This is a genomic window from Clostridium sp. CTA-6, from assembly GCF_054768115.1.
In genome coordinates, this window is record NZ_BAAAAU010000013.1 from 57672 (window position 1) to 112819 (window position 55148).

The window sequence follows — 55148 nt, forward strand, 5'->3', positions numbered from 1 at the left end:
CAATTTTTATTTTGGAATTTAAAGATTCATCTGGTAATTTATTTAGTACTAAAATAAATATTATTAATATAGTTAAAGTTATAATAATTTTTTTTAAATATTTCATATACATCCCTATTTTAAATCAGTAACACTAAATAACATTTTCGCTACACATACAGCTTCTTTGATATCTAAACAAAATATATTGTCTTCATCAATATTTGATTCTTTAACCCAGTTTCTATAATGTTCTTCACTACAGAAGAAGTACATTATATTTCAACAACTAGAGGCCCAACTATTATTTTTATTTAAATCTACATGTAGTACTCTTAAATTTTCAGGTATACATTTTTTAATTTCACCATTTTCAATAATAACTTCTATAGAATCATTACACATAATGCAACTAGATTCTATCTTTATATTCTGTTTAAATGTAAAAGCTGTTCCTATAGAATCAACTGCACACATAGCATTTATTTCTCTACCATCTTCTAATTTAACTTTATAATTAGTATCAAAGGCACTAACTGGATAAATAAAATTTATATTTTCTTTTTCATCCATAACTAACACTTTTTTATTTTTTAACGATAATACTATATTTATAAATTCATCCTTTGTTACTCCAATATTACGAATAAAGTTATAGTCTAGATTTTTTAAATTATAAGGTCTTTTTTCTTCTATAATATAGTCCATTATATATATTCTTACTTTTTTTTCTAAATAAGATAATTTTGAATCTATACTGTTTATAATCAATCTTTCCTTTTCATAATGCTTAATAACATTTAAATCTATTTCTTTATCTAATAAGTTATTTTTCTCTAAGGTTAACATATATTACTCCCTTTTCTACCTGAACTCCTATTTATCTATTTCCATAGCTTTAACTTTCCACTCTTCATATTTCATTCCTACTGGGAAAACTGAATCTACATTTTCTTTTATAAATTTATCAAAATCATCTACTTTAGCTTCTTCATATATTTTTTTAGATATTAATTTATCATAATCAGGTTCTTCTTCTATTAATTTATATTTCATTAAAGTATCTATTTCTGTTTTAAAATAATCATCATTCATTTTCCAAGTTATAGTTCTTCCCTCACCTACAGTTTTTTTGTAAATTGTCATAATAGCTACTTCTTCTGGGACTTGATAATTTTTAGCAAATATTTTTGCTGCTTTTATTGGATGTTCATAACAATATTTCATAGCTTCTACATGAGCTTGTATCATTTTTTTAGCTAGCTCTGGATGTTCTTTTTCAAATTTTGTATTCATAGAGTAAACACAACATTCACCCCATTTATCTTCTCCAACAATTTTATCTGCTGTTGCAATAATATGACCTGTCTTTTCATATTCCGCCATTGATCCCCATGGATCGCAACAAGTAAATCCATCTATTTTACCTGCTTTTAATGCTAAATATGCATCTTTGTCTGATCCAAATTCAACACAATCATAATTTTTGCCTTCCGTAGGAATTCCTAACTTCTTAGCGCACATTAACCAGGTTTCACTTTCTTCAGGCTTTGTTCCTATTCCTAATTTTTTACCTTTTAAATCTTTAGGATCCTTTATTTTATTAGAAACAACTAAATACATTGATCCACCCAAATGATTATTAGCTGCAACAGTTATAGGTGATCCCTTTGCTAATCCTCTTATTAATCCTGCATATCCTATATATCCTACATCCATTTTTCCTGCTGCCATGGCCTGAGGAACTTTTCCATTTCCTGATACATTAACTTTTAGTCCCATTTTATCAAATATACCCGCATCTTTAGCAACACAAGCAGAGGTCATATGATCACAATTATAATAGCCTAGGTTTACTGCATAATCCTTATCCTTTTCAGCTGAAGTTTCTTTACTTTCTTTAGAACAACCTGTAGCAATTAATGTTGTTCCTAAAACTAATGTACATAATAAACTTATTATTTTTCTTTTTTTCATTTTTAGTCCTCCTTAAATTAGCAACAATCTTTCATGTCTTCTCCAAATAGATTTATTATTTTACCTTTTTCTATTCTATAAATTGCATATCCAAAACTTCCATTTTTAGATCCTGATACTACAAACTCTATTGGTGGTTTTTTATCTATATCCTTAAATTCTATTTTTTGATTTTCTATGGGTGCTGAAACTTCATTTGTAATCTTATATTTTTCTTTATCACTTAATACAACTACCATAGAATTTTTATCATTATCTTCTTTATAAATAACAATTAAATCTAATTTATTATCATTATTTAAATCTTTCTCTGCACATTTTAAAACTTCTTTATCTTTGTATTTGTGTTGAAAATAAAGTAATCTTTCATTATCACTTTTCACTCCTATATTTTTGCTTTGTTTAAGTTCATTAACATTTCTAGAACAACCAAATAACAAAAATACTATTGCAAACACAAAAAATATTTTAATATTTCTCATTTATCTTCACCTTTATTAAGCTGATATTGCTTTACTTATCTTTTTTACTTTAGGAAGCATAGCTTTTAAAAATAATACAAACATAATTAATGAACAAACATACTTCATAGGTTCTGGTGCTGCAAAAATAAATTTATTAGCAGCCTTTATAGTATTTTGAGTTCTATCAAAACTAATAACAGGTTCAAAGTTAGGTAATATAATATTTGTAAAATACCCTACAATAAAAGATAAAGCTATTAATGTAGTAGTATATATAACTACTGTCCTCTTACCTATTAACTTTCCAATACTTATAAGTTCCGGTAAATTTGATGCAGTTCCTGCCATCAAAAAAGTTATGGCTACACCAGGGGCTGCTCCACTAGCTACTAATGCAGCAATAAAAGGTATATGTCCTACCGCACACACATACATAATGCAACCGATTACTGCTATTCCTAAAATAGATACTGCGTTTGGTGATCCTAAGTATTGTTGTATAAATTCTTGTGGTACGAGAACTAAAAGTATTCCAGCCAATACCATACCTGGAATTACATATTTTGATACAGCTACAGCCACATCACTAAAAGACCACAGAATCCCCATTTTTATTTTTTCAAATATTGATGTTTGGTCTTCTTCTAATTCTATTTCTTCCATTCTTTTTTGAATTTGTTCTTCTACTCCAGGGGCTTTAAGTTCAGGTCCCCCCAATTTATTCCCTATTACTCCAATTATTAATGGTACTGTAAAACCTACTACTAAGTATATAGTAGCTATTTTAGGTCCTAAAAGACCATAGGATAAAAAAACAGCAATAGGATTTATTATAGGTGTAGATGCTATAAATGCTAATGTAGGTCCTAAATAGGCACCAGAATAATAAAGGCTTAATCCTAAAGGTATAACACCACAACTACATATAGGAAGCAACATTCCGGATAAAGTTGCTTTAATCAGAGATGAAATTTTTTTATTACCTAACATTTTTTGAAACTTATCTGGTGCTAAAATATTATGTAATAATCCAGCTAATATAAAACTAAATATAAGCCACGTAGATGCACCATTTAATAAATTTATTGAGGTTAACAATATTTTTTTTATGTAATAGATAATCATTACTTATTATCACCAATAGCCTTTTCTATTTCACTTTCTATTATTTCTTTAGATAGCTTGTCTATTTTTTTCTTTTCATTAACTATTAAGGTTCCTTTTAATATCATCCCATACTTTTTAATATAATCTATATCCTTTCCTGCATAATAAATTTTACACTCTACTTCATCAGAGTATTTTGAGCACACTTCCTTTACAAATTCTGAATACTCATCACAACATGGACAAGTGTTTACGAATTCTACTAAAATTTTTTTCATAAAAATTCCTCCTAAAATTTAATTCATTTTTATGATAACATATTTCCACTTATGTAGTTATTTGTAATAAAGATACGAATCATGTAATCTATAAATAAAACTTATAGATTACTTTTTTATTTATAAATAAGAAAAAAGAGATGATTTAACATCACCTCTTTAAGCTGCAATACCTTCATATACTACCAAATATTATGAATATTTTAATAATAAAAATTAATTCTTATTATTAATTTTGTTTACTTTACAAACTAATTGTACTGTTTATTTAGTTTATATTACTCTCACAATATTTAGCATTGGATTTTGAATAAAAATAAAAAAACCAAGAACTTAATATTTTAAGTCTTGATTTTAAATATTTATATTATCTATTTAGTTATCCTATGGTGCGCCCAGCAGGAGTCGAACCTGCGACCTCCGGATTCGGATTGAAGCATACTGAATAAACCTATATATTACTGTAACTATTGGCTTTGCTTTATTTAAACATTATATAAAACTTTATTATACTGTATCATTCTAAAACTAATGTGGGAAAGATGTGGGAAAGAGTGCTAAAAAAAATCGGCACTCTTTTTTTCTTCGATTTCCTCTAAAATATCATTAAGAACTTTCTTTGCTTCTTTATACTCTAGCCCTGCAATTATCTTATTTATTTCTTCGTTTAATTCCATATTACAACTCCCCTATCTGTAAACTTCTTATTATAATGTTAGCATTTTTAACCATTAATGTAAAGAACATTTGTTCTATTAGTATAAGTTAACTTTTATAATTCATTATATAATGTGGTTTCATTTACCATTTTTATTATATCACCTAAAAATATTCCTGACAGGAATATTTCGACATGTTTTTACCATTGGTAAAATTTGATTGTTTTATTTCTTAATAAATTATGTAAAAATAAAATCAATTGAAAAACTTTAAAAATCAAGGGATATAATTAATATAATGTTGAAAAAAGCACGAAAAACAAAAGGTTTGTCGCAAAAAACTTTAGCTAAAAAGCTAGATATAACACAATCTTATCTTAGTAGGTTAGAAAGTAATGCAAAATACAATAAAAATATAACTATAGGCTTAATAAAAAAAATATCTATAGAGCTAGAATTAGACCCTGTGGATATTTTCTTATATTTTTACCATTAAAGTAAATTACAACTTTACTTTACATTATAAAAAATAAATAATAATTTTATTTTGCCCTTCTGGTGTAAATGGATAATCTACACTTAGTTTATAAGTTTAGATTAGCACTTGGAGGGATTATTTTGTTCGGAGATAGGTTAAAAGAATTAAGAGAAGAAAAGGGAATGACACAAGAGCAACTTGGCAAGTTACTTAATATAACTAAACAAGCTGTATATAGTTATGAAAAGGGAGATAACGAACCTACTATAGATGCCTTAGTAAAAATTGCGGATATATTTAATGTAAGTTTAGATTATTTATTGGGTAGAACAAAAGAAAGATATAATTTAAATCTAAAAGATAAAAAGAATAAGGAATTATTATTAGATCTAATAAAAGTAATAGATAAGCATAAATAAAAAAACTCTAGAGGTTAACCCTTTAGAGTTTTTTAGTTCTTTATTATGTTTAAGACTGCTTTTCTTCTTCATCTAGCTTTAACACTTTTGCTGCATTGCTATCATATAACTTTAAAAGTGCCTCTGTTATTATATTGGGAGTATTTTCTCCCATTATTACCTCTACTTCTATATCCTCTGCCTTCATATATACCTCCTATAAATAAATTTAAAGTTAGCCTATTATAGCATTGGTGGTGGTAATTTTGTAATACCTGCCCAATACCCATTTTCATATTTAATTAAATTTAAAGAGTAATGCCTTTTTAAATTAAATAAATCCTCAAGTGTAAAACCTTGTTGTTGGAACTCTTCTTTTAATTCATTGTAATTTGTTTTATCTGATCCACTTATTAAAATATAACTTGTATTAGCAGTTCTTAACTTTTCTCTTATTTTTAGTTCATTAATGTACATTGTTGATATTATGAACTTACCACCAAATTTAGCACATTGACTAAGCTTTTCACCTACAAATACTTGAGAGCTATTTAATTGGTTTAATTCATCTGTAATGATATTTACTGTTGTTCTATTATATCTATTAGGTATCTTAGCAGCTCTCATTTGTAATGCTAGCCATATTTTTGTAAGCCAATAAGTAGTTATAATATCACGTTCTTCAGGTGTCCCAAATCTATTCTCAGGCATTCTTATAAATATAGCTTTATTCTTTTGTATTTCATCAGCTAAATTAATATTATCTTTAGTATCCTTTTTAAGCATAAGTTCTAGTACTGTATTTTTCTTTAACTTATTAACTCTATTAAGTATTCCTTGGACATAACTTATTCTAGTTCCTATTACTTCAGGTGTGTTATCTTTATTTCCCTTGCTCCATTCATCCAATTCTTGTAATGCTAAAACATATTCTTCTACATTTTCTTTTTGCTCTTCTGGGATTTTATGAATATACTCATACCTTAATATATGATCTTGTAATATTTGAAAAACATCTTTTATAGGACCATTATTAATAAAAACAACTATAGCCGCTGCATCTAAATATCTTTCCATTCTTGCCTTTAAATCACTATCATCATTAATAGAATTAATTAGATACTCCAATTGATTAGTTTTAAGCTTAGCATTATTGTATTGTTCTAAAGGCTCTTCTGTTTCAATATCCAATTCATTATATCCTAACCCTTCTAAGTCTTTGAAATTACTTAAATCTATTTCAAGTATTTTTTCACCTGGAACATACTTCTTTATATCTTCACTTAATCCACAGTTTTCTATAAAATCTAATACCACTACACACTCTCCAACTTTTAAACTATCATGAGATAAATTACATAAAGCTGTTGTTTTACCACTTCTAGTAGGCCCAACATAAACAAATGCTAAATTTTTATAATCTCTATCTGTAGTAAAATAAGCTATTTGATTCTTACCTTTGAAAGTATGATTGCCTAATCTCTTTGTACCATTTTGCAGTTGTGAAGGTATTTCAGTTTCTAAAACATCTATTTTTTTAACACTGCTATACTTTTGTAATAAATCCTTTCCTGGTAGCTCTAAAAAATTTTGACATTCATCTGTACTCATCTTATTAACTTCAATATTTTTTAATGTAAAATCTGTTGGGTTAAAATCTGTTTTAGATTTCTTATATATAAGTTCATTATCATTGCTTATGGTATTAAAGCTATTCATAACAGCTATAGCATTATTTCGTTTATTAGACGAATCATTTGCTTCACTCATAACAAGTATTTGTGTATTTAATATAGTTGCTTCTTTTTTATTAACTGTAGATGTTGTTAATTTTTTCTTATCGTCTAGCATAAGTGAAGTTACAGCAACTTCTGTCAAAGTAGTTTTTTGTTTTGTCTTTCCTCCTAGAAATTCTGTTATAGCATCTGCAAGTTCATTTATCATATCTAAAATAAAATTAGTTGTTACTTTTAATATATAACTAAAATTAAACTTTTCCTTATCAACTGGATAGTTTTCTCTTATCCTTTGTATAGTTCTATCGTGTTCTTTTCTCCAGGATCTTTGTCCTGTTGGAATAAAATTATAAAAAATGCCTACTTTATCACCTTCATGCATTATATCAAGGACATTAAATATACTGTTTAAAGGTTCATTACATTTTTTATCTAAATTTAGACTTAAAGCATCTTCTTTGGCATAAACAAGTTGATGTTTGAAGCAGTCTTTATCAAATTGAGGAATATCTTCTACAGTTTCTATTGTAGCTCTTCCCCATACAGCACTTATCTTTTCTTTCATTAGTTGTTCATATCTAGTTGGGACTATAAAATAAAATTCAACATTATTCTTCTCAATGTAAATATAAAAAGATACCTTGGCTGGACACTCATAAGTCCACATTTTTGCTTCTTTGTGTATTCTATTTGTAATAGTTCTGTGTAAAGTTTGAATTGTTTTAGCAATAGTCGCTGAGTTATAGTTACGAATTGATGTATCCGGTGTAATTTTAAGATAAGTATAAGTTGGCTTTATTATTTTAAAATAGTCGTTTATTTTTATACTTCTAACTTTCCTAAAATCGTCTAAAGTTAATTTAAACACTCTATTTCCTCCTTAAATTACTTTAGATAAACATTTAATCATGAAATATCCAGCCATGCTGCCTATAGTTATTTTACTGCCTTTTTTATATCCCATAGAATAAGATAAAAAGCCAACTAATGCTATAAATAAAAATATATTCATAGAATTTTGATCTAATTTTTGCCACATAGGTTTTAATAAATGGCTTGGGTGCCAAAAATAATCATTAAAAGTACTTATATTATCAACTAATATTTTTAAATTTTCTCCAATAGAATCTGTTTTATTAAAAAATTGTTGTGCTGATTTCATTCCTGGTAGATTATTACCATCTATTAATGGAGTTGTTGGTGTATTTTCCAACTCACCATATAGAGCTATTGATGTTAATAAGTTTAATATGTTCATAAATATCCTCCTATCTTTTTGAAATAGCATCTATCCATAAGAAATATTTAATTAAAAATGTTATAGCCCCAAAAGCTAAACCATATTTAAATAATATTTTACCTATAGCCTTATGATCTCCATCATTTAGAGATTCCAGAATATCTTTGACTGCAAATCCGGCCATAATCCACATAGCACCTGTTTTTATAACTTTCCATACTTCAAATCCTATGTTATTGGCAGAATTTATTGCATCATCTGCACTAGCTAAAACTATATTAGGCAAAATACATTGAGTTACAATAATTGAATTTATAATTAAAGCTATTTTCCCCATTGTTTTTAATAATTTTTTTCTTTTACTATTGTTTTTACGTTTGCAATACATAAAAGCAATTTTCATTCTAATCCTCCTGAATAAATTGATTTATAATTGGAAATATTATATATAAGTGAAGGGAAGTGTTTTTAATGTTCACAGGTTTTTTAGTTGCTGCTGGTGCATATGTTATAGCAAATGGTGTGCTTATACTCTTATATTAGTTATTAATTATTTGTAAACATTAATTGATTTTATATAAAATAGTAACATTTTAAAAATTGATAGCATAAGCTAGAAGTGTAACGCAGTGTAGCGAGAGCAAATGAAGTTCACTTTTAGCAACATGGGATAAGTCTAACCTTTTGGTTGGGCTTTATTTTTTCCCTATATATCAATTTCATCTTCATAATTATGTCTAAATTCACTTCCCAAACTTTTGCATTTTAGAAAGCATTCTATAGCCTTTTTTACAAAGCAACTCTTATCACTTTCAGCCATTACATAATCATATAATTTAAGATCTCTTTCATCTTCCTTAAAACTTACTTGCACTCTTTTAGCCAAAATATACATCTCCTTTTTAATTACTTTTACACACATTTAATTAATATTCATTACTTATAGTTAAAGTTCTGTATACATATTTGTGTGTATTTTTCATTCTTTTAATATATTTATATGTACATATACACAAAAAGTTGACTACTTAATCTATAATTTATACTAAAAAGTTTTTTATTTGATTAATTAATCTTTTTAAAAATAAAAAAAGAACAGTTCTTACTGTTCTTCCTCATAAACTATATCCTCTATATACATATTTAATTTTTTAGCTGCCTTATATATTACTTCTAAACTAGGCTGGCTTTTATTAGACTCATATCTGCTATACTGTTGACTATTAATTTCTAAAAAGTCTGCAAAATCTTTAGCAAATCTATATCCTCTTTTTAATCGTATTTCCAAAAATCTATTCTTAAGATTCACATGCACCACCCCATTCCAGTATATGTAATTATTCTAGGAATGGGGTGGAAATCCTTTATTTGCTATTATAGAAAATACATAATTTTGATTAGTCTCTCCAATAATATTATTACATGCAACACAAATATTAAGGAGGGATTAATAATGAACATAAAAATAATTATAAAAATCATCATAACTATTTTATAGCTCTAATGTGCGGTATAATCACATTTATGCCGTACATTATTAAATTATTCCTTGTCAAATTGTTTTACATTGCATTTATATTTTAGCCTTATTAAATTATTTTATTCAAACTTTTTAACAAATTATTTTATATTAGTATTTAAAAGATTTTTATTTATACTAATTTTCCTAATGTTTTAAACGTTTCTTATATGATTAAAATATCCATACCTTGGATATAATAGAAATAAGCCAATACTTAGCACCAATATAAAAATACAAAAGAACCCTGTTTATTAGGGTTCTTTTGTATTTTTATTTTAATTTTGCTAATTTAATAATTTTATTGATGTTTGGTATTCGTAAATAAATAAATTTTTATTCTATGATTTCAATATACTTGACTTTAATTATTTCTGAAGTATTCTTTACACCTTTTACAATCACTCTAGAATCTAAATATTCCTTCATGTCCGTAACTATTTCATCAGTTAGCTTACACTTAATATCATTAGTATTTATATCTGAATCCCTTAAAATAAATGTAAGTTTATCTAAATCCAGCCCTCGTATACAACCCTTAATGGAGATTATTTCTTCTTTATCATTATCCTCTTCTATTTTTGTTTTAATTTTTTTCTTAGTATTATGATTTACAACTATTTTTTCATTCGATTGAACCATTTTACCTGAAAAAGTTATTCTATCAATCTTCTTATCATCAGGAAGAGTTCTTAATGCATTAATTAATAATCTTTCTTTTATATCTTTATCTATATTCTCAATATAACTCTCATCATTGTAATATGTCCATTTCAGAACATTAAAATATATTTCCAACGCCTTTTGTATATTTGTTTCTTCAAACAAAGATATTTGATGACTAGGTAAAGGTAAAGATATAGATAGATTTATACTCCCTGGTTGAAAAGCATTTAAATTAAAATCTGTTAATTCTGAAATAGTTTTAGGAACACGCCTACATTCCATTTCATTTATAACCATGTAATAGTTTTGTATTGTTGTTTTTAATTTTTCTAAATAACTAGATATTATACTTATTGGTGCTGATCCATAGCCTATAACTGGTCCTTCTATATGGATGTTTATATCATCTCTTTTTATATTAAAAATCTCCATACCAGTATATTCTTCTATTTCTTCTCTTATTTCTCTAATCATCCTAACATAGACAGCAGCCATGGCTTTAAATTGCTTTTCTCTTTCGGGCATTAATTGTGTCTTTAATGATACTATTATCTTTTCTAATTTGTGTATTTTTTCTTCAGCAAACCTCTTTTCTTCATCATTTCTTATCATAATATCACCCTTATTAATCCCTTTCTGAGCCCTGGTTTATCACTAACATCATGCGCAAAGTCTAAAGTAAAATCTTTACCATCTGATTCTAAAAATGCTGATAACACATGAATGCCTGGAAATTTTATTCTTACTAAATCATCGAATATTAATTCTTCCCACCTATCATTATAATATTCATTATCATAAAAAAGTAATACATCTATATCTCCTGGTTCTACCTTATTAGTTACAAAACTGCCATCTAAATAAACTTCAAACTCAACTTTATGTTTTTTCAAACATTCTAAATACCTTATAAAGATATTATATAATTTATTTCTCTTACTTACATCACCAATTGAGCAAAATTTTTCTTTAATATTATTTAAAGATGCATCATATATACCCATTGGCAAAATTCCTTCAATCGTAAAATCAGGTATTGCCATATTAATCCTCCATCTTATAAGTATTGTATTCATAAGAATTTTACATTATAATAGAGGTAGTAAAACTTATAAATACGGTCGATTTTTATAAACCACTTTGACGGCAATCAGCAGTGGTTTCTTTTTATATATTAAATGTTAATATTTTCATCCTTTGTATGTTATTCTACAAATTTTTTAAAATTCCTCCAAAAAATAAAAAAGAAGGTACTTCCATTAATGAATAGCACCCTGTCAAGTAGACACATTAAAAAATAAAAAGATGTTATCTCCAATCATCAAAAGTGATTGGGGATATTTTTATACTACCTTTTTCTGTAAGTAATTTCTATATTCTAAAGGGGTCATACAATTTAAACGTTTTTGATAACGACTAGAATTATAATAATCTATATATTCTTCAACTGCCTCTCTTAATTCCTCATAAGTGTTAAAAGTATTTAAATAATACATTTCTGACTTTAGCATACCCCAAAAAGCTTCCATTGGTCCATTATCAATACATCTTGAAACTCTAGACATACTTTGTGTCATTCCTGCATCGTCCAATTTCTTTTTAAACATCCTGGATGTATACTGGAATCCCCTATCACTATGAAATATGGGTTTGGATTCAGGATATTGAGCATGAGCTATATCAAATGTTTCAAATACAAGTGCATTATTATTTGAATGTCCGAGCACAAAAGCTACAATACTTTTATCGCTAAGATCTAAGATTGCACTAAGATAAGCTTTATTGCTTGCACCATATTTAAATTCAGTTACATCAGTTAACCATTTTTTCCCGAATTTATCTGTTGTGAATTCTCTACCTAAAACATTTTCGGCAGTTATTTCTGGTATTGATTTTATATAAGTTCGCCTTTTTTTCCTACATACAGATTTCAAACCAAATATTTGCATTAATCTATAAATACGTTTTTGATTAACATGAAAATTATTTTCTCTATTAAGCTTTATTGTCATCTGACGGTAACCTAAAATACCATTCCTTTCTTCATATGCATCTTTGATTAATGGTATTAAAGACTTATTAAATTGCTCATTTGCACCTTCTTTTCTATTAAGCCATTTATAATAAGCAGAACGTGATATTCCAGCAATTCTGCATAATTCTGAAATAGTACAAATTTTAGTGTTATGTATTTCTTGAATTGCCAAATAGATTGTTTCATTTTGAACTTGGCTTAATATCGCCCCCTTTCTATCTCTTCGAGCTTTTTTAAGAAAGTATTCTCCAATTCAACTCTTCGTTTTTCTGCCTTTAAAAGTTTGTTTTCCATACGAAGTTTTTCAATTTCAGACATTTCATTTTCTGCCTTTTTACAACCTCTTTTATCAATAAGACCTTTAATTCCTTTTGATTCATATTTCTTAAGCCATGTATAAACCTGTTGATAAGATACTTTATACTTAATTGCAGTTTCGGTATAATTATTTTCATGTTCTATGCAATATTTAACAATTTCTACTCGCTCTATACATGTAGTTTTACGCCCGTTAGTCATGATACTATTTCCTCCTGTTGTAGAAGATTTTAATTTATCATGACTATTATACTTCATAATCCAGCTTTGGAGTTGAGTACAACTTCTTATTTTATATTTTTTACATATATCTAGCTGAGAACCGTTGCCATTTAAATAATCCAAAACTGCTACTTGTTTCAACTCAGAAGAATAAGTGTAATTTTGGGTGATTGTTTTTAATCCATCAACTCCTAATGAATCATATCTGGCGATCCAATTTAAAACAGACCGAGGAGTTACTTCTATTTCTCTTGCAACTTGATAAGCAGGTTTTCCATTTTCTTTTACATCAAGAACACATTGATACATAATTTCAAAAGGTGTTTTAGCTTTTCTTCCCATAAAAAATATGCCCTCCTTATATCAAACAAGTTTTTATTATTTTACTTGTCTACCTATAAGGGAGCATATCATAAAAGAGAGTACCTTCTTTTTTATTTATAAAAGTTTAGCAGCATCTTTAAAAGAATCATATCTATCTGTTCCAGGTTTACCACCTATAATTATTATTTCTTTTGCCTTTAATTTTTTATCTTCAAAATCCTTTTTTAGCATCATAGGACACTGATACTTTTGAGATACTAATACCGCACTTAAAGCGTCTAAAGGGCCAAAATATAATACAACTTTATCCATATCAAATTCCTCCTTTTTAATTTCTTGTTTTGGTTTTATACCCATTTTTTTATTATATTCAGCTTCAATTTTATGGTAGGTATCATTACCTACCCATCCATCACATTTTAAATTACAGTCTTTCTGAAAGGATTTAACAGCTATATAAGTATCATTACCCCATATCCCATCAGCACCAGCATTTCCACATGGATAACCGATTTTAATTAACATATTTTGTACTTCTTTTACATTATAATAACTTCCACCGATACTAGAACTGAAAGATGAATAACCACTTGAAGCATTACCACTACCAAAGAACATTGCAGCTTCTTCTCTACGTCTTCTTAATAATCCATAGACCTGTTCACCGCCTGCCATACTCCACATTTCAAAATTAGCTGTAATAGTTGCTTTATCCCTTATACCGTTACATATATTTTTGTATAATGTAGAACCTAATACGCCAGCATAACCTACGTTATAAGCCATACTAACCAAAGCATCAAATTGATTTTGATTAAGTTTAACACCTCTTCTATCTAAATCCTGTTTAATAGGAGTGGCATATTTGTTATTTAATAAATCCTCTAACATTATACTTGCTTGAGGTTCTGTTACACTTAATAGTCCTTCTATTTCTTTTCCTGTCATGCCATAGCCTAGAGTTTTTACCCCTACTATGTCATAATAAGGCTTTGGATAAAATCCCTCGAATCTTTTTACAAATTCAACACATTGCTTACTTACTAACCCCATAATCTTACCTCCTTAAAATAAAAAAAACAGAACTATTTGCTCTGCTCTTTAATTTCTTTTTTATTCCCTTCCCTAAGTTGCACTAACATTTCTTTTAATTTTTCTGGTACTGGCACACCTGCTTTAGTAGCATTTTCTAATATACTTATCCCTTCCATGCTTGCATAGAAAAATATAACCATACTTCTAATCATGCCTTGTGCTCCAGTAGCATTATCTACAGACACCCCAACTCCAACAATTATAAGTATTATTATTTTTTTAGCCAAGCCTTTAAATCCTGCACTAGAACTTAAACTCTTGTCTTTGACTGCGCAAATTAATCCACTTATATAATCTAGAACCATAAGTAGTAATAATGTCTTTAATGCCATATCTAATCCTCCGAAGAAATAGTTTGCACAAGCTCCTACGCTTGCTATTATTGTGCTTAATATTTTATCCCATTTCATTTTTTAACCTTCCTTCTATAAAAATAGCGTACAATAATAATTGCACGCTTTAAAACTACTCCTCTATAATAAATTTAATATAGTAAATTTCTTCTTTTTCTAGTAATTTATTTTTATTGCCTATTTGTAATTTTTCAGTAATTAAAGGTATTTCTACAGGAAATTTTATTATTTTTATTATTTTTATATTCTTATTCCTTTCTAATCTCTTAATTATTTTACAGTGGGTAATGCATGTCAATACCTGATTTTTAGGCAAAGCCTCTGTTAAATTGTTTAAAGCCTTTACAAACATTTTTACATTACGTGTATTTGTAGATTTTTTTATTATATTCTTCTGTTCCTTACAAATGTTTAAAGAAATATGTGTGTGCAAAGTTAAAGTGAAATAATTATTAAGTCTATTCATCAGAATAACCTCCCATTTTACTGTTATATATAGTTGTTATTCCGTTTTAAAAAAAATTGGGAGGTTTCTAATAATTTTATTAAAAATAAAAAAGACTACAATATTTATAGTCCTTACTTTGCCTTTATATATTAAGTTAAATTATGTCGCATTAATTATCTATTGTGTCTTAATTATATTTTCTTTATCTTCTATAGTTATCCATTTTGCTTGTATAAAAATATCTAAATCTTCTTCCACATATAATCCCATTAAAAAATACTCTTTAATATAACTAAGCATTTGCATTACCTCCTAATTGTGCTATTTTTAATAATAAATCTGCATTTAATTCTTTTTGTTTATTTAGTTCTATTTGCATCTTTGCATTATCTTTCAGTAATTTTGCATTTAATTCTACTTGTAATTCTTGTGAAATTTCTTCATTAGTTTTTTCCCTTGTGTATATTTCATAAGTCTGTTCTTTGGTTTTTGGATTTATATAATGTATTGCATGCTCGTTGTCTTTTAATTCAGGTTTTGGTAAAATATCATCTACTACTACATAATTGCCATCACTAAGCATATAGTCTGGTGGTTCTACTTTATAAGTTAATCTAACTTCTGCTTTTATATCTGTTTCTTTTTTATAAAATAAATATTTCATATCTTTTACCTCCCTATTTTTTTATATATAATTCTTTTGTGATTTTACTTATTGTATTGCTTCCCCCGGTTAAATAGACATAATTTTTATCTACTACTATTGCACCTGGATTATATCCCTCGTATGTCCAAATTTCTTTACCATTTGAATCTAATTTTACTACACCTTTACTAGAACATGTAAAATAAATGCATCCTTTGTTATCAACTGCTATACTATTAATTTTATCACTTTGCTTATAATTCCAAATTTCTTTACCGCTTGGATCTAATTTTATTACATCTCCATTAGAACTTCCTAAATAAACATAACTCTTATCATCCACATCTACTACATTTGAATAATGTTCATTGTTATTCCAAATTTCTTTACCATTTGAATCTAATTTTGCTACACCTTTACTAGAGTATACAAAATAAACGTACCCGTTATTATCTATTGTTATCCTACTTTTAATGCTAATACTTTGCTTATAACTCCAAATTTCTTTACCATTTGGATCTAATTTTACTAAATCTCCAGTAGCTATTGAACAATAAACATAATAATTATTATCTACTGCTACATCTTCTATATATGGGTTTTTACCTTTACTTGTAAAACTAAATTCCCAAATTTGATTACCATTTGAATCCAATTTTCCTATTGAATAAGTACCAACATTACAATAAATATAGCCATTATTATCGACAGCTAAATTACCAACTGACGTAAGATAATTTAATTTTTTGCTCCAAATTTCTTTACCACTTGGATCTATCTTTCTTATAGTATCAAAATAATGAGAACTATAAACATACCCTTTATCATCTATATCTATATCAATAGAATTAGAATGGCTAGGATCTCCTCCGTCAAATCTCCATATTTCTGCAGATTTATTAAACAATTTAACATTTAAACCTGCTACATTAACTCTCCCTATGGCCATTTATAACACCTGCCTTACTAATTTCAAATCGCAAATTATAGATTCCTTTGGTGCTTCATCTGAATAAATCTCAACATATCCATTAAAACTTTGATTTGAACTTTTAAAATTACTAGCTTTTTCTAAATCTGAAATTTTTATATTTACATCTACTATTGTATTTTCTGTAATATCTGCATCTTGAATTTTATATTTGTATAGTTCAAGAGTGGAATCTTTAACCCATCCTATAGTTTTTATAGATATATTTCTTTTTATTATATTTAAAAATTTAATATCTTTATCATTATTTTCAACTTCTGTCGCAATTTCAGCCAATTGTTTAGTAACAGATTCAAAATTATCATCTATGCTTTTGTTAATTTCCTTTTGATTTCCACCTTTTAGATATAAAAAAGTTTTATTTGAATTAATTACTGAATGATCCCAATTTAACCTACTAACTTCAGCTGTAACATTTGCGGCATTACCTATTGCAGCATTAATTTCGTATTGCCATGAATATGGTCCTTGTGCCTCTGGTGCATAGTAATCTCCGTATTGTCCTGCCGAAACATATCCATATAGTATTTCGCCTTCATCGGGATCCTTTGCGAATAGCCCCAATTCACAAATATAAGTAGCTTCTGTAACATCTTTATTAGTTATATTACCTATTATTGTTGCACTTTTCATCTCTGGATTAGCTGTTATAGATGTTATTGGAACATCTAGTTTAGGGTCTAATAATGCTAGTAAAGTAACAGGATTTTGTGTTTCAATTAATCCTGAGCCAACTTGCATTTTAGTGAAATGTATTTCTTGGCCAGCTTGTGCTTTAGCATATAATGCCATTCCTTGATTAGTTATGGCCATATTTTTAAACAGAGCCAATTTCTTCAACTCCTTTCATTTCTATTGTACTTTTAGTTATTCCTTGTACGATAAAGTATGGATTTTGTTTAAAACTTATAAGTTCTTTAGGGTTATAACTCATGTTAATTGTTTCAGATTTAGCCATAGACACAATCATGCCTGAGTATGGCTTAAAATTTACTAAAGATTTACCTATATAATTTACTCTAACCCCTTCTGGTTTAGGTACTATGTACCCATGTTGTATTAGGTCTTGCCTAATTTGATTTACATAGCCAGTTATATAAGCATTAAAACTCATATCTTGATTGTCTTGCAACTGTAGCCCTATATCTTTAAAAATATTATCCCAAATTTCATACATCTGTGGAATTGTTCCATCCCACATATTCATAGCTACTTTTGCTTTTAATACAAGTCTATATGTTTCATCATCTAGTACTGGATCATGCCCATTTAAGGGCTGAAAAGTTAATATTCGTTGTCTCCCTATTATAGTTCCTAATATGTCCAATTGTTTCCCTATCGCATAATCCAAATCAAAATTTATATCTATACTTTTAGCAGCTAAATAAGCATGGTCTAAGATAGTTAAACTACTACTTAGCCATGCTATAAATTTGGGTTTATCTCTATGTTGAGATGTTATATTATCTATATATTTTTCGATAGCCATAACATCACCTTCTTAAATTAAATTTGCAGTTATATAGTTAATGTTTCCTCTGCAAACCTCATTAAATTTCAATTCTATATCCTCTGCTTTCTGTTCTTCTCCTACTCTTGCAGCAGTTATACCAGTTATAGAAAACATAGGGTCCATTAAGTTTGGCATAGCTTGTAATGCTGCTCCCCATAAGCTTGAAAGAGACAGGTTTGAACCTATCTCCATTGAATTTAAGTATGTTTGTAAATTTTTTTTAATAGATTCTGTTGTTTCTGTAGTATATCCGCTCAATGGTTTTATGTTTATTGTTACTTCTATGTCTATATATGTTGGCCTAAAAAATCTAATTGGTGGCCCCTCAATACCTTTTATTTTTATAGATACATCTCCATTTGTATAACATCCAATTCCTTTATGAATTCTAATAGCCTCAGCTATTTCTTCATCTTTTCCACCTTCAACTACTGCAGTAATAGAATGCGCTGGTAATCCTAATTCATCTATTTGATTAGTATCATTTTCGTATACTCTGGACCTTTTTACCTTATTAACTTGAGCTACTGCACCTCTAGTTCCTTCTAATATACTCGAACTTGCTTGTGCAGTACTCTGACCTTGTCTTTTCCTTAGTTTAGGGTCCTCTTCTACATAGACACCAAGTTCAGCATTTACTTCATTATAAACACCATTCCACCCGAATGTTGGATTATATATCTCTGTTATATCTCCTGGATTTGCCACTATTGGACCAGGTATTTGACATACTGCCATAACTTCTATTTGTCCACTTTCAGGAATGGTTATACTAGGCGGTAAATTCCATTTTATATTACCTTTGTCTGTAACTATTCCATTCTTAATAGTAGTATTTTTTACTCCACTAATAATTACCGGACATTTACTATAATCTTTTGCTTTTCTTTTTATCCCATTTATTTTTACTATGCTATCTAGTCCTACACCTATTGCGGTATTAGGTGCTCTATTATTGTAAACAGCTTGATTTATTTGAAAGGCATCATATATTTTTTCTGCTACTGTACTAATCCATTGATAATCTTGGCTATCTTCTCCAAGGTATATGTCTTGTCCATAGATTAATCTATTCTCTTCTATAAGTCTATCCCTTATATCAATGTAAGTAGGCATATGAAAACCTGTTTTATCTATAAAAGGAGCAAAATAAGCCATATAAATTCCTCCTTCTTTAATAATTCATTCCAATAAGGACATCTCCATATTGGGATATTATTACACAACTAAATGAATAGTTTCTATTTTCAATTTTACTTTCAAACTTTTTTATACTAACAACTCCTTGAGTTTTTGATATTCGTTCTTTAATTATGTTATCAACAATAATCTTATTATCCATACTTGCTGAATTACCCAATATATCCTGAAAAAGTGGTAAACCTTCTTCTTTATTTTCCCACCACTCTTCTTTAAACAGTAAAAGACGTGTCTTTACTGCTTGAGATACTGCATAAGTACCATAGGTTATATTTTGCTGTCCTTTTCCAAAAGAATAATCACCGTTTTCATCCAACATTCTATATCTCACAAGTTAACACATCCTTTCCATTAGCCTTAACCTTTGATGCATTCATATTAATTTCCCCTGGTTTAATGTCTATAGATGTAGTTCCATCTATAGTTCTTAATTGACATGTATCTGTTGAATAATTTTCTATTTTATTTGGTTGGCTCCATGTCCCTAGTATTGCAAAACCATCACTTAAATCATGGCGTCTTTTTTCTATTTGATTTTGAACATTTCCATAAGTAAACCATGCATCTATACACATGTCTGCAAATATTATTAAACATTCATCTCCTTGTTTTACTGGCATTGTAAGGCAATAATCTCCGGCTCTAGGGATAACTATAGGTACATCTAATAATAGTGGTAAGTTAATCCACTCTTTTGTAAAATCAGGTTTAGTTATATTCTCTCTCAAGGCCAATTGTACGGTTACTGTTTGCTCTTCTTTATTAAAATTTTGTATTATACCGGGGCATGCAACCCTTAATACATTTTTCCATGAATCCCCCATACTTCTGAACATTTCAGTATCAGAACCAATAATTTCATTTAAATTTCTATTTCTCATTAAATTACCCCCTAGTTTGAAACAATAGGTATTGCTCCGCCTAATTGGTCTATAGTCTCAAATTTTACATACCAATCGTTTCCTCTTGTATCTCCTATATACTCTAGTTTTATAACTCTATATATACCATCTTTATCTAAGGATCTAAACAAAGGTGGTAAAGAATCACTTGAACTACTTTCATTACCTGTACTATTTGCGCTTGGCATTGTACCATTATCGGTATCTATTAAGCATTTAGGTCTCCCAAATTCCGGGCTTCCATATAAAGCATGGTAAGCAACTTGATCTTGTGGAGCTTTTCCTTCTCTACCTCTTGCAGCATAACAATGTCCATCACCCGCATATAGAGCAATATGATGGCAAGCACTATCTTTGCCCCAGAAAACCATATCTCCTGGTTTTGCTTCTGATTGTGAAATAAATTTACCGCCTTCATTTTTTACCTCAGCATATTGATTCCAGGTTATATCTTTAACTTCTAACCCTGCTACTTTATAACAATGCTTAACAAAACTAGAACAATCCCAATATTTAATACCACCGACTGTTTGCCCCCTGTAATCTTGGCTATATTGTACGTTAGGATCATCACAAATTTGTTTTGCCTCAGCAATTATTTTGTTTCTAGTATCAGTTGAGGCACCGCCACCTTCGCCGCCTATTGCTGGCACTGAATTAGAACTACTTAAATCTATTCTTTTAGCTCTTACTAAACTGTTATCGACATGAATTAAACTATTTAATTTTATTTGTGGATTTAATAAACATTGTCCTGATATTCCAAAATCAGTTTGTTCCGGAGTGCTTATTAATCCTGACTTTGGATTTAATTCAAATATTTCATTTTTAGGTAAATCCTTTAGATTTATTAAATTCAATTGTCCATTATCCATGTAATATTGTAGATTATTACTTTTAGCAATTTGTCTTAAATAATCAGAAGACTTACCAAAGAAAACTTTCCCTCTTGTTAATTTCTGGCCTTTTAAATTATCTGATATACTTCCTAAGCTGACAGGGCTTTGGGCTTTACTTACTATATGATCTACCATACTTCTTGCAGTTTGCCCTCTCATTATAGAAAAATTAGCTACATCAAAATTAATCGCTCGATCTGAATCAAGAGCGATTATTGTTAGCTTATAGGTTGTTGCATCTTCTTTTTCCCTTATAGTCTGTAATATATCTCCATCAAAAATAAGACCGAATTGAGTCCCCTCATATCCCGCCTCTATTGTTACCCTAACCCCATTTATCATGATTGCATTCTCTGTTTGGGCATTAAGGTTATATATTACTATTTCTGATGTATTAGGTTCCATCATTATAGTTTTGCTTATATTAAAAGTACAATGTAACTTTGAAACATCTAAGGCATTACCTTTGGAATCCGAAACTGTTATTCTATACCTTCTTCCAAATAATATGTCTCCCTCTTTTTGTGAGCCTTTGACAACCTGATAATTTGTTGATTCAATATTTATTGACTGTCCAGAATTATTATCAATATTAGCACTGTTGGCACCAGAACTTCCTTTGAATTGATTGAAATATTCTTGTGCTTTATTTTGTCTTCTTTGTAAATGGGCTAAGGCTGCATTAGGCCTTTCCCAACAGAAACACATGGCTGCTGTCAGATCAGCTATACTCCCTTGACCTTTCATGAATTTATCATGTGATAAATAACCACTTTTATTAATCCACTCTAGTGAAGCACCAGTATTTCCAACATTTCCAGATAATTCAGCCCACATAAAATTCAATTGATGATTTAAGCCGGTACCATATGCTTTAAGTTTAGTTTTACGTCCAAAACTCCACTGGCATAAACCAAAACCTTCTCCACTACCTTCTTCAATTAGTTTAATATTAAATTCCGATTCAGCTTCAATATTACCCATTACTGCAGCAACACTTTGCTCTGGAAGTCCTTTTGCTCTTAAAAAAGACCATACAGTTTTTTCTACACTTATTTTGTATCACCCCAAACCAATATAAAATCTTTTCCTAAATTAAATTCATTTGGATTATCTTCCATTAAATTAGGATTTAACTTAACTATATATGCAGAACCAATATTTAAATAACTGTATTGCTCTAAGAGGTTTAAACCACATACCAAAGGAAGAGAATGAATTAAATCATGGTTATCTGAATCTTTTAAATCCATTTCCCAGCACTTTTGTTCTGTGTTATATCTTAAGAAGAAAAAAAGTTTAAGTTTTTCTCCATCTACAGGAATAGTGCTTGTAAATGTTTGATTCGGACTTGGTGTTAATGGTATTTGTACTGTCACTCTTTATCACCTTATTTCTTGTAATAAAAAAGAGCCTAGAAAATTTCTAAACTCTTTTTAGTATATTAAATTCCTATACTTGTAATATCTAATAGACTTATTTTATTTGTAGCATTATCTATTTTATAAGCATCTCCTGTTTGCATATCTACTAAGAAATCATATTGATAAGAATCTACAACTGTATCTTTTAAATTTTCATCATAGCGATATAATCTTATTCTATGATAATTACTTCCATCATAGCTATAAGTTCCTATAACTATAAATCTTAAATTAGAATTAAGTTTAACCTTAGATTTTACTGTATTTAAAGCATTTGTTTTATTTACTATACTGTTCAAGGTATCATAACTTATAGAGCCATGTAGTCCTAAAGCAAATATATTTTTTGCATTATTATTAGCCAATAAATCTGTTATATAATAACTATTTGAGCCATTTCCCACTAAAATTATAGGATTCCCATTCAACGCTGCTAAAGCTGATCCACTAAGAGCATCTGCAAAACCTTCTCCAGAAGCTAAGATTGTATTACTAAAATCCATATCATTTTTAAATGTATCTACTATATCTAAATTTCTACTATATTTATCATGTTCTCTTGCTATTCTTTTTACATTTAAAAATTTAGATGCTACATTATCACTAATTATATCTGTCCCACCTAAAATATAAGTCTTAGGTATAGTATTATTAGACACAAATTTTTTCTGTATAGAATCTAAAGTATCTTTTTGTGATAGCATTATAGGCATCTGTAATTTTCCAGCTATAGGTGCTATAGACAAAGCATCTGTATAATTATCACCTGTAGTAAGTATAATTCCATTTGATGTACCTATTTTATTTGCTACTGCTATAGAAGTTGAATATCTATTTGCTCCACATAATCTTTCTGTGTCTATTCCCATATCTTTTATTTTGCTTTCTACTGCATTACTTAGTACTCCTGTACCACCTATTATAAATGCTTTTTTTACTTCCAATCTTTTTAATTCATTTATTGTACCAGGATATAAATTACTATATCTTGGGTCTATAGCTATATTACATGATAAAATAATAGGTGCATTGTATTTTTTTGCTAATGGTGATGCTGATAAGGCATCTGCAAAGCCTTGTCCACTAACTATAATGGCATAATCTGATTTTTGCCATCCTTGTTGTACTATTTTTTCATTTGTTTCATATCTATCTTGTCCACCTAGTCTTGTAACTTGTAATCCCTCTGCTTTCGCATTAAATCCACATAATATTATAAATGTAAAAGCAAAAATAAATTCTAAAATTTTTTTCTTCATATCACATTCCCCCTATAATATCATAATACCTTAATATTACAGGAAGATAAAGTATTAATTACCTAAAAGTGACGATAATAAACTTTTATCAGCTTTAATTACCTTCTGGTCGCCTTCGTTTGTTTGCTCTGATTTATGCGGCCGTTCTGATATTTTAACAGTAGTAACACTTACAACAAATATTTGTTTTAATGTAACTGTAGCCCTTAATCCATAAGTAGTTTTACTATCATCAGTAGTTGAAATTGTCTCAACCATCATATTGTTATAAGTGCCTAACCTCGTAACTACTGTAATAGGTAGTCTTTTATGTTGTAAATCTCTAAGCTTTTTATATGCACTTACAGATCTAGAACTACCCGAGAATTGACCAGGAACAATACTAGTCATAACATCACTCATGCCTATATCAAAGGTTAGCCTTGCAGCTTCCTCATAGGCATGATCTGCTATGTCCGCCCCTGTTTGAACTGGATGCTCTGTGATGTTTAAACTAGTATCATGTTGGGTGCTAAATATAGCATCAAATATAAGACTTTCTGCGCCTGTATTAAAATAAGTCTTTAATACCTGTTCAGCCATCTAAAACACCCCCTGCAGATTCCTTGTATTTATACCCGTTAATTTTTTACCTATTGCATTAGCATTGGCATTAGGGTTGTTTCCGTAAACATTTATAGTATTGGTGTTACTTACTTTATTGTTGCTGTTAGCTGTTGTTGTATTATTAGCTACACTACTGCTATTTGTATAATTTGGAGCAACAGCTTTACTGCCTTTTATATCTTTGTTATAAACTTCTACTTTTTCTCTTACATCTGATCCTGTAAAGAATTCTTTAGTTTTATCCCAAACTCCTTTAGACCATTCCTTGATGTCCCCCCATACTTCTTTTGCTTTTTCTCTTATACCTTCAAAAACTTTTATAGCGTTATCATAATACTCGTCCCAACCATTTTCTTTTATTTTTTCTTTAAGTGATTCTTTTAAATCTCCAAATTTACTTTTGATGCTTTTCATAGCATCAAGGCCCTTTTCTTTAAAGAATCCAAACACACTTCCTATAACTGATTTTCCACCTCTTAAAAATGTAAATAAATCGTCTAGAAGTGCAATAATTAGCAATATCACTCCAACTGGTCCTGCCATTAATAAAGCAACTATCACTCCTATTAGTTTTAAAATTTTCTTTATTGGTCCTGGTATTTTTTCTATTAAGCCTATTACAAAGCCAACTATTTTAGATATTATTGAAAATATGGGCTCTAGTACTCTAAATATTAATAATAAAATTCTTAATATTATACCTATAGCAGAACCTATTACCTTAGCTATACTAGGAATTATTTTTATAAACTTATCATTGAACCTAGTTAGTTTTTGCTTAAACTCTGCCAATGGTCCAGCAACATATTTTAAAATATAATGTCCTATCCATTGGAACGCTAGTTGTCCGAATTGTTTTAACCTCTTAAATTCTAGCCCTAAGCCTTGAATAACTTTTATATTGTCCTTGAATTCTGGTGGTAGTCTTAATTGCTGAGAATCTTTTCTTAATTGATTAAATTGTTTTAAAAGAGTTGGACTTAACCACAAATCTTGCATAGTTACTCCTAATGTTTTAAGAGCACTATCTATATCTCTAGCATTTTCTTTTGTAGTCCATAACTGCCTTGATAATTTTTCATATTGTACATCTTGCTTTCCCAGTTCATTTAAAAAATTACTTATTTTTTTTATTGCTGCTACTGCTGCAACAACTGCAGCAACAACAACAGCTATACACGTTGCCCCTTTTAAAGAAAATTTTAATAGTGATTTACCTCCATTTGCAGCTAATGATTCAGCTGATGTCTCTACATTTTTTAACCCACCTATTGAGCTTTTCTTAAAATCTAATACACTTTTCTTTGATTTTGATATACTTTTTATTAAGTTCTTAAATCCACTATCTATACCACCATCATCTTTTACATTATCTTCAGGTTTTTTTATGTGATGTCCTTTAAAAGCTTGTATATTCTTTTCTTTACCTGTATATTTTTTTATATTTTTAGGTGTAGGCTTACCTTCTTTTTTACTAATGTCCATTTTGGATAAATCACTATATAGTTTCTTTACAGCTTTTATATCTTTAAGTAATCCATTAAGAGGTTTTTGTAACTCTGGAAATAGTCTTCCTATAGAACTAGATTGTCCAAATAAATTAAAAAGGCTTTTCATAGCGTCACCACTTTCTGAAAAACCTTTCTTACTATTATCATTAAACTTTTTAATTTTTTCTTCTGTTATCTGTATAGATGTTTCTGCATTTTTAGCAGAATTAGAATCTACATCAAATCCTATCCCTATAAGATAACTCTTTATAAGATCTATCGCCAATTACATCACCTCTCTTTCTACTGCTTCATTTGCTCTACGTTCATTTTCATTTTTTACTGCCATTATTTCATGTGCATCTAGTAAATCATCTAATGTATAAGTCCCATCCCAGACCTCGTGCTGTTTCCACATACCAGCTACAACGGGGCTGTATAAATAAGCATCTACATTTTTAAATTCTGCAGGGATGTAGTTAATTTCTCCGTTATTGAAGTCAAGGGGCTTCCGTCGAAAAAACCTTTCACGTTGAAAACTAGAGATTGAATAGTCAAGTTCGTTAATAATGATGTATCTAATTCAATATTCATAATTCCAAAGTTTCCATACTTATCAAGAACTTTTGCTGGTCCTGCAGGTAATATTTCTTCTACAACCCTGAGACAATTATCTTGTATATATCTAAATTCATCTTCTTGTAAATCAAAAATAGATGACATTAAATCTGTAAGATTAATATCATCTAAGCTAATATCTTCAGCATTATCTACTTTTATATTTTTAAAAATTGGAGTTAATATTTTCATTAGTTTAAATAACATAAATGAGCCTGTTCTTGCATCCATCTTATTCAATCTAAATTTACGTTCATTTATTTCAATATCTTTACATGTTTCTACCATTTATGTTCCTCCTAACTTTGTGTTATTTCAGCAGCCATTAGATTCCATGTAACCTGTTGACCCTGTGCTTGATATGACCTATCTGCTAATTTTTGTGGTGATACACCTGTGCAAGTGGCTACATCTCCTAAATTAGCAGATTTTATTGTTATAACCATCTTAGCGAATTCAGATGAGTTCGCTACATCTACGTAATTGTACCAACGTAACAAATATTTATTAAGTTCTGACGTTTGTTGCATTGTTACTGCTAATGTACCATTCTTTCCAGGTACTTTTGATATCATTACATAACCATCTGAAGCCTTATTATGTTCAGTTTTATTATCTGCCATAGCAATGGATATGCTCCCCATTCCAGCACCACTTGATGATGCAGTTCCTACACCAGGATGTATAAATGAGCAAGTAACATCCTCAAAACTATAAGTACTATACATAAAAACTCTCCTTTCTATCTATTTACAAATATTCTAATAGCTACACATTCTATTGAACCCGCTAGCTTGACTAAAATATAAATAGGTGGTGATTTTCTTGCTTCTCTATCAGTTTGTGATTGTTCATCTACGCTATCTGCTAGAATCATATATCCTCTAGGTAGTGTGTCGCCAGTTTCTATAGATAATATTGGTGCTGCTTTCCAAACACCTGGAGCAACAAAACCTATTTTTCTAGATTGTTCTAAAGGTTCAGTAATATGGTTTAAAAGATTATCCATTCCAGGATCAGTTTGTGGGATTTTTGATGAGGTTTGCAGTCCATTTAAAACTGCAGCTTGTATATTATTTGTTAAAATATCTAAATTCAAAACTTCATCAAATGGTGTACCATCTGCCATTACGCCATTCTCAAACATATGATAAACAGCACCTCTAGTAAGGTACACGTTGCAGTTATTATTTTTTAAAATTGTTATTTGTGTGCTTGTTAAATTTTCAGGTTCTACACCAACAACTGGTTTATTTCTTAATGTAGATGCAGAATTTGCAGTTTGGGTATTGGATGCCATAGCATATCCTCCAATTCCTACTGCAGCATTTTCGGTATTTGAAAATTGTCCTAATGTTCTATGAATCCCTGATTTTTTTAATGTTTCTATAACATTACCAGGCTTGTTTTCTAATACTTCACTATCATTTGTTGTGTAGAAAAAGGTACTTTCTGGACTAGCAGATTCAATATATTTAGCTATTTCTATTATTTCTTTTTTACCAATCCCGCAGACATAACCTATATACCATTCACTGTTAGCCTCTCTGCAGGCTGTCATTGCTTGTACTGCACTTTCATTCTCTTTATCCCAAACACCAATTGCTACTTTTGTTGGTTTAGGTATTTGAGAAAAATATAATTGTGCTGCAAGGTATTCAGGTTCCGTCCCTTTCCAACCATCTGCTGTCATATCACCCATTTTATTATATGTCTTAACCCTCTCCTTAGGATTTATTACAGTAGATTCTCCAACTATAAGTGCTAAATTAAAATTAGTTCTTACAGCACTAACAGGACCTAAACTTACAGCTACATCCACTATATCGCTTAAGGGTAAACTCATTTGTTATCTCCTCCTTTATCTATTAGGAATAATCCTTATATCTGCACCAGTAATACAAGGTACTTTATTTTCTCTAATAACAGCTTCATTGAAAGTGGCGGAAAAATCTGTCCTTTCCCACCATTGGCCATTATAATATTCTGGCAAACGTGTTGGCATTGGTACATCTGTTATTAAAAAAAGATTTTTTTCTTTAAATTTCTTCATATAATCATAATCAAATATTAAATGTCTAATTACATCTGCATTATCGTAGCTATTTGGACCATACAATGTCCAATTAACCTTATGAACCCTCGTATATCCTGTTCGCTTTTTAGCATATGCTTTGTTTTCTTCATCTGGATTAAATTTAATGTTCTGCTGCCTTGCCATTTTATCATCTACTGGTGTTATTCTTAAATAAATTACATCTTCATCTATAGCCCAGGATGGTGCACCTTCTGTTTGCCATGCAATCCTTACTTTACTTTGATTTTCTTCTTTTTCTAAATCAATTTCTAACATCTGACATGTTATATCATAAAAGAAGTCCTCTATCTCTTTAAGTTTTAACACTTGATCTGCCATATTAACAACTAGCCTTTCTCATAGCTATAGCTTTGTAATATCCATAATCACTGTAAAGACTTACAGAATATATTTTATATCTTTCTCCATTCCATAATAGCTCGTCCGAAGTTCCTGCATCCTTTTGTTTTGATGTATCACCTTTACGTGTAGTAAATATTTTTTGTGTGCTATAAATTGCTAATTCTCCACCGACCCTATCACCTTCAGGAATCATTCCTATATCCTTAGGCTTTGCTACGCTTATAACTCCTTGCATATTAATCTCATCTTCACTTTGAACAAATCTTCCTTTTTCCCATTTCCCTGATTTTCTAAAAATAATAAAGCTTTGAGATACTCTAGGGTCATTTATTACTCTAGATACATTAATCATTAACTATCACCTTCCTTAATTATATAAGTGATACTTTTTCTAAGCTCTCCAGAATCAATTAATGGCTTATCACTCTTTTTTCTTTTTATAGTGTCATCTGAATTCTTATGCCACTTATTTTCTGGGTTAGTAAACCAATCTCTAGCTATGTTTTGGCCTAATGTACCCACTTTTTCTAATTCAGGAGTTGAATTACTTCCATCTAAAATAGTTTCAACTGCTTTCTTCATTTGTTCTGCTATTACTTCTTTAGAGTTATCCATTGCAGGCTCAAGAACTGGCCTAGGAGGTACATTCCATAAAGGTGAACCATTTTCATGAACATATAATTCATGTGCCTTACTATAAGGCACACCTGAATCTAAATCATGTTGCATTTTCCTTCGCATTGTGGTATCTCTTACGCCATGTGTATGGATGTATAGCAGCTCTGCATTAGTAATTTTCCCATCTGGATGCTCTGTACTATCTGGAACACCCACACAAACAGTCTTTTTAGCTAAATCTTCTAAAGATTTCTTTATATCTTTTGTTAAATCATTAGTTATACTAACATTAGTAAATCCATTTAACATATAATCACGCCTTTAATGAACATACATACCGCCCTTTCCAAGCAATGTACCTATAGATATTAGTTGCTGACCATATGCACTCAAACTCCAACCATTCCACCCTTCTATGTTGGTTGTGGTAATACTATAATCTGTACTTATAGATACATCCCCAACACTTATAGAAGTGTCTAGACCTTGAGCTTTCCCAGCTTCTAGTATTCCTTTAACTCCACCATTAGCATCTGCAACTCCTTGTAAATACAAGGTGCAAAAATGTGCAATAAACAAGCACATTCCATATTTCCACTGTTTATGCCATCTACTTTCCTTAATGCAGTTATTTGCCATATCTAAGTACATTTCTAATACTATTAGTGGAACTGTATCTTTAAATTGTGGATATACCTGGTTAAAATCTTCTAAAGTAAAAGGTGGATTAGTTCCTGGTTTCATATTACCTGCACTGCCTATTAATCCATTTAATTTACTCATAATTACCTATTTGCTCTTTTCATCTTTTTTAACTTCTTCTGGCTTAACTTCTTCTGATTCATCATTACCACCTTTTCCTTTGTTTCCATTTTTACCTGTCTTCTTTAAATCCCCATTTTCAGCTGCTACCTGCTGTTCTTTACTTTCTATAACTGTTAATGTTCCATCTGATTTAGCTAATTCAAATAAAGGTGTATCTTTTACCCAACCTGGTACATCTGTCATTTCAAAATTTTTAACTTTTTTTCTCTCATCTCCATTTATAAAAAGTAATGATTTATTTGTATATATTCTCATGTTTTCCTCCTCAACAAAAAGCTTTAGCAATACACTAAAGCTTTTAATTTATTAATTTAAATTATTTTTATATACCATCTGCATATATAACACATTGATTATATAAGAACTTAACTTGTCCTATATTAGCCATATATGCAGTTAAATAAGCAACATCTGCAACACTAGGTTGTGTCATTCCTCTCATAAGTGGTACTGGTATATCAATCAATACTTTACTTTCATCATTTACATAGGCTACCATACGGTTAGTATGGTTAAGTCCAGCACCTACGCACCATCTACTAGGAACAATTACAAGTTCAACCCCTTGATTTTTAGCTATATTATTTTCTAATAAGTAAGTTAGTATAGATACATTACCAGCTTCACTAACTTTTCTAGTGGTAATGTAGGTATATTGTTGCGGACTAACTAAAATGTGATTTGGCATACCTCCCAAGTCATATTCTGAATTAGTCCATGCCTCAGTTAAGACAGTATTAATATCATCTAATATTTCATCTGGTGTTTTAGAAGACCAATCTGTTTTACCAGATTTCCCCTTAGCTACAGTAGTAATCGCAACTGATGAATTATTTACTAATCCATAAACATCCTCTTCCTCTACACCTTTATAAGTCATATAATCTATGGTTTTATTGTAGTTTAATCTAATACCATCATCTAGAATACTATCTAAACTTCTTCCTATAGATTGCATTTTCTGTTGATCTATAAAAGGTATCTTTAGTATATTAGACCAAACAAATGTCTTAAAAACATCTTTGCTTGTATTAGCTTGCATTACTGGTATATTGTTTGTTTGTCCTCTGATTAAGCCGAGGTTATTACCACCTGTGGTTGCATAATCTACAAATAGATTAGATGTATTTTCTATCCATCCACCACCGGTTTTAGCTACTATATCTCTCATCCAGGTTACGCTAGTTAATGGCTCATTTAACTTTGGATCTCTTTTTTCTAATTCTCCTGTTAGGAAAGCCATACCTGTTCCATTACTTGCTGCATCCATAGCTGATCTTGTAGTAGTTACACTTCCAAATGCATTATGCACTTGACCATTATAAGCATTTATATTTGTTGTTAATCCATTCATGTGTTGCACCTCCTATATTGTCCTAGTAAGAATTGTAACTTCTGCTACTCTATTCTTATCTAGCTTATTTGTAGCCCATTTTAAATCTGGGATTTCTATAGTATTATCTGCGTCTGCTATTGCTTCAAATTGTCCAACTTTTCCATCAGGAATTGCTGGGTTTTCTTTTATTCTTATATAGACTTTTCCGCCTGCAGTTGGAGTACCATTATTACAATTAACTGTTATACTTCCTCTGTTGAGTACATCCATAATTCCATTTGGAAGGTATGCACCCGCGGAAGAATAATAATCTATAGTTTGTTTAACTTCTCTTACTGCAATACCCACGAAATCTTTTGCTGTATTACCTTCACCAAACTTACTATAAGTATTGTCTGAATTTAAAATAACAGCTTCCCCAAACGCTACTGGAAAAGCTGTCTCTTTATCGCCTTCTATTTTACTTTGCAATTTTCTTGCTGTTATAATAGTATCTACACTTCTGGATACTGTACCTGGATAACCTAAATTTAATTCAATTCCTATTGCTGCACCTGGCATATTATTTTACCTCCTTATAATGTGGATTAAATTGTTTTTTATAATTTTCTCCTATAGCTTCTGTTTCTTTAGCCTTTTCATCTTCAACTCTTTTTCTATCCATTGCATTTTTTCTTTGAGCCTTTAATATATCAGCATAGCCATTACTACCCTTAGATGTTTTCTTTGCACTTTTGAATGCACTTAAAAGAGAATCACAAGCTTTTTTCTTTTCTGCTGGATTGCTCATGTTTGCTATTATAGGCTTCATTGCTTTAAGTGCCATAGCCATAGCTTTATTACTATCTGCATTAGGTATTGGATTCTTAGGTCTATCCTCAGGGTCAATTACTACACCATCTGGAATATCTTCATCATTAATTTCTTCTACTGGAACTGTAACAGATTCTTCTTCATCACCTACAGTATTTTCTTCACCAGCTTCTAATTTATTAATTACCTCATCTATAGCTTCTTCTGGTGCTTTTTCTTTATTTTGATTAGCTATTAATTGTCCAACTAAATTACTTAATTCTGATACTTGCTGTGTAAGTTTAGCTACCTCTGGATTATCATCTTTAGATTCTGTTTTCTCTTCCTTATTTTCTTTAATTTCTTCTATTTCCTCATCTTCTCCTGTTCCTCTTTCTTCAACTAGTTGATCTAGAGTATTGGATATTTCATCAGGCTCCGCATCTGCGGCATAATGCTTGAATCCTAATGCTGTTAGGATATTAGTTACTGGTCCCTTTTTTTGTGGTATTTTTACTTTTTTACTCACTTTCTTCTCTCCTTCCAATTTGTTGTTTTTAGAATCCTTTATAGATACACGATTACCTGCTCTTCCAGCTTCTACAACTGCTACATGATTGCCTCGTATATCTATTTGGCTATATGTTCCATCTTCATTCTCTTTGTAATCACATTCATATCCACAACTCACCTCACGTTTACCTTGGTCTACTTCATCAATTAAAACTGAATCATAAATAATAAGGTCTGCAATTAATAAGTCAGATTCTTTTTTATCTTGTCTTACATTTTGTGTAGTACCTTTTATAAATATTTTAGAATTATCAGCTGTTAGTAAGTCTGGGGGATGCTCATCTGTTACTGGCTTACCCTCAAAGCTTGCTATAGCTGTTTTACTAAATACTTCATCTGGATCTCTATACACTTTTATCAGTTCATTTTGGCTACCTTCAATTCCTAATTCCTCAGGTAAATACTCATACCATCCAGTACGAGCAATAGGCACATTATGACATATTAAAAAACCTTCTGGTGTTCTAGTCATATTAGGACTAAAACGTGATCCATAAAACGCTCTCAATCAAATCACCCCCTTTCAAAATAATCATTATATTTAATTAAAAAATCCTCCCCAAATTAATAATCCAATCACTATTCCCGTAGAGATTAAGTTTGTAAAAAAATTATATTTATCTTCCCTTGGCTGTCCATGCCTTGACATCACTATTCCTAAACTTAAAGTGGATAATATTATAAGAATTATTTGTGGCATTCCCATTGTTACTCCTCCTTTATACTTATATCAAATTAATTTAGACAAAATAAAAAAGCCTTATTGCTAAGACTTATCTTTATTGAATATCTCTAAAATTATAATCATATACTTTCAATATTTGGTCTATATAGCATTTAACTTTTCTCTTAGATACATAGTTCGTAGGCGCGGGCCTTCTTATTATTTCTTCTAATAATTTTTCTGTTTCTACAGAATTTATATATTCATTATTTTCTTTCTCTATACTTACTATAGATTTGCGTTTCAAAACTAAATCGCCAATAGTTATAAATTCGGCATCAGAATTTAATTTATTATTTATTTCTTCAACTGTGTCATATGAATAAGTTTCAAAGTCTTCTCTATTTTCTAGCTCAATATATATTTTTGTTATTATTCTTTGTATATTTTCTGAAGATGCTAAAACATTCTTACTTAAACCTAACTTTGAAATTTCCTTTCTAACGTCATCAACTCCCATATCATTTGGTGCATTTATTGTTATATTATTTACCTCATTTGGCTTGTCGTTGTTTCTTTTCTTATTAAATATTTTAAGCATATAAATCCTCCTACATTATTTCTTCAAACTGCTTTCTAGTCATTCTTACAATGGACCCATTATGATATACTTTGCATGGCCATTTAATAAAATCAAGACTTACTACCGGCTCTGGATAACATCTGCAATTATAAATGTTACCTGCGTGATAGTATCCTACAAACCTTTCATTTATAAGCTTTTCTGGACTAGGTGGATTATTCCAATTAATTAAAACACCTTCCATATGTGAATGAGAGTTTCTTACCCTTTGGTCTTCTGAGGTCCTCCATATGTACCAATTTAGTCCTATGTTTTCACATCTAGCTTCAGTTAATGCTGTTGAGGTTTTACTTACTTCTGTTCTAGCTATTAACTTGGCTTTAGATTCTAACATATATGGTACTTTCTTTTGCAAATCCTCTGCTATACTCTCTGCTCTTCTACCTTTAAAAACTTCCTTAGCCACATGCTCTGTAATATCTTTAGAAACATTTAAAGGCATACTCTTAATTAAGTATGCATTCCTTTGTATCTGTTCTTTTACAGATACACCTATAGGTCCTTTAAGTTCTTTCTTTAATGCTTCATATATTTCTTTACCTTTACTATTTTTCTTTGCTGCTTCCCTCCACGTATGCCCTGCATCTGTAAATAATTGAGTTACCATTTTCATAGCTTCTCTGTCTGCATACCGTTTGAACTCTGGACTATTTGCCACTTTTCTTAATTCTTTTATAAATTCCTCTGTTGTCTTTAATTCTTTTAATCTTCTTTGCAGTTTTTTTACTAATTGTTTAAGCCTTCTTTTATACATTACCTCTATGCGTCTTTTTGGTTTCCACAAGTCTTTAGCTGTATTCTTTTTAATCATCTTAACACCGCCCTAAATGCAGGCATAATAAAAGCACCTACTAATCTCTACTTAGTAAGTGCTTATTAATTATATTGTGCAATTATAGAATTTGCTTCTTCTTCTGAAATATGCTTAAAATCATCTTCAAAACCTATAAATGCTCCAACAGCATCATTGTTTTGCTCCCATGTTTTCCTTTGAGATGTCCAATCTTCTACTACTCCTGATTTACGTCTGACTAAATAGTTTCTATTACCAGGCAAAGTAGGTAAAACTGTCTCCATCATATATTCCCATTTCTCCATATCAATCACCCTTTCTTATAGTTTTTGATATTGTCAATATCTTTGGGTTTAGGTAATTTTGAGGATATATTTTTCATAATTTGGCTTAATTCTTTTGAACGTTCTTTACTAGTATTAACATTTCTCGCTTCTTCATATAGTGGATGTATCTTATTTTTTACATCCATACTCTCCTCTGAATGAATCTGTAGTTCAAATTTTTGACCTTCTGGAGATATAGCATTAATATGCACTCCTTTATAGTCACTAATAGTATCAAGATATTTATTATCTATTTCTATTACATCATACCCTTTTTCTGTCAGTATTTCAATAGTTTTTAAAGTATTGTTAGCTATTTTATCATGTTCACATAATTGTGTATATCTAACAATGTCGCCCATAGACTCAATTGCCTCTTTTTCTGTAAATCCTACTTTCTTTTTCCTTGCAATTTTATCCTCAACTGATGAAGCAGTTTTAACGCTAAACTCTAGTCCATACATCTTAGAGTTTAGTTCTTTAGCAATATCATTCATTACTGGTGTTATTACTTTCTCATTTTTCCTATTATTATCATATATTTTTTGTATTTCTTTACTACAATTCTTTAATATACAATCTTTTTCGGCTTCACTTCCAGAACCTCCACCTTCACCACTTCCTCCTATTTCTCCTGGCCTACCTTGGTGTCCAAAGTTGCCACTTCCTTTTCCGCCATCAGTTGCCGGCAACGTATCACCTAATGGCAAATTAAAATTTATATCATTATCATCCTCAGGCATATCTCCAGTTGAATCTGTATCATCGTCAGCATTTTCTATATCTTCATCAGTTATATTAGTAAACATTCCTGTTACTTCTCCCATTTGCCTTAATTCTTTTAAAGAAGTCTTTTGACTTATTAACCCTGAATTAAAAACATTAATTATGGAATTAGATTTTTTGTCTACTATATCAGCTAATTCTGTTTCATTTGAAGAACCTACTGGATTGCATTCATAGTCTAAGTCATCTGGGATTGCACCAAATTCACTCATAAACATTATAGGAAGCAATTTATCTAGTGCCGGATATAACTGTGATGCTTGCTTCTGTTCAATAATGTCATAGTAATTTTGCAAATCGGATTCCCCAGTAGCATTAAATCCTGCTGGACTTCTACCAAATAGTTTCGTAACTGGTATTTCAGCAGCACCAGCTACATCTAACATAAAAGATTCGTATATATCATTTAGGCCACTAAATGAATATTGATGTGTTTGAAAATCGTCATCTTTATTTAATATGTACATACCCATATTAGACATTAACCAATTTTGGGCCTGTACCGTATTATATAAATCCTTTTGTGCCTGTTCATCCCCTATAGCGAGTAATTCACCCAAATCTGTCATTTTCAGTACTCTTAGGTTAGCTAAGAACACAAGTTGCGCTATATTCCAACTTGTATTATCTCTCTTTTTTAATTCATCAAAGATTATTTCTATCTCACTTGCTCCCCATTGCTGTTCCGAATATCTTTCCCAATTCGGTAGATCTCTTCCTATAAATCTTAAGACTCTGCTATGATGAACTTTTACGGTTCCTCCTGTTTCAGTGCTCCAATCATAATATGCAGGTAATCCAAAGTCAGGGCTTCCAATATCCTCTATAATTTCTTCTGATGGAGTTAAGCCACACCACCTATCTGTAACTATCATTCCTTTAAAACTTCCAGGCATTATCATGTCATAGTCTAATGGTGTGCCTAGTATATCTTCATGTCCATCTATGATAATTACTGCACCAGCACCACCGTAAAGCCTTGCCCATTTCAAAGCTTGCAATATATCTCTTTGTACTCTCGTAGTACGCTGTAGCTTTGTGAATCTATCTAAGGCATCTGGAGTCATTTGAGAATTTATTTTTATCCAATTCTTACACATATCTTCCGGTATACAATCTATTACTTTTCTTACTATCCAATGTGACCTATAAAGACTATTCATTAATTGAAAATTCTGTGTAAGTCTAGTCATTGGATAGTCTGTACCTTCTAATAAATTTGGTGTTCCTGCACCTAATCTAGCTAATACATTGGCAAAAGCATCTGTGGTAATTCCTCTTGAAGGTTGTTTGTTTTTCTTGGATGAAGGTTTAGACTTTATCTTTGAATCCTTATTATATTTTTTCTTTTTACTCACTTTACTAAACCTCCTTTCTTGTTAAATATTTAATACCATAAAAGGCTATATACAAAAGCGAATAAAATTCCAAATGCAAATAAATGTATTATTAACTCACCTATTATCAAACTTACTTTTACGAAATAATAGTTTTTATCTTTTTCAATTGGTTTCCATTCTAATCGTTGACTGCTTATTCCAATTTTAAGAAATAAGCACCAACTAAAAAATAACCCTAGTATTAAAACACCTAGAGTAACTAAAATTTTAATTCTATATCACCTTCTTTAATTTTGTGACTAAATGCACATTTAGCGAAGTTATAAAATATAATACTCCACAAACATTGATATTAAGCTATTCTTCAATTTCGCATTTTTATTTTTCTGCAAATATATTCTCATTTACAATTTATACACGAATATTTATGCAGAAAACAACGTATGTTAATGTATATATGCACTATTTACTTTGCTAATCTTCTAGATTTAATTATAGTCTTTACAAAATATCTCAAAGCATCTGCTCCATGGTCATTTTCTTTAACTGGTACTTCTTCACCATGCCTTGAAGCTTTTTCATTCCAAACATAGCTAGTTATATCTTTTATAGTTCTTAGACAATTAGCTTTAACAACTTTTATTTTTCTTTTTGATATCATTGTTGATGTCATCCTTATACCATCACTAACATCATTGTCAGCTTCTTTTACTCTATATCCTTTATTTCTTAATGCGGTCTTAAAACTTGCAGCCGAAGGGTCAATAATAACATAAGTAGGATAGTCATCACCAACAAATTTTTGAAAATCCTCTGCATATTCAAAATCTTCTTTTTGTCTTCCTGTTTCTTTACTATCATAATAATATTCATCTATAATCCATACTGTATCTCCATCATCCCAAATATCTAAGAAAACCATAGGATTACTGGTACCATAATCTATAGCAATATATCTTCTTGCTTTATGTTTTAATCCTAAAGGAAGTTGTTCTTCTGTGATCTCATTTTCTTTTGACCACATATCAAATATAGCTCCTTCAGCCATTACCCATAAGCCTTGAATATATCTTTTAAAGAATACACCTACATACATATTGCGATAACGTTGCTTAATTTTCTCTGATAAAGATAAATTATCATCCATAGTAAAATGTAGATATAATATGTTTTTTAAATTTACCCCTTTTGAGGTAAGATCGTTTTGCTGTTCTTTACTCAGATATCCAACTGATTTATCTATCCAATTTACTTTAAACCAATGCATTGGACCGTCTGGGTTACAATTAAACCAATACTTAGAATCATCTACAGAACAACGACCCGTTCCTTGATTTACAAAACTTTCAGGCATTAATGCAACTTCATCAAAAAAAATCCCAGCCAAAGTTATTCCTTGGATGAGATCTTGTGAAGCTTCATCTTTACCACCAAAAATATAGAAAAAATTTGTTTTCTCATTTTTAGATATTTCTATATAATTTTCTGTTTTATGATCTTTATATCTATATCCTCTACTTAAAAGCATTATTTTAAGCCAAAACCATACATTACGTCTAAAACTTCCAACTGTCTTACCACACATAGCAAAATTCTGGTTATCAAAACTTTCCATAGCCCACATAACAAATGATAAAGACATAGATACAGTTTTACCACTTCTTATTGCTCCATCTGCTATAATTCCATCTGCATCTTTTACTGGACTGGATTTTGTCCACCAATTCAATACTTTCCTTTGCTTTTTAGAGAATGGTTTGAATTTAAATACTGCTTTAGTTTTCTTCTTCATCTAACCAATCCTCCTGGGCTGTACCTTCTAATGCTTGTATAAAACCATCATCTTCGGTCTCTTCTTCTGGATCTTCCTTGAATTTTAATGCAGCAATTCCATTCCTTTGTTCTTCTAATTTTAATTTGGCATTATCAAAATCTATCTTGTGTTTGTCCATAGGATTCAATGCAAAATAATTTGTTAACCAATCTAAGGATTTTTGCTTATCATATAGTTTTATTTTAACTCCATTTTTCCCTGTAGATACTTCATTTATTAAAGAGCCATCCACCTCAAAATCTTCTTTTAGACGTACTGAATTTACTAATTTTGTAACAGGTTCATCCTCTCCTGTTAATGGATTCTTTTTTATTAGGGGCATACCTTTAACTAATACTGGTACTCTTTCTCTTCCAAATTCAACAAAATCAGTAATATCCGAAAAAGCTATTCTCATATGTACGTCAATCAAGTCCTCTTTATCTATTAAAAGCGATTCACGCTTAAGCTCTTTTAGATATTTTATATAGGTCTTAACCTTACGATTTCTTACTAACTCACTTCCAGTTATAAACGCTCTATCTGGTGAATATCCTGCTTTTACTGCTGCTTTATATGCTATAGGTACTTTTACAAATTCTTCAGCAAATAACCGTTGTCTTTCAGTAAGTTCAGTCAGTTCTAGTGACATATTATTTTTATCTTTAGGCTTTTCCTTTTTAATATCTTTATTTGCTTTTTTATGTTTGGAACGTTCCGTATTTTTCTTACTATTTTTTTGGAACGTTCCATTCAATTTATCATCCCATTTATCTTTATTCTTCCATCCTCTAACTGTCCCAGGTGAAATATTTAAAATCTCTGCTATTTTTACTAAATCTATATTTCCATCATGTTCTTTATATATTTCAAATGATTTATCTCTATTCGGACTTCTAGCTCTTGCCATACCACCACCTCGCTGCTATATGTTTATTCGTTTGTTTTGTAAATCTATCTTTGTCTTAAAGCTCCTTTGTGCCTTTTATAGCTATCATGTTTCATCATTTCAACATAATCAGAAAAGGAGAGGTCTTCTTTCTTACCTCTCCTGGACTTTTTCTTATTCTGTTTTCTATTTTTATTTAATTGCTTATGTATTCCTGGCTGCTGTGTTTCTATTATTCTCCCTACCTTCAAGCCTCCCACCTCCCATATTTTATTTAATATGAATATGGTCTCCTAATCAATTTTAGGTATGTAAAAAGCACCTGGATTACAGATTAAAAGTCTGTTCCAAGTGCTTTAATTAGTTCCACTCTTATATTAACTTAAAAAACCGTTAGTATTCTATATACTATTACCTTATACTATAAAAATAATACTATATTTACAATACTACTATAACATAACTCAATTGAAGTATATTTGAAGTATATTTATTTTTTAATTAAATATACTTTATATTATTTTCTACTGAATTACTAAAAGCACCTAGAAATTAATCTAAGTGCCCTTTAGTACATACACAATACATTATATATTTTTTATTTTTGCAGTTGCCTTACTTTGTACGATAAGTCCCTGCTTTACATATTTTTTCTTAATATCATATTATCATATCTAAATCGAACATGGCGAACATATTTAAAGTCTATCTAAAAACCTATTACATAACATCCTTACACTATCCGATGTATTATTCCCTCCTATACTATTTGCTACATCTTCCCATGTTAATCCGTTTATATACCTTAAACTTATTACTTGCTTTATTAAACTGTCATCTATATCTTCTATAAATTCATTTGTTTTTTCAACTAAATTTATAAGCTCTTTTATTCTTTTATTTAATTTTCTTCGTAGTCTTTCTACCTTCTTATTATATTCTTCGTAGTCTACACCAGTAATAGTGAAACTCCTTTGCACGTAAGGAAAATGAGAACTAGATCCTCTTACTTTGTCAGTTGCAACTGTATAATCTAAATCCGAAAGTTGCTTTTTTATTGATTCTATTTCACTTTTTATATATCTTAATTGTTTTAGTTCCTCCTTATTCATGCTTGTCCTCCTATTTATTCTTAGTATTTTCTTTATATAACACCATTGTGGTTATTAAACTTACTATTGCAGTTATAAACAATATTATCTCTAGTTTAGTCATACTGCTTTTACCCTCCCTATTTCTTGTCCTTTTAGGTTATATATAACACCATGTTCCATATCAATCTTTGCCTTTATCCTCTTTTTATTTCTTTTCAATATGCATGGATAAGTAATTTTATAGTCTTCCTCAAATAGCTTATACTCACCATTTAGAAACTTGTCCAACTTCTTTCTCCATGCTTCCATGATTAACCCTCCTTTGTATTATCGTTTTAATACTCTAGTACAGTTAAGGTGCAGAAATACTTAGTTTGATCCCTACACCTATTTAATTTAAACTCTTTATAAGTCATATCTAATTTTAAGCAACTTCAATGCTTTTGTTATTGTCCTAAAATTATCCTGCTGCCACGTATCTTGATTTATAAATTCTTCTAAAATCTTTGTAATTTCTTCTTCTTTTCTTTTATAATTTTCCCTATGTTTTTTAATATCTTCATCAAATTTTTGAGGTTCAAACTCGTATTTGCTTGATCCCATCATTGAAAGTTTACGCATCTGTTTTACCTGCCTTTTACGATATTTTTTTGTATTCATATTTTACGGTTTCTTCTGATAGTTGCGCATATATTTGAGTAGTTGCTGGGCTCTCGTGTCCCATTAAGTGTTGTATAATTGGCATTGGCATACCACTATTAATTTTGTAGGTTGCAAAAGAGTGCCTAAACAAATGAGGATGTATTGACTTTTCCATTCCTGCTATATTCGCTATCTTTTTAAATTCCCTTTGAATACTCCTTTTCCCTAATCGATTATAAGGTCTTTTAGATGTAACAAACAACGCTTCGTTATTATCTTCTCTAGTTAACAGATATTTTTTCAATAAAATTTTAGCTTTTGTACTAAAATATACCTTGCGCTCTTTGTTCCCCTTACCTATTACAAATAAGCTCATCTCATGCCAGTTTATATCATCTTTATTTACTTTAAAAATTTCATCCAATCTGCATCCCGTAGATATTGTGAACTCTACTAATGCTTTTTGTCTATCTGTTTCGCAGGCTTCTCTCAGCAGTTCAATTTCTTCCTTTGTTAATGGCTTTCTTACTCTTTTAGGCTGTTTAGTTTGCTTTAGTTTAGCAGCAGGATTTTTAGGTATATACTCTTCAGTTGCAAGCCAACCAAAGAAACTTTTTAGAATTGATATTTGACCATTTAAACTGCTTGGCTTCATATTTTTACATCTAGCCCCTAAGAACATTCTTAGATCCATTGTATTTATAGTTGCTAGTGGTTTTCTTAAATAATCTGCAAATATAGCTAAATTATATTGATAGTTTTTTAATGTTTCTAAACTCAATCCATCCAATTTCTTAGATGCTAAATATATTTGTAATTTTTCTTCTATGTCACTGCTTACAAGAGCTGTCTCAGTTGGCTTTATATCGTATCTGTATAATACTTCTTCAACTAACCCTCTAACCTTAATCTGATCTATCTCTGGAAATTCTAGCGACAATTTACCAACAAGCTTTATTACAACTTCATCTTTACTATTTGTAATATACATATACTTCCTCCTTATATTGCCACCGAGACACTCTTAGCATATAATATCTCTAGTAGTTTTTATTATTTCTCCTTACTTTATTTGCATTACATAACTATTGTAATTTTAAAAAATCTTGATATTTTTTTTCTAATTCATCATGCAACTCAAAATTATCACATTTATTATATTCCTCATAAGTTGGTTCTCTATGAGAAATCAAACATTCAACATTATCGCCACATACTGAAGCATGTTTACAATATTCACACATGATTGTTCTCCTTTATATTTAAGTCCCCTTATCTTTGTATTGTGTACTAAATTATTTTAAAACTTTTTCTTTTCCTTTTAGCTTCAAGTTCCTTATAGTAATTTGACATTTCAAATTTATCACATTGGAATTTAACTTTATTCCTGCTTAAATTTTCATTATCCATTCCATAGAAATAACATTCATCACAATTAAAACAACTATATTTAAGTGTTTTACACTCTTTATCACTTAAATTAGGATAAATCTCAACACTATACTTACATTTATTACAGCAACATCTATCACATATAGTTGCATCATATATTTTCTGTTTTCCCACATTCTTTTCAATAGGTTTTAAAAATGAAAGTTGTTCATTCTTCAATTTATCACCCTCAAAGATTAGCATTTCTATTATTCTTCTCTATCACTTAGACACTCTTCGCAAAATCCAATATGCTCAAGATAACAATCTTTACAAAGCGTTACCTCGCATATATCACAACTAAATTGATCGTATACTGATGTTGTATCATTAATTTCTTTCCCACAATCCCAACAAATCATCTTTATACCTCCAATTTTAGAGTTCTTCACCACAGTTAGGACAATATTGTCCTGTTTGATGTAATGGTCTTAAATCTAAATCTAATAAATTATTTAAAGTTCCTTTTTCAATCATAACTTTAATGTTTTCATTTATAGTCTTTTCATCTTCATATTCCTCTGGTATACCTAAAACATCTATAGGTATTGGTATATCCCTATCATCTTTAAATCTATCTATTTCACTTTCTTCAAATCTATGTGCGGTTCTCAAATCAGAATTATATCCACCTTCGCTTTCTCTATATCCCCAAAATAAGCCCCATTCTCCGCCGAATATACTATTGTGCCTATTACATAAAACTAAATATTTTTTACCCATATTATTTCTCCTCACTTTATGACGTAATAAGTTCAAATTGTGAAATTATATGTTTTCCCAATCTGTTTTTTCAAGTATTTCATAAAGCCTACTGACTTGAGGACTTCTCCATGCTGTCATTGCATATGGATGAGGGTTTTTATAATGATAATTATTTGATTTAATATGTTCTTTGCATTCTCTTAAAGTTAGAAACATTGTATCCGGTGCAATTTGTTTCTCAATTCTATAATTAACTAAGCCTATATTTTCTAAATGTAATTCAGATTCCATAAAATCAAAAGCATCTCCCATTGTGTTAAAAGGTTCAAATCCATCAATTAATATAGAATCGTTTAAAAATTTAACTGTATATTCTAAATATCCATCATTAATATATTCTATTAAAAAATCACAAACTGCTTCTAAAGTATCTCCAATTTCTTCACCTTCATAAATAATTGTTTGCCCTGTAATATCGAAATTATCTTCAATTCCATATATTTTTACATCTTGCATAACAACCCAAAACCTTGGGTTTGCTTGACCTACATTATCTTGAGTTAGCATTTCATGTTGTAATTCTTTTAAAAACTCTTTATCTTCTTTTTTCATATTAATACCTCCAAATTTCAAATTACGTATTTTTAAGTTCTACACGCTCCCATGTAAGAAAGCTCCTATATGCTTCAAGTTCTAATCTCAAATTTCTCATAGCTTCTATACATACACTATAGTTAGTTTCTGCTATATCTCTATTTAATCTTAATTTTGCGATTTCTTCTTTACCTTTAGCTAAATCATTTATTAGTGTTGCTGGTTGTTTTTCAAGTTGCCTTAATCTTAAAATTTCTTTTCTTAATGCTATTTTATAGTCATGCTCTGCTGCAGCTTTCTTTACTCCTAGAGTTTTTAATTCTGTATTACCTCTAGTTAATGCTTGCTGACATACTCCTATCTTTTGCATTATTTCTATTGGTGTCATATCTACACTTCCTTTAGTATCTTTAAATCTATTCCAGGATATCTAAGTTTAAACTGCTTATAGGTTCTTTTCCATTGTTCCGATTCATAGCCTTTTGTATCTTCTACTGTATAGGTCCCATCTTTATTTAATATTAAAAAGTCTGCACTGTAGGTTATTGCTCTATTTTCTTCATTGCCTTCTTGTAAAATAAATTCTGGTTGTAATACAAATCCTACTATTTCCTTAGCGTAAAATAACAACTTTAATTGGCAGTACCTTTTAGCTTCTAATTGACTTCTAAAAAATACACCATCTATCCACGTACCTTTATTTTTATATTTCTGTTTTTTCTTCCCCTTAGGTTTTTCTACTTTCTGACCCCTATTTTTGAGGTAATCCTGATACTGTTCCTCTGTCCACCTCAAATTTGTCCTCTCCTTTTTAAACCTTTATAATTTTTCTTATAGGTTCTATCCAGGTTCTCCATTGCGTGTAACATATAATCCTGTTCTTTTCTTCTTTCCTTATTTCTCTTTCTCTGCTGAAGTAATATATAAGTTTTATTAGCTCTCTCCCTATTAGACATTTCAGCACCGCCCTTTTAATACAATTTACCGCCCATTAGCCTTCTTATAATATCTTCTGTTTTATATCCTTCCTTATATAATAAAAATTTTCTACACATCTTTTTAACTTGTCTTCTATTAAGTTCTAGTATCTTAATTAGTTCATTTTCTGTATAATAATCTTGGATTAATTTATTTTTTAATTTGGCTTGGAGTTCTTTCTTATACCTCAGGTCTATTTTTTTACACATATGTGGGGAGTTTTTCCCCTTATGATGTTCCACACATAAATATTTAAAGTTTAAAAAGAAATCTAGTCCTCCTTGGCTTTTAAAAACGATATGGTGTTTCTCTGGATATAACCTACCGCACACCTCACAATGTTTATATTCTTCCAAATTTTCATCCCCTTTGTTTATAGGACAAGCAGTAAGTTTATTTATTACTGCCTGTCCATGTTTGCTAAGATATTATGTTAATGTTTTGCATTCCTTTTAATTCTTCTTGTAGGTATGCTTTTATACTTTGCATTGCTTGATTTCTCCAAGCTCCACCATCAGCTTGAAAAATAGCTGCTTTAGGTCCTTGTTGCATTCTAAATATAAATTTACTTAAAGGTTGTTCAATTTCTGGAAATGTTCTATATGGTGCTAATGTTACTGGATTAGGTACTACTGCTTGTCCTACACTTGCTACACCAGTTTTAATTGTGACCGCTTGAGATACTCCATCATCACCTGTACTTTTTACTGCTTCATCTTTTATTAAGCCTGTATATTTTAATAAAACCTCTTTATCTCCTACATCTACAAAACTAGATTGAAGCATAATGTTAAATTCTTCTGTGCCTATGAATCTGTCATAATAAATATTATTTGGCAAAATAGCTACTGCTTTTATATACATTTCTCTTTCTCTATCCTCATTTAAGGGACTATATAGTCTTACATCATCATGTGATTTTACTTGTATTAATAATTCACTTTGTAATTTATCTGTATTTGTCTTTATATAATCTACTAATCCTGTAAGTGTTGATACTGTTAATGTGTCTGCTAATGGTCCTGTAACCCTATCTAATCCTTTTGTTGAAAAAGTTCCTTGATCTAGTTGAATAATTGGGTCCCTTTTCTCTCCTAAATTTACTAAGTATTCTAAAGCTTCTTTATTTATCATTTTTCATTCCTCCAATTTTATTTTTATTATTTTACTAATTTGATACCTTTGAGATCTACTTCTTTTTCCTCTGCGGTAGTTAATACTTCGCCAGTTTCTTCATCAACTCTCATAGTGCTTTGTCCTGGAATTTGCTTCTTATATTCACTAGCAAGTATTCCACCTTTGCCATCTGTGCCAATTACAATCTTAGCTGCTAGTGGTTTGGTTGGAGCTAATTTAGGCTTAGCCACTATAGATACTTCTGTTAATTCTCTATCTTCACCACTTATAAATGTCATATCTACAGTTAACTTTCTTTTTGTTTTATAATCTGTATTTGGATCTGCAATATTTTCTAACACCTCCTTTAAAGCCATATTGATTTTTTCTGCCAATGCTCCATCAGCAAAGGTTTCTAGATTAATCATCTTTTCCATAATATTGTTCTCCTTTCAGTATTAGTGTTTTATTATACTCATACACTATAGATATAAATATGTCCATAGTTAGCCTATACCTATAGTATTAGTTAGCTACTAACTTTCATTATGTTTGTATTACACTTTGTTTATTGTTTTTCTATTTCATTTAATTCATATTTAACTCTTACTATTTTGAAATCCCTTTCACTATTAAGATTTTTGTGAAAATCTTTTACATCATCTAAATAATCAAATCTAACTGCTTCAGTAATACGACTTGTCATATCACAACAAATATTTGAAGGTACAAATTTATCACCTTCCATAACTGTGAAAAACACTTGATAGTCTTTTATATTTACCATACATTTTCACTCCTTGGATTATTTAATTTATTTCCTCTGTATCTTCTTTCCCATCTTCATTTATTGTTATTTTGAATCCACATTTACAAGTTCTTGTATAAGTATCATCTTCGATTATTATTCCGCCCTCACCATTACCAATTCTATTACTTCCACATTTAGGACACTTCTCATATTTTCTCATTATGGGCAATAACGTTTTTACATCCATAATTAATAACCTTCTTGCTGCCTTTTAATGTTTGTATCATACTTTTTCAAATAGGACTGTTGCATTTCTTCTAGTGTTATTCCTAAGCGTAGTCCTAATCCTATTACTGATAATAATATTGAGTATCCTTGTAGCACAAATTTATACACTTGTAAAAATCCTTGGTTAATTTCTTTATTACTTCTTTTATATATTAATATAGATATTGAAAAGTTATCTAAAAATTCATCTGGAAATTGATTTAATTGATTTTCTAAGCTAAGAGCAAAGTGTAAACAATCTGAAAATTCCTCTAGTACCTTTTCTCTATTTATTTCTTTATGTTGTTTCCAATGCTTAAAACTCTGTACTTCATTTGCTAACTCTCCAAGTTCAACTAATAAAGCTAATTTCATGCTTTCATATGGATACTTTTTTATTCCTGCTCTTTCTAAAATTATTCCATCAAGTTCTTTCTGTTTCTTTAAAAGTTCTCTTAAATTCACTGTTTATTCAACTCCTTTAAGCAAATTTTCTCATTCTATAATTGTATTTTGGCCCCTTAAATGTCACCATGTTTTCTCCACATCTTTCCAATATTCTGCCTGCTAATGCTTCATCTAATTGTATTAACATTTCTTGTGTACACTCTGTGCTTATTAAAGTAGGTAAATCATTTAGATACCTATAATTTAATATTGGATATATATGTTTTACATCTGATTCACTTAAACCCACGATATTTCCATATCTGTCTTTTATTAACTGATCATTCTTAATTTTATCTTTAAATAAATCATCTATTATAAGAACCGTAGGACACTGATACTTGCTTATTAACTTAATATAATATTCTTGGTCTAGTGTGCTTGCTTTTAGTTCTCTTATAACTTCTAAATAAGGCATATATACCACCTGTATATTCTCTTTTAATAAAGCAACTCCTATTGCTATAATAATGTGGCTCTTACCTGCACCTGGTTGTCCAAATAATCCAAAACTATTCTCCTTAGTCTTTTTTATTTTATTAAACTCCTTTATATAATTTATTGCTTTTTCTTTAGCTATTTTTGTTACTTCATCATAAGGTTTATAGTCATTTAGTTTTAAAGTGTTCTGCGGATCTAATCCAAACTTACTCCACATTCTTTTTATTCTTTCTTTTTCATAGCACTCGCACCTTTTAAAGCCTTCGTCTGTTTCTATCCATGTCGTGTCTCTACATTTTTTACATTTATAATTAACCTCCGAATCTTGAGAAGTCGTATTTAACTTCATCTTTTGTATTATCCGTTCTATCTCTGTCATTTTCCTTTTGTCCTCCTTTCCTTCTATTTTGTGAATATGTTTTTGCTTGATCTAAAGTCTTTATTCCGTTTTTGTCCCAATCTATAAGAATCTTTTCTATAAAGTTCCATTTCCTAACATTTGATTTAGCTGCTATATTTATTGCATATACAATAAGTTCATTTCCTAAATCATTACTCCAACTATTGATACCTTCTATTTCTATTACTCCTGGCATAGGGTATATATTATTTTGATATACTTCTATTGGACTAACTTCTTCTTTATTATTTATATACTTATTATCATTATTATCATTATTAACATTATTATCATTATTGTTAGTGTTCTTCTGTTGTTCCTCTGTTGTACCCTCCGTTGTTCTTCTGTTGTCCCTCTGTTGTATCTTCTGTTGTTCTTCTGTTGTCCCCAATCCTTGATATAAGTCCCAATTTACAAGGGTTAAGCTTGTACCTTTTGGCGACCTTTTTAGTTCTATCATTTGTTCCTTAACTAGCACCTCTAAAAATGTTCTTACTTTCTTTCTACTCCATCCCCATCTATCTGCTAATAACTGATCTGATGTTAAAAAACTGCCTCTCTTAACGACAACTAATTCACCTTTAGAAAATGCTTTTTTATCTTTGTGGTTGGCTTGAAGAAGAAGGTCAATCCATGCTTGTCCTCTAGCAAAAGGTTTATCTTCCCACAACCAACCATCTTCCATTGCTCTATATAAACTAATCCACCCTTTTTCCTTACCTTCTGCCATAGTATCTCTCCTATAGTTTCTTATTTAACTCTTCCTTGAATTTCTTAGCTATATGCTCTGGAATAACTATTTTTACTTTGCTATGTGTATTTGAATCATAAAAAGTTAAATGCACATCATCATATATTAAAATCTCATAATCTTTACTATTAATATCTATATCTGCTCTCATGCTATCCCTCCAAATTCAACTCTAGTCCTTTATCTGCAATGTAAGTTGGTTTACCTGTTAGTTTTTCTATTTCTTCTTGGAATTGCGTTGTATTACTGTTTCCATCTGATAAATGTATAAGCACTATTTCTTTAGTTTCTTTTAAATCTGTAGCCTTTAAAAACTCTTTAACATTCTCTAATTCAAAGTGGGATTTAATTATTCTATTTTTTAATGTTTTAGATAACTCTTTTTCTTGTAATATTTCATTACTATAGTTACATTCAATTAAAACATGGTCTACATCTTGAAATTTATATTCACAATAATAACTATCTGTTATAAAAAGCAAATTACCTATTTCTTTTTGATAGATTAAAAATCCTAGTGGCTCTGCTGCATCATGTTGAGTTTTAAATGGTAGTATTGTAAATTCACCAGCTTTAAACACTTTTTCTGATTTTATAAAATTAAGCCTATGATAAGTTTCTATATAACATTCATCTGCAAGTGCTCTTGCAGTTCCTACGCTTGTGTATACATCTATTCCAGCTTTTAATATATCTCTCATAGCTTTACAATGGTCTTTATGTTCATGAGAGATAATGCAACCCACTACATTGCTAATATTAAAATTTAAACCTTTTAATATATCTTTATACTTTATTCCGCACTCTATTATTAAGGTTTCATTTTCTCCTTGGAGTAGATAGCAGTTTCCTGCTGATCCACTCCCTAATACCTTAAGTTTCATTTAAAATCCTGGTCCTTCTAAAGTCATTTGGTTTGATTCTTCTTCTACTTGTTTAACTTCAACCTTTTCTGCTTCAACTACTTCTATTTCTTTCATAGGTTCCTCTGTTTGTGGATTCAAACTCAAAGGTTTAGAATTTGCTTTTTCTTTTATCTCTTCTTTAACTTCATATTCGACATTACTAACCATGTCTTTTTCATCATAAGTCTTATCAGTATTATTAAAGGCTTCGATTAATAAATCACTATCATCTGATGTATTAGCAAACATTTTGCAAGCTCTATTTATCACAGTTTTTTTTGCCATTTCCTCTGCGAAATTTATATGTGTATCACTTTTAGCCTTTCCATACCTTTGTGCCCATGCTTTTTCTATTTGATTTATATTCATAACTTCTGTATGAAGGGGTCCGCTTTCTCCTAATACTACAGCAAATGCTCCTTTAATTTTATTTATATTAATATTTTCAAATTTAGGATTAAACTTAGTTATTTCAAGAGTTGCAGTATCAACATTATACTTCTGTTCAAAATCATCACCTTCATAAATGCAATAAGCTTTTACATCTTTAACCTCTTTAAGCCTTTTAGTTACTGCTACAGTACCCATATAACTTCTCATTAGCTGTAACTGGTTTCCATAAACTACAAAGTAACATTGCTTTTTAGCTGGTGTTAATCCTTGTAGGCACATATCATACAAAGAACCAATTATTGAATTTTTAGTACACACTTCTAAAGCTGGTTTTTTGTTTTTATCCTGAACCTCCTGAAGTATTAACCAAGCACTATTAACTGCGTTAGCTACTGAATAGTTTTTTGGAAAAACTATTTCATTATTCTTTTTTAATTCTGATATTTTAGCTGCTACTTGATTTAAAGCTTCTTCCTTTGCTAATGTTATAGCTGTTGTATTTTTATCTGCCATTTTACATTACCTCCACTCTTAAATTTTTATATAAATTCAACTACTTCTTTTTTAGTTGGTTTAACTTCAATTATTTCACAGTTTGTATCTTGTCCCTCTTGCATTTCTGTTGCTGGATCATCCCAATATACTGCTAAATACATTCCTTTATATTGGTAATATACTGTCTTTTGAATACTCCACCTTGATTGCTCCCCTAGCTCTTCTTTTATAAAATCAGCTTCTGGGAATATATCTTCTATAATGTAGCCATTAGAATAATCATTTATATTGTCTTTAATTTCTTCTAATTTTTTATTAAAATATTCTCTATCTTCTTCTGATATTTCTAAGCTGTTTTCTATTCTTAAAGCTTTATCTTTGGATACTAATAAATTAATTACCTGGCTATCAGTTTCTATTAAATTATTTATACTTTCTCTGTTATCTATAAATATTGGTGCTGCTACATTGTAATGCTCTGAAAGTGCATTTATAATATCTAGCCCTGCATTAATCTGTGAAGCTGTATTTGCATTACTAAAAGGTACTCCATCTATTAGCGCTTCGCATGTTTCTACTAGCCCGCCATTTACTTGAGTGTCAAATAGCTTAAAGCTTACATATTTAAACTTAGAATTAATTGAAGATTCCAATAATTCAACCTTTGTTTTTATAAACTCTTCACAAAGATACTCGTGACCTTCTAGCTCTGCTATTTGTTGTGCTAGTTTCTTTTCTTTTTCCTGGAGTTCTTGTATTCTATTTTTAAGCTTTTCATTTTGTTCTTTATATGCTAGTTGTCCATTTACTTCTTCAAGTTCAATTTCTAATTTAAACTTTCTTTCCTTAAGTTCTTGTCTTTGATTATTAACTGTAGTTGGTTGTTGTAACTTATTTTCTAACTCACTTATAACTATGTTTAATTCCTGGTATTCTCCATCATCTATTAAAGTATCTTTTGCAATAAAATTATCAATCTCTTCTTTTAGGTCCTGTTCTGCAGCTTTAAGTTTTCCCAACTCTTTATTTTTAGAATCTATATCAGATTTAATCATGTTTAACTTCTCTTCATGTTTCTCCAATAATTCTTTATAGCTCTTGCCTTTATTTTGTATATCTTTTAGTATTTTAGCTTTATTAGAATTAAAATTTTCTTCTAACTCCTGCCTTTTTCTTTCTATATCCTCTGTATCAAAAGCTCTTTTACAAGTTGGGCATATGCAGTTGCTTTCATCAAATTCAAATATTTTTTTGTTTTGGGTAAACCAATTGTTTCTTTCTTCGTCACATAATTTTTTATAATGCTCAATGTCATTTTCACTATACTGCTTATTTATTTTTAAGTTGTTAATTGTACTTTGTAGCCTATCTATATCTAATTTCAATGAATTAAGCTTACTTTGAAGTTCTTTTTTAGGTTTATTCTTCTCATTCTCTGCCTTATATTCCATATCTCTTAATTTAGATTTTAAAGAGTATAACTTATCCTTTTCTTTTAAAACCTCTTCATTTACCTTGCTGCTATCTAATAGCTGTTCTTCTAAACTTTTTATTCCAGAAACTATTCCTCTTTTTCTAAACTCTAAAGCTTCAAAATCAACTTCTTTTATAGAGTTATTACATTCATCTACTCTATAAGGAATGGACTTAATTTCTTCATTCAGCTTTCTTTTTTTAGCTTGTACACTTTTCTTTAGAGTATCTATATCCTTGTCATTTAAAAGCTCTGTTAGTGACTTCAAATTCTCTCTTGAATTAATAACACTTTCATCTGTAATATTTCCTATAATGTCTAAGAGAGTCTTTCTTCTATCCTGCCATTTTATGCTTGTACTAAAGTAAAGAGGGTTAGTTATAAGCTTAAATAGGTTTTCATCTATAATATTGTTTATTGTCTTCTGGTATTCTTTCTTTTTTACTGGCACTTCATCTATTGAATAAATAGTTTCATGTCCAGTAAGCTGCTTTTCTGCTTCCCCTCTCCTTTTAGTCCATTTTTCTTTATATATTTTTGAAAGTGTTATATTCTTACCATCTATGCTTAAAACTCCTGTTACCTGATGTTCTAAGCCATGTATTGGAACATTGTTATTGTCTAGTGTTTTAATTTCAAACGTCGCTCTATCATGATTGTCCTTATCAAAAAGTAACCACATAAAAGCATCTGCTATAGTAGTCTTTCCTGTTCCGTTCTCTCCAAATATATTAGTTATATTTGAAAAATCTATACTTAAGTCTTTTATTCCTTTAAAGTTTCTAAGTTTTAAGGAATTTAAAATTATTTGTTTGGCCATTTATATTTCCTCCTTTTTTAATAATTTAGCTTTTAAGTCTTCATTCTCTGCTTTAAGTAATTCCATCTTTTTAATTTGATTTTTCTCAACATCACACATATATTGGCAACCTTCCTCAAGATCTTTAACTGTTTTGCTTAGAGCTTTATTTTCCATTACTATCTCATTAAATATGTTCAAACCCTCATTGGGTTTATTTTCTTCCGGAATATCTTGTATATAATCTAAAATATTAGTTAAATCATTAATAACGCATTTCTGGGATACTATGCTTCCCCCAACCTCAGAATATCTATTTATAGTTGTTGTTAATAATGCTATTACAACCTGTTTCATCTTTACAAATCCTCCAATCTCATTTAAAATTTAAGTAACGTATCTTAACTTAATTATTTGGCTCCTGGCAGGGAGCCATTTTTTTCTTCTTGAAAGTGTTTACCAAATTGCATACTGTGCTTTGATTTAAACAAAATATTTCTGCTATTTCTTTAAATTTTAATCCCTGTTTTCTAAGTTTAATCATGTCCTCGATATCTTCCTTAGGCCTTTTATTTCTAAAAAACTTACCATTGGTATATAATTCGCCCGCCTGTTCTATTGTACAAGGACTTCTATAAAAGACCGCTATTGCTAATGTGCACCAATTTTCATTCATCTTTTACACCTTCTTTCTATGCACATCTTTTAAAAATACTTGCACTTCTTATTGCAATGTCTAAAACATAATCTAAGCTTGTACACTTTCTATAGCTAATTCTATTA

Annotated in this window: 81 protein-coding genes and 1 pseudogene (2 of these 82 cut by a window edge); 2 read left to right on the top strand and 80 right to left on the bottom strand. The window is 29.8% G+C overall.

Features of this window, described 5'->3' with window-relative positions; translation table 11 throughout:
• The 6 genes in view from saoB to saoT are tightly spaced (at most 27 nt apart) and all read right to left on the bottom strand, a layout consistent with a single transcriptional unit that may run on beyond the window.
• A protein-coding gene (saoB, locus tag ACYUDJ_RS18635; RefSeq protein WP_242651460.1) for an ABC transporter substrate-binding (seleno)protein SaoB crosses the window boundary here: on the bottom strand, positions 1 to 106 show its start. The gene continues 701 nt to the left of window position 1, outside the view; the window shows 106 of its 807 coding nt (coding positions 1-106); the start codon lies at positions 104 to 106; the stop codon falls past the left edge of the window.
• Between the two features lie 8 nt (positions 107 to 114).
• The gene (saoL, locus tag ACYUDJ_RS18640; protein WP_242651459.1) at positions 115 to 828 is read right to left on the bottom strand and encodes a MerB-like organometallic lyase SaoL; all 714 of its coding nucleotides are present in this window, start codon (positions 826 to 828) and stop codon (positions 115 to 117) included.
• Between the two features lie 27 nt (positions 829 to 855).
• Positions 856 to 1956: an ABC transporter substrate-binding subunit SaoX gene (gene saoX / locus ACYUDJ_RS18645; RefSeq protein ID WP_003483334.1), complete on the bottom strand. Its 1101-nt coding sequence runs from the start codon at positions 1954 to 1956 to the stop codon at positions 856 to 858.
• A gap of 17 nt (positions 1957 to 1973) precedes the next feature.
• Positions 1974 to 2438: a Cys-Cys-COOH (seleno)protein SaoC gene (saoC, locus tag ACYUDJ_RS18650; protein ID WP_003483333.1), complete on the bottom strand. Its 465-nt coding sequence runs from the start codon at positions 2436 to 2438 to the stop codon at positions 1974 to 1976.
• A gap of 15 nt (positions 2439 to 2453) precedes the next feature.
• Positions 2454 to 3545, bottom strand: coding sequence for an efflux transporter SaoE (gene saoE, locus ACYUDJ_RS18655; RefSeq protein WP_003483331.1), 1092 nt, complete (start codon positions 3543 to 3545; stop codon positions 2454 to 2456).
• On the bottom strand, positions 3545 to 3805 hold the full coding sequence (saoT, locus tag ACYUDJ_RS18660) for a thioredoxin-like (seleno)protein SaoT (protein WP_003483328.1): 261 nt from the start codon (positions 3803 to 3805) through the stop codon (positions 3545 to 3547). The genes saoE and saoT overlap by 1 nt, the downstream gene beginning before the upstream one ends.
• A 957-nt stretch (positions 3806 to 4762) precedes the next feature.
• Between saoT and ACYUDJ_RS18665 the strand changes: the two genes are divergently transcribed.
• Together ACYUDJ_RS18665 and ACYUDJ_RS18670 are read left to right on the top strand one after the other, a co-directional pair.
• Positions 4763 to 4960, top strand: a complete 198-nt coding sequence (locus ACYUDJ_RS18665; RefSeq protein WP_003483768.1) for a helix-turn-helix domain-containing protein — start codon at positions 4763 to 4765, stop codon at positions 4958 to 4960.
• A gap of 122 nt (positions 4961 to 5082) precedes the next feature.
• Complete coding sequence (locus ACYUDJ_RS18670) at positions 5083 to 5361, top strand: helix-turn-helix domain-containing protein (protein WP_460289875.1); 279 nt, start codon at positions 5083 to 5085, stop codon at positions 5359 to 5361.
• Positions 5362 to 5410: 49 nt separating this feature from the next.
• Here ACYUDJ_RS18670 and ACYUDJ_RS18675 read toward each other — a convergent pair whose 3' ends face one another.
• The 74 genes and pseudogenes from ACYUDJ_RS18675 to ACYUDJ_RS19040 all read right to left on the bottom strand — a co-directional run.
• Positions 5411 to 5548: a hypothetical protein gene (locus ACYUDJ_RS18675; RefSeq protein WP_460289876.1), complete on the bottom strand. Its 138-nt coding sequence runs from the start codon at positions 5546 to 5548 to the stop codon at positions 5411 to 5413.
• A gap of 35 nt (positions 5549 to 5583) precedes the next feature.
• Positions 5584 to 7944 carry a hypothetical protein gene (locus ACYUDJ_RS18680; RefSeq protein WP_460289877.1) on the bottom strand — a complete coding sequence of 787 codons (2361 nt, stop codon included), beginning with the start codon at positions 7942 to 7944 and terminating at the stop codon, positions 5584 to 5586.
• A 12-nt stretch (positions 7945 to 7956) separates the two neighbouring features.
• Positions 7957 to 8334, bottom strand: coding sequence for a hypothetical protein (locus ACYUDJ_RS18685; RefSeq protein ID WP_460289878.1), 378 nt, complete (start codon positions 8332 to 8334; stop codon positions 7957 to 7959).
• Positions 8335 to 8344: 10 nt separating this feature from the next.
• Entirely contained in the window at positions 8345 to 8719 is a 375-nt protein-coding gene (locus ACYUDJ_RS18690) for a hypothetical protein (protein WP_460289879.1), read from the bottom strand.
• Between the two features lie 303 nt (positions 8720 to 9022).
• A complete protein-coding gene (locus ACYUDJ_RS18695; RefSeq protein WP_076231630.1) occupies positions 9023 to 9202 on the bottom strand; it encodes a hypothetical protein in 180 nt (59 codons plus the stop codon).
• 216 nt (positions 9203 to 9418) lie between these two features.
• A complete protein-coding gene (locus ACYUDJ_RS18700; RefSeq protein WP_460289880.1) occupies positions 9419 to 9625 on the bottom strand; it encodes a helix-turn-helix transcriptional regulator in 207 nt (68 codons plus the stop codon).
• Between the two features lie 546 nt (positions 9626 to 10171).
• Positions 10172 to 11113, bottom strand: coding sequence for a hypothetical protein (locus ACYUDJ_RS18705; protein WP_047403965.1), 942 nt, complete (start codon positions 11111 to 11113; stop codon positions 10172 to 10174).
• The gene (locus tag ACYUDJ_RS18710) at positions 11110 to 11544 is read right to left on the bottom strand and encodes a DUF6932 family protein (RefSeq protein ID WP_460289881.1); all 435 of its coding nucleotides are present in this window, start codon (positions 11542 to 11544) and stop codon (positions 11110 to 11112) included. The genes ACYUDJ_RS18705 and ACYUDJ_RS18710 overlap by 4 nt, the downstream gene beginning before the upstream one ends.
• A 300-nt stretch (positions 11545 to 11844) precedes the next feature.
• Positions 11845 to 12789: an IS3 family transposase gene (locus tag ACYUDJ_RS18715; RefSeq protein WP_143927007.1), complete on the bottom strand. Its 945-nt coding sequence runs from the start codon at positions 12787 to 12789 to the stop codon at positions 11845 to 11847.
• Positions 12735 to 13418 (bottom strand): helix-turn-helix domain-containing protein, encoded by a 684-nt coding sequence (locus tag ACYUDJ_RS18720; protein ID WP_003491814.1) that lies wholly within the window; start codon positions 13416 to 13418, stop codon positions 12735 to 12737. Before ACYUDJ_RS18720 ends, ACYUDJ_RS18715 begins: the two co-directional genes overlap by 55 nt.
• 96 nt (positions 13419 to 13514) lie before the next feature.
• Positions 13515 to 14018: a peptidoglycan-binding domain-containing protein gene (locus tag ACYUDJ_RS18725; protein WP_460289929.1), complete on the bottom strand. Its 504-nt coding sequence runs from the start codon at positions 14016 to 14018 to the stop codon at positions 13515 to 13517.
• Positions 14004 to 14447 (bottom strand): annotated as a pseudogene (locus ACYUDJ_RS18730) (lysozyme); the annotation flags it as partial. The gene ACYUDJ_RS18725 and the pseudogene ACYUDJ_RS18730, both read right to left, overlap by 15 nt.
• A gap of 38 nt (positions 14448 to 14485) precedes the next feature.
• A complete protein-coding gene (locus tag ACYUDJ_RS18735) occupies positions 14486 to 14905 on the bottom strand; it encodes a phage holin family protein (RefSeq protein ID WP_460289882.1) in 420 nt (139 codons plus the stop codon).
• A 55-nt stretch (positions 14906 to 14960) separates the two neighbouring features.
• On the bottom strand, positions 14961 to 15314 hold the full coding sequence (locus ACYUDJ_RS18740; RefSeq protein ID WP_460289883.1) for a hypothetical protein: 354 nt from the start codon (positions 15312 to 15314) through the stop codon (positions 14961 to 14963).
• A gap of 159 nt (positions 15315 to 15473) precedes the next feature.
• On the bottom strand, positions 15474 to 15596 hold the full coding sequence (locus ACYUDJ_RS18745; protein ID WP_460289884.1) for an XkdX family protein: 123 nt from the start codon (positions 15594 to 15596) through the stop codon (positions 15474 to 15476).
• Positions 15589 to 15960 carry a hypothetical protein gene (locus ACYUDJ_RS18750; RefSeq protein WP_460289885.1) on the bottom strand — a complete coding sequence of 124 codons (372 nt, stop codon included), beginning with the start codon at positions 15958 to 15960 and terminating at the stop codon, positions 15589 to 15591. Before ACYUDJ_RS18750 ends, ACYUDJ_RS18745 begins: the two co-directional genes overlap by 8 nt.
• A gap of 13 nt (positions 15961 to 15973) precedes the next feature.
• Positions 15974 to 16891, bottom strand: a complete 918-nt coding sequence (locus tag ACYUDJ_RS18755; protein WP_460289886.1) for an outer membrane protein assembly factor BamB family protein — start codon at positions 16889 to 16891, stop codon at positions 15974 to 15976.
• Positions 16892 to 17764: a hypothetical protein gene (locus tag ACYUDJ_RS18760; protein WP_460289887.1), complete on the bottom strand. Its 873-nt coding sequence runs from the start codon at positions 17762 to 17764 to the stop codon at positions 16892 to 16894. It lies immediately after the preceding gene.
• On the bottom strand, positions 17751 to 18422 hold the full coding sequence (locus tag ACYUDJ_RS18765) for a DUF2612 domain-containing protein (RefSeq protein WP_460289888.1): 672 nt from the start codon (positions 18420 to 18422) through the stop codon (positions 17751 to 17753). Before ACYUDJ_RS18765 ends, ACYUDJ_RS18760 begins: the two co-directional genes overlap by 14 nt.
• A 12-nt stretch (positions 18423 to 18434) precedes the next feature.
• Positions 18435 to 19604, bottom strand: coding sequence for a baseplate J/gp47 family protein (locus ACYUDJ_RS18770; protein WP_460289889.1), 1170 nt, complete (start codon positions 19602 to 19604; stop codon positions 18435 to 18437).
• A 16-nt stretch (positions 19605 to 19620) separates the two neighbouring features.
• Entirely contained in the window at positions 19621 to 19977 is a 357-nt protein-coding gene (locus tag ACYUDJ_RS18775; RefSeq protein WP_265203844.1) for a hypothetical protein, read from the bottom strand.
• A complete protein-coding gene (locus ACYUDJ_RS18780; RefSeq protein ID WP_265203843.1) occupies positions 19967 to 20527 on the bottom strand; it encodes a Gp138 family membrane-puncturing spike protein in 561 nt (186 codons plus the stop codon). The genes ACYUDJ_RS18775 and ACYUDJ_RS18780 overlap by 11 nt, the downstream gene beginning before the upstream one ends.
• A gap of 11 nt (positions 20528 to 20538) precedes the next feature.
• Positions 20539 to 22503 carry a phage protein gene (locus ACYUDJ_RS18785; protein ID WP_460289930.1) on the bottom strand — a complete coding sequence of 655 codons (1965 nt, stop codon included), beginning with the start codon at positions 22501 to 22503 and terminating at the stop codon, positions 20539 to 20541.
• The gene (locus tag ACYUDJ_RS18790; RefSeq protein WP_460289890.1) at positions 22500 to 22826 is read right to left on the bottom strand and encodes a phage baseplate plug family protein; all 327 of its coding nucleotides are present in this window, start codon (positions 22824 to 22826) and stop codon (positions 22500 to 22502) included. Before ACYUDJ_RS18790 ends, ACYUDJ_RS18785 begins: the two co-directional genes overlap by 4 nt.
• Positions 22827 to 22891: 65 nt before the next feature.
• The gene (locus ACYUDJ_RS18795) at positions 22892 to 24130 is read right to left on the bottom strand and encodes a cell wall-binding repeat-containing protein (RefSeq protein WP_163201364.1); all 1239 of its coding nucleotides are present in this window, start codon (positions 24128 to 24130) and stop codon (positions 22892 to 22894) included.
• A gap of 54 nt (positions 24131 to 24184) precedes the next feature.
• Complete coding sequence (locus ACYUDJ_RS18800) at positions 24185 to 24712, bottom strand: phage baseplate protein (protein WP_163201363.1); 528 nt, start codon at positions 24710 to 24712, stop codon at positions 24185 to 24187.
• Positions 24713 to 26512 carry a hypothetical protein gene (locus ACYUDJ_RS18805; protein WP_460289891.1) on the bottom strand — a complete coding sequence of 600 codons (1800 nt, stop codon included), beginning with the start codon at positions 26510 to 26512 and terminating at the stop codon, positions 24713 to 24715. It lies immediately after the preceding gene.
• Positions 26513 to 26644 (bottom strand): DUF6889 family protein, encoded by a 132-nt coding sequence (locus ACYUDJ_RS18810; protein WP_265203837.1) that lies wholly within the window; start codon positions 26642 to 26644, stop codon positions 26513 to 26515.
• 32 nt (positions 26645 to 26676) lie between these two features.
• Entirely contained in the window at positions 26677 to 27132 is a 456-nt protein-coding gene (locus ACYUDJ_RS18815; protein ID WP_265203836.1) for a phage tail assembly chaperone, read from the bottom strand.
• An 11-nt stretch (positions 27133 to 27143) separates the two neighbouring features.
• Positions 27144 to 27572: a DUF3277 family protein gene (locus tag ACYUDJ_RS18820; RefSeq protein WP_265203835.1), complete on the bottom strand. Its 429-nt coding sequence runs from the start codon at positions 27570 to 27572 to the stop codon at positions 27144 to 27146.
• A 14-nt stretch (positions 27573 to 27586) separates the two neighbouring features.
• The gene (locus ACYUDJ_RS18825) at positions 27587 to 28690 is read right to left on the bottom strand and encodes a DUF3383 domain-containing protein (RefSeq protein WP_265203834.1); all 1104 of its coding nucleotides are present in this window, start codon (positions 28688 to 28690) and stop codon (positions 27587 to 27589) included.
• A gap of 15 nt (positions 28691 to 28705) precedes the next feature.
• Positions 28706 to 29260: a phage neck terminator protein gene (locus ACYUDJ_RS18830; protein WP_265203833.1), complete on the bottom strand. Its 555-nt coding sequence runs from the start codon at positions 29258 to 29260 to the stop codon at positions 28706 to 28708.
• A gap of 1 nt (position 29261) precedes the next feature.
• A complete protein-coding gene (locus tag ACYUDJ_RS18835) occupies positions 29262 to 29636 on the bottom strand; it encodes a hypothetical protein (protein ID WP_265203832.1) in 375 nt (124 codons plus the stop codon).
• Positions 29636 to 30211 carry a phage virion morphogenesis protein gene (locus ACYUDJ_RS18840; RefSeq protein ID WP_265203831.1) on the bottom strand — a complete coding sequence of 192 codons (576 nt, stop codon included), beginning with the start codon at positions 30209 to 30211 and terminating at the stop codon, positions 29636 to 29638. The genes ACYUDJ_RS18835 and ACYUDJ_RS18840 overlap by 1 nt, the downstream gene beginning before the upstream one ends.
• A gap of 12 nt (positions 30212 to 30223) precedes the next feature.
• Positions 30224 to 30685 carry a DUF4054 domain-containing protein gene (locus ACYUDJ_RS18845; RefSeq protein WP_460289892.1) on the bottom strand — a complete coding sequence of 154 codons (462 nt, stop codon included), beginning with the start codon at positions 30683 to 30685 and terminating at the stop codon, positions 30224 to 30226.
• 6 nt (positions 30686 to 30691) lie between these two features.
• Entirely contained in the window at positions 30692 to 30982 is a 291-nt protein-coding gene (locus tag ACYUDJ_RS18850; RefSeq protein WP_460289893.1) for a hypothetical protein, read from the bottom strand.
• Positions 30983 to 31049: 67 nt separating this feature from the next.
• Entirely contained in the window at positions 31050 to 32081 is a 1032-nt protein-coding gene (locus ACYUDJ_RS18855) for a DUF2184 domain-containing protein (protein WP_460289894.1), read from the bottom strand.
• A 12-nt stretch (positions 32082 to 32093) separates the two neighbouring features.
• Positions 32094 to 32624, bottom strand: a complete 531-nt coding sequence (locus ACYUDJ_RS18860) for a structural cement protein Gp24 (RefSeq protein WP_460289895.1) — start codon at positions 32622 to 32624, stop codon at positions 32094 to 32096.
• 1 nt (position 32625) lies between these two features.
• Complete coding sequence (locus ACYUDJ_RS18865; protein WP_460289896.1) at positions 32626 to 33936, bottom strand: DUF2213 domain-containing protein; 1311 nt, start codon at positions 33934 to 33936, stop codon at positions 32626 to 32628.
• Positions 33937 to 33969: 33 nt separating this feature from the next.
• Positions 33970 to 34134: a hypothetical protein gene (locus ACYUDJ_RS18870; protein WP_460289897.1), complete on the bottom strand. Its 165-nt coding sequence runs from the start codon at positions 34132 to 34134 to the stop codon at positions 33970 to 33972.
• A 73-nt stretch (positions 34135 to 34207) separates the two neighbouring features.
• Complete coding sequence (locus tag ACYUDJ_RS18875) at positions 34208 to 34693, bottom strand: hypothetical protein (protein ID WP_460289898.1); 486 nt, start codon at positions 34691 to 34693, stop codon at positions 34208 to 34210.
• A 10-nt stretch (positions 34694 to 34703) separates the two neighbouring features.
• Positions 34704 to 35546 (bottom strand): phage head morphogenesis protein, encoded by an 843-nt coding sequence (locus tag ACYUDJ_RS18880; protein ID WP_460289899.1) that lies wholly within the window; start codon positions 35544 to 35546, stop codon positions 34704 to 34706.
• A 65-nt stretch (positions 35547 to 35611) separates the two neighbouring features.
• Entirely contained in the window at positions 35612 to 35833 is a 222-nt protein-coding gene (locus ACYUDJ_RS18885; RefSeq protein WP_076045626.1) for a hypothetical protein, read from the bottom strand.
• A 5-nt stretch (positions 35834 to 35838) separates the two neighbouring features.
• The gene (locus tag ACYUDJ_RS18890) at positions 35839 to 37998 is read right to left on the bottom strand and encodes a phage portal protein (RefSeq protein WP_265203822.1); all 2160 of its coding nucleotides are present in this window, start codon (positions 37996 to 37998) and stop codon (positions 35839 to 35841) included.
• A 448-nt stretch (positions 37999 to 38446) separates the two neighbouring features.
• Positions 38447 to 39772: a PBSX family phage terminase large subunit gene (locus tag ACYUDJ_RS18895; protein ID WP_460289900.1), complete on the bottom strand. Its 1326-nt coding sequence runs from the start codon at positions 39770 to 39772 to the stop codon at positions 38447 to 38449.
• Positions 39756 to 40703, bottom strand: coding sequence for a terminase small subunit (locus tag ACYUDJ_RS18900; protein WP_460289901.1), 948 nt, complete (start codon positions 40701 to 40703; stop codon positions 39756 to 39758). The genes ACYUDJ_RS18895 and ACYUDJ_RS18900 overlap by 17 nt, the downstream gene beginning before the upstream one ends.
• A 44-nt stretch (positions 40704 to 40747) precedes the next feature.
• On the bottom strand, positions 40748 to 40933 hold the full coding sequence (locus ACYUDJ_RS18905) for a hypothetical protein (protein ID WP_460289902.1): 186 nt from the start codon (positions 40931 to 40933) through the stop codon (positions 40748 to 40750).
• A 447-nt stretch (positions 40934 to 41380) separates the two neighbouring features.
• Entirely contained in the window at positions 41381 to 41794 is a 414-nt protein-coding gene (locus tag ACYUDJ_RS18910; protein WP_460289903.1) for an RNA polymerase subunit sigma-24, read from the bottom strand.
• A 99-nt stretch (positions 41795 to 41893) separates the two neighbouring features.
• On the bottom strand, positions 41894 to 42085 hold the full coding sequence (locus tag ACYUDJ_RS18915; RefSeq protein WP_460289904.1) for a hypothetical protein: 192 nt from the start codon (positions 42083 to 42085) through the stop codon (positions 41894 to 41896).
• Between the two features lie 96 nt (positions 42086 to 42181).
• Complete coding sequence (locus tag ACYUDJ_RS18920; RefSeq protein WP_460289905.1) at positions 42182 to 42397, bottom strand: hypothetical protein; 216 nt, start codon at positions 42395 to 42397, stop codon at positions 42182 to 42184.
• Between the two features lie 16 nt (positions 42398 to 42413).
• Positions 42414 to 43409, bottom strand: coding sequence for a site-specific tyrosine recombinase/integron integrase (gene xerA / locus ACYUDJ_RS18925; protein ID WP_460289906.1), 996 nt, complete (start codon positions 43407 to 43409; stop codon positions 42414 to 42416).
• 94 nt (positions 43410 to 43503) lie between these two features.
• On the bottom strand, positions 43504 to 43662 hold the full coding sequence (locus ACYUDJ_RS18930; RefSeq protein WP_460289907.1) for a hypothetical protein: 159 nt from the start codon (positions 43660 to 43662) through the stop codon (positions 43504 to 43506).
• A 46-nt stretch (positions 43663 to 43708) separates the two neighbouring features.
• Positions 43709 to 44029: a hypothetical protein gene (locus ACYUDJ_RS18935; protein ID WP_460289931.1), complete on the bottom strand. Its 321-nt coding sequence runs from the start codon at positions 44027 to 44029 to the stop codon at positions 43709 to 43711.
• 29 nt (positions 44030 to 44058) lie between these two features.
• Entirely contained in the window at positions 44059 to 44211 is a 153-nt protein-coding gene (locus ACYUDJ_RS18940) for a hypothetical protein (RefSeq protein ID WP_460289908.1), read from the bottom strand.
• 16 nt (positions 44212 to 44227) lie between these two features.
• Positions 44228 to 44572 carry a hypothetical protein gene (locus ACYUDJ_RS18945; protein ID WP_052117167.1) on the bottom strand — a complete coding sequence of 115 codons (345 nt, stop codon included), beginning with the start codon at positions 44570 to 44572 and terminating at the stop codon, positions 44228 to 44230.
• A 45-nt stretch (positions 44573 to 44617) separates the two neighbouring features.
• On the bottom strand, positions 44618 to 45166 hold the full coding sequence (locus tag ACYUDJ_RS18950; RefSeq protein WP_460289909.1) for a hypothetical protein: 549 nt from the start codon (positions 45164 to 45166) through the stop codon (positions 44618 to 44620).
• Positions 45167 to 45188: 22 nt separating this feature from the next.
• Positions 45189 to 45536, bottom strand: coding sequence for a hypothetical protein (locus ACYUDJ_RS18955; protein WP_460289910.1), 348 nt, complete (start codon positions 45534 to 45536; stop codon positions 45189 to 45191).
• Between the two features lie 2 nt (positions 45537 to 45538).
• On the bottom strand, positions 45539 to 45943 hold the full coding sequence (locus ACYUDJ_RS18960; protein WP_101527882.1) for a DUF1064 domain-containing protein: 405 nt from the start codon (positions 45941 to 45943) through the stop codon (positions 45539 to 45541).
• The gene (locus ACYUDJ_RS18965; protein WP_162832537.1) at positions 45940 to 46104 is read right to left on the bottom strand and encodes a hypothetical protein; all 165 of its coding nucleotides are present in this window, start codon (positions 46102 to 46104) and stop codon (positions 45940 to 45942) included. Before ACYUDJ_RS18965 ends, ACYUDJ_RS18960 begins: the two co-directional genes overlap by 4 nt.
• Before the next feature lie 15 nt (positions 46105 to 46119).
• Positions 46120 to 46482 (bottom strand): HNH endonuclease, encoded by a 363-nt coding sequence (locus ACYUDJ_RS18970; protein WP_460289911.1) that lies wholly within the window; start codon positions 46480 to 46482, stop codon positions 46120 to 46122.
• 64 nt (positions 46483 to 46546) lie between these two features.
• The gene (locus ACYUDJ_RS18975; RefSeq protein ID WP_460289912.1) at positions 46547 to 47260 is read right to left on the bottom strand and encodes a hypothetical protein; all 714 of its coding nucleotides are present in this window, start codon (positions 47258 to 47260) and stop codon (positions 46547 to 46549) included.
• Positions 47261 to 47286: 26 nt separating this feature from the next.
• Positions 47287 to 47679, bottom strand: a complete 393-nt coding sequence (locus ACYUDJ_RS18980; protein WP_460289913.1) for a replication terminator protein — start codon at positions 47677 to 47679, stop codon at positions 47287 to 47289.
• Between the two features lie 131 nt (positions 47680 to 47810).
• Entirely contained in the window at positions 47811 to 48029 is a 219-nt protein-coding gene (locus ACYUDJ_RS18985; protein WP_460289914.1) for a hypothetical protein, read from the bottom strand.
• Positions 48030 to 48051: 22 nt separating this feature from the next.
• Positions 48052 to 48240 (bottom strand): DUF3797 domain-containing protein, encoded by a 189-nt coding sequence (locus ACYUDJ_RS18990; RefSeq protein ID WP_460289915.1) that lies wholly within the window; start codon positions 48238 to 48240, stop codon positions 48052 to 48054.
• 2 nt (positions 48241 to 48242) lie between these two features.
• Positions 48243 to 48725: a dUTP diphosphatase gene (locus ACYUDJ_RS18995; RefSeq protein ID WP_460289916.1), complete on the bottom strand. Its 483-nt coding sequence runs from the start codon at positions 48723 to 48725 to the stop codon at positions 48243 to 48245.
• 16 nt (positions 48726 to 48741) lie between these two features.
• Positions 48742 to 49527: an ATP-binding protein gene (locus tag ACYUDJ_RS19000; RefSeq protein ID WP_460289917.1), complete on the bottom strand. Its 786-nt coding sequence runs from the start codon at positions 49525 to 49527 to the stop codon at positions 48742 to 48744.
• On the bottom strand, positions 49460 to 50278 hold the full coding sequence (locus tag ACYUDJ_RS19005) for a DnaD domain-containing protein (RefSeq protein WP_460289918.1): 819 nt from the start codon (positions 50276 to 50278) through the stop codon (positions 49460 to 49462). The genes ACYUDJ_RS19000 and ACYUDJ_RS19005 overlap by 68 nt, the downstream gene beginning before the upstream one ends.
• Positions 50279 to 50288: 10 nt before the next feature.
• Positions 50289 to 50450 (bottom strand): hypothetical protein, encoded by a 162-nt coding sequence (locus ACYUDJ_RS19010; RefSeq protein WP_460289919.1) that lies wholly within the window; start codon positions 50448 to 50450, stop codon positions 50289 to 50291.
• 1 nt (position 50451) lies between these two features.
• Complete coding sequence (locus ACYUDJ_RS19015; RefSeq protein ID WP_460289920.1) at positions 50452 to 51183, bottom strand: MBL fold metallo-hydrolase; 732 nt, start codon at positions 51181 to 51183, stop codon at positions 50452 to 50454.
• Positions 51184 to 52110 carry a recombinase RecT gene (locus ACYUDJ_RS19020; RefSeq protein WP_460289921.1) on the bottom strand — a complete coding sequence of 309 codons (927 nt, stop codon included), beginning with the start codon at positions 52108 to 52110 and terminating at the stop codon, positions 51184 to 51186.
• Positions 52111 to 52136: 26 nt separating this feature from the next.
• Positions 52137 to 54386: an AAA family ATPase gene (locus tag ACYUDJ_RS19025; RefSeq protein ID WP_460289922.1), complete on the bottom strand. Its 2250-nt coding sequence runs from the start codon at positions 54384 to 54386 to the stop codon at positions 52137 to 52139.
• On the bottom strand, positions 54387 to 54722 hold the full coding sequence (locus ACYUDJ_RS19030) for a hypothetical protein (RefSeq protein ID WP_460289923.1): 336 nt from the start codon (positions 54720 to 54722) through the stop codon (positions 54387 to 54389).
• A 49-nt stretch (positions 54723 to 54771) separates the two neighbouring features.
• Complete coding sequence (locus tag ACYUDJ_RS19035) at positions 54772 to 55041, bottom strand: helix-turn-helix domain-containing protein (RefSeq protein WP_460289924.1); 270 nt, start codon at positions 55039 to 55041, stop codon at positions 54772 to 54774.
• A 16-nt stretch (positions 55042 to 55057) separates the two neighbouring features.
• Positions 55058 to 55148: the final stretch of a hypothetical protein gene (locus ACYUDJ_RS19040; protein WP_460289925.1), read on the bottom strand. 92 nt of this gene lie beyond the right edge of the window; only the last 91 of its 183 coding nucleotides appear in the window; its start codon lies off the right edge, out of view; the stop codon is at positions 55058 to 55060.

Excerpts from the sequence above, each read along its gene's own strand:
- saoX (WP_003483334.1), bottom strand. The coding sequence starts at position 1,956 with ATGAAAAAAAGAAAAATAATAAGTTTATTATGTACATTAGTTTTAGGA.
- saoC (WP_003483333.1), bottom strand. The coding sequence starts at position 2,438 with ATGAGAAATATTAAAATATTTTTTGTGTTTGCAATAGTATTTTTGTTA.
- saoE (WP_003483331.1), bottom strand. The coding sequence starts at position 3,545 with ATGATTATCTATTACATAAAAAAAATATTGTTAACCTCAATAAATTTA.
- saoT (WP_003483328.1), bottom strand. The coding sequence starts at position 3,805 with ATGAAAAAAATTTTAGTAGAATTCGTAAACACTTGTCCATGTTGTGAT.
- ACYUDJ_RS18665 (WP_003483768.1), top strand. The coding sequence starts at position 4,763 with ATGTTGAAAAAAGCACGAAAAACAAAAGGTTTGTCGCAAAAAACTTTA.
- ACYUDJ_RS18675 (WP_460289876.1), bottom strand. The coding sequence starts at position 5,548 with ATGAAGGCAGAGGATATAGAAGTAGAGGTAATAATGGGAGAAAATACT.
- ACYUDJ_RS18685 (WP_460289878.1), bottom strand. The coding sequence starts at position 8,334 with ATGAACATATTAAACTTATTAACATCAATAGCTCTATATGGTGAGTTG.
- ACYUDJ_RS18690 (WP_460289879.1), bottom strand. The coding sequence starts at position 8,719 with ATGAAAATTGCTTTTATGTATTGCAAACGTAAAAACAATAGTAAAAGA.
- ACYUDJ_RS18705 (WP_047403965.1), bottom strand. The coding sequence starts at position 11,113 with ATGATAAGAAATGATGAAGAAAAGAGGTTTGCTGAAGAAAAAATACAC.
- ACYUDJ_RS18710 (WP_460289881.1), bottom strand. The coding sequence starts at position 11,544 with ATGGCAATACCTGATTTTACGATTGAAGGAATTTTGCCAATGGGTATA.
- ACYUDJ_RS18720 (WP_003491814.1), bottom strand. The coding sequence starts at position 13,418 with ATGGGAAGAAAAGCTAAAACACCTTTTGAAATTATGTATCAATGTGTT.
- ACYUDJ_RS18725 (WP_460289929.1), bottom strand. The coding sequence starts at position 14,018 with ATGTTCTTTGGTAGTGGTAATGCTTCAAGTGGTTATTCATCTTTCAGT.
- ACYUDJ_RS18735 (WP_460289882.1), bottom strand. The coding sequence starts at position 14,905 with ATGAAATGGGATAAAATATTAAGCACAATAATAGCAAGCGTAGGAGCT.
- ACYUDJ_RS18740 (WP_460289883.1), bottom strand. The coding sequence starts at position 15,314 with ATGAATAGACTTAATAATTATTTCACTTTAACTTTGCACACACATATT.
- ACYUDJ_RS18745 (WP_460289884.1), bottom strand. The coding sequence starts at position 15,596 with ATGCTTAGTTATATTAAAGAGTATTTTTTAATGGGATTATATGTGGAA.
- ACYUDJ_RS18750 (WP_460289885.1), bottom strand. The coding sequence starts at position 15,960 with ATGAAATATTTATTTTATAAAAAAGAAACAGATATAAAAGCAGAAGTT.
- ACYUDJ_RS18755 (WP_460289886.1), bottom strand. The coding sequence starts at position 16,891 with ATGGCCATAGGGAGAGTTAATGTAGCAGGTTTAAATGTTAAATTGTTT.
- ACYUDJ_RS18765 (WP_460289888.1), bottom strand. The coding sequence starts at position 18,422 with ATGGCTATCGAAAAATATATAGATAATATAACATCTCAACATAGAGAT.
- ACYUDJ_RS18770 (WP_460289889.1), bottom strand. The coding sequence starts at position 19,604 with ATGGCTTATTTTGCTCCTTTTATAGATAAAACAGGTTTTCATATGCCT.
- ACYUDJ_RS18780 (WP_265203843.1), bottom strand. The coding sequence starts at position 20,527 with ATGAGAAATAGAAATTTAAATGAAATTATTGGTTCTGATACTGAAATG.
- ACYUDJ_RS18795 (WP_163201364.1), bottom strand. The coding sequence starts at position 24,130 with ATGAAGAAAAAAATTTTAGAATTTATTTTTGCTTTTACATTTATAATA.
- ACYUDJ_RS18800 (WP_163201363.1), bottom strand. The coding sequence starts at position 24,712 with ATGGCTGAACAGGTATTAAAGACTTATTTTAATACAGGCGCAGAAAGT.
- ACYUDJ_RS18810 (WP_265203837.1), bottom strand. The coding sequence starts at position 26,644 with ATGTGGAAACAGCACGAGGTCTGGGATGGGACTTATACATTAGATGAT.
- ACYUDJ_RS18815 (WP_265203836.1), bottom strand. The coding sequence starts at position 27,132 with ATGGTAGAAACATGTAAAGATATTGAAATAAATGAACGTAAATTTAGA.
- ACYUDJ_RS18820 (WP_265203835.1), bottom strand. The coding sequence starts at position 27,572 with ATGTATAGTACTTATAGTTTTGAGGATGTTACTTGCTCATTTATACAT.
- ACYUDJ_RS18825 (WP_265203834.1), bottom strand. The coding sequence starts at position 28,690 with ATGAGTTTACCCTTAAGCGATATAGTGGATGTAGCTGTAAGTTTAGGT.
- ACYUDJ_RS18830 (WP_265203833.1), bottom strand. The coding sequence starts at position 29,260 with ATGGCAGATCAAGTGTTAAAACTTAAAGAGATAGAGGACTTCTTTTAT.
- ACYUDJ_RS18835 (WP_265203832.1), bottom strand. The coding sequence starts at position 29,636 with ATGATTAATGTATCTAGAGTAATAAATGACCCTAGAGTATCTCAAAGC.
- ACYUDJ_RS18840 (WP_265203831.1), bottom strand. The coding sequence starts at position 30,211 with ATGTTAAATGGATTTACTAATGTTAGTATAACTAATGATTTAACAAAA.
- ACYUDJ_RS18845 (WP_460289892.1), bottom strand. The coding sequence starts at position 30,685 with ATGAGTAAATTAAATGGATTAATAGGCAGTGCAGGTAATATGAAACCA.
- ACYUDJ_RS18850 (WP_460289893.1), bottom strand. The coding sequence starts at position 30,982 with ATGAGAATATATACAAATAAATCATTACTTTTTATAAATGGAGATGAG.
- ACYUDJ_RS18855 (WP_460289894.1), bottom strand. The coding sequence starts at position 32,081 with ATGAATGGATTAACAACAAATATAAATGCTTATAATGGTCAAGTGCAT.
- ACYUDJ_RS18860 (WP_460289895.1), bottom strand. The coding sequence starts at position 32,624 with ATGCCAGGTGCAGCAATAGGAATTGAATTAAATTTAGGTTATCCAGGT.
- ACYUDJ_RS18870 (WP_460289897.1), bottom strand. The coding sequence starts at position 34,134 with ATGGGAATGCCACAAATAATTCTTATAATATTATCCACTTTAAGTTTA.
- ACYUDJ_RS18875 (WP_460289898.1), bottom strand. The coding sequence starts at position 34,693 with ATGCTTAAAATATTTAATAAGAAAAGAAACAACGACAAGCCAAATGAG.
- ACYUDJ_RS18880 (WP_460289899.1), bottom strand. The coding sequence starts at position 35,546 with ATGATTAAAAAGAATACAGCTAAAGACTTGTGGAAACCAAAAAGACGC.
- ACYUDJ_RS18885 (WP_076045626.1), bottom strand. The coding sequence starts at position 35,833 with ATGGAGAAATGGGAATATATGATGGAGACAGTTTTACCTACTTTGCCT.
- ACYUDJ_RS18895 (WP_460289900.1), bottom strand. The coding sequence starts at position 39,772 with ATGAAGAAGAAAACTAAAGCAGTATTTAAATTCAAACCATTCTCTAAA.
- ACYUDJ_RS18900 (WP_460289901.1), bottom strand. The coding sequence starts at position 40,703 with ATGGCAAGAGCTAGAAGTCCGAATAGAGATAAATCATTTGAAATATAT.
- ACYUDJ_RS18910 (WP_460289903.1), bottom strand. The coding sequence starts at position 41,794 with ATGAATAAGGAGGAACTAAAACAATTAAGATATATAAAAAGTGAAATA.
- ACYUDJ_RS18915 (WP_460289904.1), bottom strand. The coding sequence starts at position 42,085 with ATGGAAGCATGGAGAAAGAAGTTGGACAAGTTTCTAAATGGTGAGTAT.
- ACYUDJ_RS18920 (WP_460289905.1), bottom strand. The coding sequence starts at position 42,397 with ATGCGTAAACTTTCAATGATGGGATCAAGCAAATACGAGTTTGAACCT.
- xerA (WP_460289906.1), bottom strand. The coding sequence starts at position 43,409 with ATGTATATTACAAATAGTAAAGATGAAGTTGTAATAAAGCTTGTTGGT.
- ACYUDJ_RS18930 (WP_460289907.1), bottom strand. The coding sequence starts at position 43,662 with ATGTGTGAATATTGTAAACATGCTTCAGTATGTGGCGATAATGTTGAA.
- ACYUDJ_RS18940 (WP_460289908.1), bottom strand. The coding sequence starts at position 44,211 with ATGATTTGTTGGGATTGTGGGAAAGAAATTAATGATACAACATCAGTA.
- ACYUDJ_RS18945 (WP_052117167.1), bottom strand. The coding sequence starts at position 44,572 with ATGGGTAAAAAATATTTAGTTTTATGTAATAGGCACAATAGTATATTC.
- ACYUDJ_RS18950 (WP_460289909.1), bottom strand. The coding sequence starts at position 45,166 with ATGAAAAAAGAAGATAAAGAGTTTTTAAAAGAATTACAACATGAAATG.
- ACYUDJ_RS18955 (WP_460289910.1), bottom strand. The coding sequence starts at position 45,536 with ATGACACCAATAGAAATAATGCAAAAGATAGGAGTATGTCAGCAAGCA.
- ACYUDJ_RS18965 (WP_162832537.1), bottom strand. The coding sequence starts at position 46,104 with ATGTCTAATAGGGAGAGAGCTAATAAAACTTATATATTACTTCAGCAG.
- ACYUDJ_RS18975 (WP_460289912.1), bottom strand. The coding sequence starts at position 47,260 with ATGATAAATAAAGAAGCTTTAGAATACTTAGTAAATTTAGGAGAGAAA.
- ACYUDJ_RS18980 (WP_460289913.1), bottom strand. The coding sequence starts at position 47,679 with ATGGAAAAGATGATTAATCTAGAAACCTTTGCTGATGGAGCATTGGCA.
- ACYUDJ_RS18985 (WP_460289914.1), bottom strand. The coding sequence starts at position 48,029 with ATGGTAAATATAAAAGACTATCAAGTGTTTTTCACAGTTATGGAAGGT.
- ACYUDJ_RS18990 (WP_460289915.1), bottom strand. The coding sequence starts at position 48,240 with ATGGATGTAAAAACGTTATTGCCCATAATGAGAAAATATGAGAAGTGT.
- ACYUDJ_RS19000 (WP_460289917.1), bottom strand. The coding sequence starts at position 49,527 with ATGACAGAGATAGAACGGATAATACAAAAGATGAAGTTAAATACGACT.
- ACYUDJ_RS19005 (WP_460289918.1), bottom strand. The coding sequence starts at position 50,278 with ATGGCAGAAGGTAAGGAAAAAGGGTGGATTAGTTTATATAGAGCAATG.
- ACYUDJ_RS19010 (WP_460289919.1), bottom strand. The coding sequence starts at position 50,450 with ATGAGAGCAGATATAGATATTAATAGTAAAGATTATGAGATTTTAATA.
- ACYUDJ_RS19015 (WP_460289920.1), bottom strand. The coding sequence starts at position 51,183 with ATGAAACTTAAGGTATTAGGGAGTGGATCAGCAGGAAACTGCTATCTA.
- ACYUDJ_RS19020 (WP_460289921.1), bottom strand. The coding sequence starts at position 52,110 with ATGGCAGATAAAAATACAACAGCTATAACATTAGCAAAGGAAGAAGCT.
- ACYUDJ_RS19025 (WP_460289922.1), bottom strand. The coding sequence starts at position 54,386 with ATGGCCAAACAAATAATTTTAAATTCCTTAAAACTTAGAAACTTTAAA.
- ACYUDJ_RS19030 (WP_460289923.1), bottom strand. The coding sequence starts at position 54,722 with ATGAAACAGGTTGTAATAGCATTATTAACAACAACTATAAATAGATAT.
- ACYUDJ_RS19035 (WP_460289924.1), bottom strand. The coding sequence starts at position 55,041 with ATGAATGAAAATTGGTGCACATTAGCAATAGCGGTCTTTTATAGAAGT.